The organism is Pseudoalteromonas sp. OOF1S-7, assembly GCF_022347765.1.
Lineage (GTDB): Bacteria > Pseudomonadota > Gammaproteobacteria > Enterobacterales > Alteromonadaceae > Pseudoalteromonas.
Genome location: NZ_JAKRFZ010000008.1, coordinates 1 through 57,671 on the forward strand (window position 1 = coordinate 1; position 57,671 = coordinate 57,671).

51 protein-coding genes and 1 rRNA gene (1 of these 52 running past the window's edge) are annotated in these 57,671 nt (G+C 47.8%); 27 read left to right on the plus strand and 25 right to left on the minus strand.

The features are described from left to right. Positions 1 to 12 precede the first annotated feature (12 nt). Positions 13 to 127 (plus strand): 5S ribosomal RNA (gene rrf / locus MHN33_RS12710). 720 nt (positions 128 to 847) lie between these two features. Here rrf and MHN33_RS12715 read toward each other — a convergent pair. Beyond that, on the minus strand, positions 848 to 1,984 hold the full coding sequence (locus MHN33_RS12715; RefSeq protein ID WP_239398347.1) for a PQQ-dependent sugar dehydrogenase: 1,137 nt from the start codon (positions 1,982 to 1,984) through the stop codon (positions 848 to 850). Positions 1,985 to 2,431: 447 nt separating this feature from the next. Between MHN33_RS12715 and MHN33_RS12720 the strand changes: the two genes are divergently transcribed. After that, positions 2,432 to 3,673 carry a carbohydrate porin gene (locus MHN33_RS12720; protein ID WP_239398348.1) on the plus strand — a complete coding sequence of 414 codons (1,242 nt, stop codon included), beginning with the start codon at positions 2,432 to 2,434 and terminating at the stop codon, positions 3,671 to 3,673. Positions 3,674 to 3,733: 60 nt separating this feature from the next. Here MHN33_RS12720 and MHN33_RS12725 read toward each other — a convergent pair whose 3' ends face one another. The 3 genes from MHN33_RS12725 to MHN33_RS12735 all read right to left on the minus strand — a co-directional run bounded on the left by MHN33_RS12725 (position 3,734) and on the right by MHN33_RS12735 (position 6,768). Beyond that, positions 3,734 to 3,937 (minus strand): hypothetical protein, encoded by a 204-nt coding sequence (locus MHN33_RS12725; RefSeq protein WP_239398349.1) that lies wholly within the window; start codon positions 3,935 to 3,937, stop codon positions 3,734 to 3,736. Between the two features lie 328 nt (positions 3,938 to 4,265). Then, positions 4,266 to 5,480, minus strand: coding sequence for a Xaa-Pro peptidase family protein (locus MHN33_RS12730; protein ID WP_275442802.1), 1,215 nt, complete (start codon positions 5,478 to 5,480; stop codon positions 4,266 to 4,268). A 22-nt stretch (positions 5,481 to 5,502) separates the two neighbouring features. After that, a complete protein-coding gene (locus MHN33_RS12735; RefSeq protein ID WP_239398350.1) occupies positions 5,503 to 6,768 on the minus strand; it encodes an FAD-binding oxidoreductase in 1,266 nt (421 codons plus the stop codon). Between the two features lie 203 nt (positions 6,769 to 6,971). Between MHN33_RS12735 and MHN33_RS12740 the strand changes: the two genes are divergently transcribed. From MHN33_RS12740 to MHN33_RS12755, 4 genes are all read left to right on the plus strand, one after another. After that, entirely contained in the window at positions 6,972 to 7,886 is a 915-nt protein-coding gene (locus MHN33_RS12740) for a dihydrodipicolinate synthase family protein (protein WP_239398351.1), read from the plus strand. 4 nt (positions 7,887 to 7,890) lie between these two features. After that, positions 7,891 to 8,892, plus strand: coding sequence for a 4-hydroxyproline epimerase (locus MHN33_RS12745; RefSeq protein ID WP_239398352.1), 1,002 nt, complete (start codon positions 7,891 to 7,893; stop codon positions 8,890 to 8,892). A 51-nt stretch (positions 8,893 to 8,943) separates the two neighbouring features. Further along, positions 8,944 to 10,437 carry an aldehyde dehydrogenase (NADP(+)) gene (locus tag MHN33_RS12750; RefSeq protein WP_239398353.1) on the plus strand — a complete coding sequence of 498 codons (1,494 nt, stop codon included), beginning with the start codon at positions 8,944 to 8,946 and terminating at the stop codon, positions 10,435 to 10,437. Between the two features lie 186 nt (positions 10,438 to 10,623). Then, positions 10,624 to 11,292 carry a GntR family transcriptional regulator gene (locus MHN33_RS12755; protein WP_239398354.1) on the plus strand — a complete coding sequence of 223 codons (669 nt, stop codon included), beginning with the start codon at positions 10,624 to 10,626 and terminating at the stop codon, positions 11,290 to 11,292. A gap of 63 nt (positions 11,293 to 11,355) precedes the next feature. On the opposite strand, the gene MHN33_RS12760 is transcribed toward MHN33_RS12755, so the two are convergent. The 3 genes from MHN33_RS12760 to MHN33_RS12770 form a co-directional block, all read right to left on the minus strand. Next, positions 11,356 to 12,930 (minus strand): sulfotransferase family protein, encoded by a 1,575-nt coding sequence (locus tag MHN33_RS12760; RefSeq protein WP_239398355.1) that lies wholly within the window; start codon positions 12,928 to 12,930, stop codon positions 11,356 to 11,358. A 282-nt stretch (positions 12,931 to 13,212) separates the two neighbouring features. Further along, on the minus strand, positions 13,213 to 15,624 hold the full coding sequence (locus MHN33_RS12765) for a TonB-dependent receptor (RefSeq protein WP_239398356.1): 2,412 nt from the start codon (positions 15,622 to 15,624) through the stop codon (positions 13,213 to 13,215). Positions 15,625 to 16,255: 631 nt separating this feature from the next. Beyond that, entirely contained in the window at positions 16,256 to 18,211 is a 1,956-nt protein-coding gene (locus MHN33_RS12770) for a discoidin domain-containing protein (RefSeq protein WP_239398357.1), read from the minus strand. A gap of 257 nt (positions 18,212 to 18,468) precedes the next feature. On the opposite strand from MHN33_RS12770, the gene MHN33_RS12775 reads away from it, so the two are divergent. The 4 genes from MHN33_RS12775 to MHN33_RS12790 all read left to right on the plus strand — a co-directional run bounded on the left by MHN33_RS12775 (position 18,469) and on the right by MHN33_RS12790 (position 21,613). Further along, a complete protein-coding gene (locus MHN33_RS12775; protein WP_239398358.1) occupies positions 18,469 to 19,020 on the plus strand; it encodes a hypothetical protein in 552 nt (183 codons plus the stop codon). A gap of 131 nt (positions 19,021 to 19,151) precedes the next feature. Beyond that, positions 19,152 to 19,520, plus strand: coding sequence for a hypothetical protein (locus tag MHN33_RS12780; RefSeq protein ID WP_239398359.1), 369 nt, complete (start codon positions 19,152 to 19,154; stop codon positions 19,518 to 19,520). A gap of 153 nt (positions 19,521 to 19,673) precedes the next feature. After that, positions 19,674 to 20,561, plus strand: coding sequence for a hypothetical protein (locus MHN33_RS12785; RefSeq protein ID WP_239398360.1), 888 nt, complete (start codon positions 19,674 to 19,676; stop codon positions 20,559 to 20,561). Positions 20,562 to 20,848: 287 nt separating this feature from the next. Beyond that, entirely contained in the window at positions 20,849 to 21,613 is a 765-nt protein-coding gene (locus MHN33_RS12790; protein ID WP_239398361.1) for a class II glutamine amidotransferase, read from the plus strand. Between the two features lie 76 nt (positions 21,614 to 21,689). Here MHN33_RS12790 and MHN33_RS12795 read toward each other — a convergent pair whose 3' ends face one another. Genes MHN33_RS12795 through purM form a run of 3 tightly spaced genes read right to left on the minus strand, consistent with a single transcriptional unit; the run spans position 21,690 to position 24,116 of the window. Then, positions 21,690 to 22,460 carry a DUF3108 domain-containing protein gene (locus tag MHN33_RS12795; protein WP_239398362.1) on the minus strand — a complete coding sequence of 257 codons (771 nt, stop codon included), beginning with the start codon at positions 22,458 to 22,460 and terminating at the stop codon, positions 21,690 to 21,692. After that, positions 22,402 to 23,064 carry a phosphoribosylglycinamide formyltransferase gene (purN, locus tag MHN33_RS12800; RefSeq protein WP_239398363.1) on the minus strand — a complete coding sequence of 221 codons (663 nt, stop codon included), beginning with the start codon at positions 23,062 to 23,064 and terminating at the stop codon, positions 22,402 to 22,404. Before purN ends, MHN33_RS12795 begins: the two co-directional genes overlap by 59 nt. Next, the gene (purM, locus tag MHN33_RS12805) at positions 23,064 to 24,116 is read right to left on the minus strand and encodes a phosphoribosylformylglycinamidine cyclo-ligase (protein WP_239398364.1); all 1,053 of its coding nucleotides are present in this window, start codon (positions 24,114 to 24,116) and stop codon (positions 23,064 to 23,066) included. Before purM ends, purN begins: the two co-directional genes overlap by 1 nt. Positions 24,117 to 24,343: 227 nt before the next feature. On the opposite strand from purM, the gene MHN33_RS12810 reads away from it, so the two are divergent. Beyond that, positions 24,344 to 25,945 (plus strand): GGDEF domain-containing phosphodiesterase, encoded by a 1,602-nt coding sequence (locus tag MHN33_RS12810; RefSeq protein ID WP_239398365.1) that lies wholly within the window; start codon positions 24,344 to 24,346, stop codon positions 25,943 to 25,945. 211 nt (positions 25,946 to 26,156) lie between these two features. After that, a complete protein-coding gene (locus tag MHN33_RS12815; RefSeq protein ID WP_239398366.1) occupies positions 26,157 to 26,744 on the plus strand; it encodes an ABC transporter substrate-binding protein in 588 nt (195 codons plus the stop codon). Between the two features lie 48 nt (positions 26,745 to 26,792). Here the strand turns inward: MHN33_RS12815 and MHN33_RS12820 are convergent, their stop codons facing one another. Beyond that, positions 26,793 to 27,599, minus strand: coding sequence for a DUF2989 domain-containing protein (locus tag MHN33_RS12820; RefSeq protein ID WP_239398367.1), 807 nt, complete (start codon positions 27,597 to 27,599; stop codon positions 26,793 to 26,795). Positions 27,600 to 27,932: 333 nt separating this feature from the next. Between MHN33_RS12820 and MHN33_RS12825 the strand changes: the two genes are divergently transcribed. The 6 genes from MHN33_RS12825 to MHN33_RS12850 all read left to right on the plus strand — a co-directional run bounded on the left by MHN33_RS12825 (position 27,933) and on the right by MHN33_RS12850 (position 36,002). Beyond that, a complete protein-coding gene (locus MHN33_RS12825) occupies positions 27,933 to 29,378 on the plus strand; it encodes a glyceraldehyde-3-phosphate dehydrogenase (protein WP_239398368.1) in 1,446 nt (481 codons plus the stop codon). A gap of 212 nt (positions 29,379 to 29,590) precedes the next feature. Beyond that, complete coding sequence (locus tag MHN33_RS12830) at positions 29,591 to 30,718, plus strand: M14-type cytosolic carboxypeptidase (RefSeq protein ID WP_239398525.1); 1,128 nt, start codon at positions 29,591 to 29,593, stop codon at positions 30,716 to 30,718. 66 nt (positions 30,719 to 30,784) lie between these two features. Further along, positions 30,785 to 32,515, plus strand: coding sequence for an AGCS family amino acid carrier protein (locus tag MHN33_RS12835; protein WP_239398369.1), 1,731 nt, complete (start codon positions 30,785 to 30,787; stop codon positions 32,513 to 32,515). Positions 32,516 to 32,717: 202 nt separating this feature from the next. After that, the gene (locus MHN33_RS12840) at positions 32,718 to 33,044 is read left to right on the plus strand and encodes a zinc ribbon domain-containing protein (protein ID WP_239398370.1); all 327 of its coding nucleotides are present in this window, start codon (positions 32,718 to 32,720) and stop codon (positions 33,042 to 33,044) included. 2 nt (positions 33,045 to 33,046) lie between these two features. After that, the gene (locus MHN33_RS12845) at positions 33,047 to 33,328 is read left to right on the plus strand and encodes a DUF1315 family protein (RefSeq protein ID WP_239398371.1); all 282 of its coding nucleotides are present in this window, start codon (positions 33,047 to 33,049) and stop codon (positions 33,326 to 33,328) included. Then, positions 33,318 to 36,002 (plus strand): DUF349 domain-containing protein, encoded by a 2,685-nt coding sequence (locus tag MHN33_RS12850; protein WP_239398372.1) that lies wholly within the window; start codon positions 33,318 to 33,320, stop codon positions 36,000 to 36,002. Before MHN33_RS12845 ends, MHN33_RS12850 begins: the two co-directional genes overlap by 11 nt. A gap of 48 nt (positions 36,003 to 36,050) precedes the next feature. Here the strand turns inward: MHN33_RS12850 and MHN33_RS12855 are convergent, their stop codons facing one another. Further along, the gene (locus MHN33_RS12855; protein ID WP_239398373.1) at positions 36,051 to 36,947 is read right to left on the minus strand and encodes a TIGR01777 family oxidoreductase; all 897 of its coding nucleotides are present in this window, start codon (positions 36,945 to 36,947) and stop codon (positions 36,051 to 36,053) included. Between the two features lie 202 nt (positions 36,948 to 37,149). Between MHN33_RS12855 and MHN33_RS12860 the strand changes: the two genes are divergently transcribed. Beyond that, on the plus strand, positions 37,150 to 38,184 hold the full coding sequence (locus MHN33_RS12860) for an AI-2E family transporter (RefSeq protein ID WP_239398374.1): 1,035 nt from the start codon (positions 37,150 to 37,152) through the stop codon (positions 38,182 to 38,184). Positions 38,185 to 38,222: 38 nt separating this feature from the next. On the opposite strand, the gene MHN33_RS12865 is transcribed toward MHN33_RS12860, so the two are convergent. The 5 genes from MHN33_RS12865 to MHN33_RS12885 all read right to left on the minus strand — a co-directional run bounded on the left by MHN33_RS12865 (position 38,223) and on the right by MHN33_RS12885 (position 41,271). Next, on the minus strand, positions 38,223 to 38,648 hold the full coding sequence (locus MHN33_RS12865; protein ID WP_239398375.1) for a hypothetical protein: 426 nt from the start codon (positions 38,646 to 38,648) through the stop codon (positions 38,223 to 38,225). After that, entirely contained in the window at positions 38,632 to 39,969 is a 1,338-nt protein-coding gene (locus MHN33_RS12870; protein WP_239398376.1) for an ATP-binding protein, read from the minus strand. The genes MHN33_RS12865 and MHN33_RS12870 overlap by 17 nt, the downstream gene beginning before the upstream one ends. Next, positions 39,963 to 40,637: a response regulator transcription factor gene (locus MHN33_RS12875; RefSeq protein WP_054013883.1), complete on the minus strand. Its 675-nt coding sequence runs from the start codon at positions 40,635 to 40,637 to the stop codon at positions 39,963 to 39,965. Before MHN33_RS12875 ends, MHN33_RS12870 begins: the two co-directional genes overlap by 7 nt. 3 nt (positions 40,638 to 40,640) lie before the next feature. Next, a complete protein-coding gene (locus tag MHN33_RS12880; protein ID WP_239398377.1) occupies positions 40,641 to 40,892 on the minus strand; it encodes a PepSY domain-containing protein in 252 nt (83 codons plus the stop codon). Positions 40,893 to 40,971: 79 nt separating this feature from the next. Next, the gene (locus MHN33_RS12885) at positions 40,972 to 41,271 is read right to left on the minus strand and encodes a YciI family protein (protein WP_239398526.1); all 300 of its coding nucleotides are present in this window, start codon (positions 41,269 to 41,271) and stop codon (positions 40,972 to 40,974) included. A gap of 253 nt (positions 41,272 to 41,524) precedes the next feature. Here MHN33_RS12885 and MHN33_RS12890 point away from each other — a divergent pair, with 253 nt between their 5' ends. Further along, positions 41,525 to 42,949: a sodium-dependent transporter gene (locus MHN33_RS12890; protein WP_239398378.1), complete on the plus strand. Its 1,425-nt coding sequence runs from the start codon at positions 41,525 to 41,527 to the stop codon at positions 42,947 to 42,949. A 50-nt stretch (positions 42,950 to 42,999) separates the two neighbouring features. Here MHN33_RS12890 and MHN33_RS12895 read toward each other — a convergent pair whose 3' ends face one another. After that, positions 43,000 to 43,641, minus strand: a complete 642-nt coding sequence (locus MHN33_RS12895) for a CPBP family intramembrane glutamic endopeptidase (protein ID WP_239398379.1) — start codon at positions 43,639 to 43,641, stop codon at positions 43,000 to 43,002. 151 nt (positions 43,642 to 43,792) lie between these two features. On the opposite strand from MHN33_RS12895, the gene MHN33_RS12900 reads away from it, so the two are divergent. Continuing rightward, on the plus strand, positions 43,793 to 44,071 hold the full coding sequence (locus MHN33_RS12900) for an HU family DNA-binding protein (RefSeq protein WP_239398527.1): 279 nt from the start codon (positions 43,793 to 43,795) through the stop codon (positions 44,069 to 44,071). An 11-nt stretch (positions 44,072 to 44,082) separates the two neighbouring features. Here MHN33_RS12900 and trpA read toward each other — a convergent pair whose 3' ends face one another. From trpA to MHN33_RS12930, 6 genes are read right to left on the minus strand one after another with little or no spacing between them, the layout of a single operon-like run. Beyond that, positions 44,083 to 44,889, minus strand: a complete 807-nt coding sequence (gene trpA, locus MHN33_RS12905) for a tryptophan synthase subunit alpha (RefSeq protein ID WP_239398380.1) — start codon at positions 44,887 to 44,889, stop codon at positions 44,083 to 44,085. Next, the gene (gene trpB / locus MHN33_RS12910) at positions 44,886 to 46,067 is read right to left on the minus strand and encodes a tryptophan synthase subunit beta (RefSeq protein WP_239398381.1); all 1,182 of its coding nucleotides are present in this window, start codon (positions 46,065 to 46,067) and stop codon (positions 44,886 to 44,888) included. The genes trpA and trpB overlap by 4 nt, the downstream gene beginning before the upstream one ends. Positions 46,068 to 46,077: 10 nt before the next feature. Continuing rightward, complete coding sequence (gene trpCF, locus MHN33_RS12915; RefSeq protein ID WP_239398382.1) at positions 46,078 to 47,442, minus strand: bifunctional indole-3-glycerol-phosphate synthase TrpC/phosphoribosylanthranilate isomerase TrpF; 1,365 nt, start codon at positions 47,440 to 47,442, stop codon at positions 46,078 to 46,080. Beyond that, the gene (gene trpD / locus MHN33_RS12920) at positions 47,435 to 48,439 is read right to left on the minus strand and encodes an anthranilate phosphoribosyltransferase (RefSeq protein ID WP_239398383.1); all 1,005 of its coding nucleotides are present in this window, start codon (positions 48,437 to 48,439) and stop codon (positions 47,435 to 47,437) included. The genes trpCF and trpD overlap by 8 nt, the downstream gene beginning before the upstream one ends. Before the next feature lie 2 nt (positions 48,440 to 48,441). Beyond that, positions 48,442 to 49,032, minus strand: coding sequence for an aminodeoxychorismate/anthranilate synthase component II (locus tag MHN33_RS12925; protein WP_239398384.1), 591 nt, complete (start codon positions 49,030 to 49,032; stop codon positions 48,442 to 48,444). Next, positions 49,029 to 50,603 carry an anthranilate synthase component 1 gene (locus MHN33_RS12930; protein ID WP_239398385.1) on the minus strand — a complete coding sequence of 525 codons (1,575 nt, stop codon included), beginning with the start codon at positions 50,601 to 50,603 and terminating at the stop codon, positions 49,029 to 49,031. The genes MHN33_RS12925 and MHN33_RS12930 overlap by 4 nt, the downstream gene beginning before the upstream one ends. 517 nt (positions 50,604 to 51,120) lie before the next feature. On the opposite strand from MHN33_RS12930, the gene MHN33_RS12935 reads away from it, so the two are divergent. From MHN33_RS12935 to rluB, 5 genes are read left to right on the plus strand one after another with little or no spacing between them, the layout of a single operon-like run. Next, positions 51,121 to 51,966, plus strand: a complete 846-nt coding sequence (locus MHN33_RS12935; RefSeq protein ID WP_239398386.1) for a PHP domain-containing protein — start codon at positions 51,121 to 51,123, stop codon at positions 51,964 to 51,966. A gap of 4 nt (positions 51,967 to 51,970) precedes the next feature. After that, on the plus strand, positions 51,971 to 52,591 hold the full coding sequence (locus MHN33_RS12940) for an L-threonylcarbamoyladenylate synthase (RefSeq protein WP_239398387.1): 621 nt from the start codon (positions 51,971 to 51,973) through the stop codon (positions 52,589 to 52,591). A 2-nt stretch (positions 52,592 to 52,593) separates the two neighbouring features. Beyond that, positions 52,594 to 53,409 (plus strand): segregation/condensation protein A, encoded by an 816-nt coding sequence (locus MHN33_RS12945; protein WP_239398388.1) that lies wholly within the window; start codon positions 52,594 to 52,596, stop codon positions 53,407 to 53,409. A 50-nt stretch (positions 53,410 to 53,459) separates the two neighbouring features. Then, a complete protein-coding gene (gene scpB, locus MHN33_RS12950) occupies positions 53,460 to 54,047 on the plus strand; it encodes an SMC-Scp complex subunit ScpB (protein ID WP_239398389.1) in 588 nt (195 codons plus the stop codon). Then, complete coding sequence (rluB, locus tag MHN33_RS12955) at positions 54,044 to 54,904, plus strand: 23S rRNA pseudouridine(2605) synthase RluB (protein WP_239398390.1); 861 nt, start codon at positions 54,044 to 54,046, stop codon at positions 54,902 to 54,904. The genes scpB and rluB overlap by 4 nt, the downstream gene beginning before the upstream one ends. Before the next feature lie 33 nt (positions 54,905 to 54,937). On the opposite strand, the gene MHN33_RS12960 is transcribed toward rluB, so the two are convergent. After that, a complete protein-coding gene (locus MHN33_RS12960; RefSeq protein ID WP_239398391.1) occupies positions 54,938 to 55,681 on the minus strand; it encodes a YciK family oxidoreductase in 744 nt (247 codons plus the stop codon). A 269-nt stretch (positions 55,682 to 55,950) separates the two neighbouring features. On the opposite strand from MHN33_RS12960, the gene MHN33_RS12965 reads away from it, so the two are divergent. After that, a protein-coding gene (locus MHN33_RS12965) for a VolA/Pla-1 family phospholipase (RefSeq protein ID WP_239398392.1) crosses the window boundary here: on the plus strand, positions 55,951 to 57,671 show its 5' portion. It continues 700 nt past the right edge of the window; 1,721 of the gene's 2,421 nt are visible here — the first part of the coding sequence; it begins with the start codon at positions 55,951 to 55,953; the stop codon falls past the right edge of the window.

The following is a 57,671-nucleotide window of genomic DNA, read 5'->3' on the forward strand; positions in this document are numbered from 1 at the left end:
TTACAGAATTTGCTTGGTAACCATAGCATTTTGGAACCACCTGACTCCATGCCGAACTCAGTAGTGAAACGAAATAGCGCCGATGATAGTGTGGGGTTTCCCATGTGAAAGTAGGACATTGCCAAGCGCCTAATAAAAGAAAGCCCGATTCGAGAGAGTCGGGCTTTTTTGCGTTTGGAGTCATTTAAAGAAGTTGTAGATAGAATAGCGTCGCCTATTCATCCATGAAGCTGGGTTGGATGGTGGAATAGGTCTGTATTCTCTAAAAAGGCTTATTTCACCTTGCGCAAAGTAAATGTACTCGCGTTGCTCGCAGTCATTGTACTTTGCACTTAATTCATCCATGAATATCATCGACATTAGTACTTCCATGTACGTCAAACCCGTTGCAGCAATGCAGCGGGTTTTTTGTTATGTGTGATTTAAAAAGTGTCGATGAAGCTGTAGACAGAATAGCATCGCCTATTCATCCATGAAGCTGGGTTGGATGGTGGAATAGGTCTGCGTTCTCTAAAATGGTTCATTTCACCTTGCGCAAAGGCCGAGCTAAAGCTCGACTTTGCACGACAAAAGCCCGATTCGAGAGAGTCGGGCTTTTTTGCGTTTGGGTTAATCACAGTTTTTCAGTTGATAACGCTGATATTTCTTCAGGATAGCCAGCCCAACTGCAGCCGTTCGTTTTGAAGAATTCGCTTATATGTCGATCCTTACAGCCCACACTAGCGTCATCCCGCACTTGATGTGGGATCTTCTAACAGGCCACACCGTAAGCATGAGCTGCACTGAGACTCGACAATCATTATCAGGCTCCAAACAAGACAAGCTCGACTTGGCAATGATAAAGAAGCTACTTTGCTTTAGGCACTACTTTATAGATCCCACTGCCATCGATTCCAAGATATAAATCGCCGCTGGGGTGAGTAGCCATGCTGCGCACGCGTCCGGCGCCTTCGAAGAGTTTGCTGTGGCCAATAACTTTATTGCCATCAAGCTCAACCAACACTAAGTGGGCGAATTTCATTGCGCCTACAACCAGGTGACCTTGCCATTGAGGGTATTTGTCGCTGGTTATGAATTCCATCCCGGATGGGGCGATAGAAGGGACCCACACCCAGTCAGGTTGTTGCATACCGGCACGCGTGGTCTCATCGGTGATCTTGGTGCCGTTGTAGTTGATCCCATAAGTGATCACCGGCCAGCCATAATTGAGCCCGGGCTTAATGATATTGATTTCATCACCGCCACGTGGGCCATGTTCATGGGTCCAGATCTCGCCGGTTTGCGGGTGCATGGCCATGCCCTGTGGGTTTCTATGCCCATAGGAATAGATACTCTTACGCGCATCTTTTTGCTTTGCAAAGGGGTTAGACTCGGGGATGGTGCCATCGGCGTTGATACGATGAATCTTACCTGCATCGTGGTCCAGGCGCTGAGGATGTACATCGCGATTTCCCCGGTCGCCGATTGAAAAATACAGGTAGCCGTCTTTATCAAACTCGATACGCGAGCCGAAGTGAAATGAGGGCTTGGTATTCGGGAAACCGTCAAATATCAGCTGGTTATCAACTAGCTTCATGTCTTTCAGGCGGGCGCGCATAATAGAGGTGTTGCTACCTTTCTCTTTGCCTTCAAAGCCGGAATAAGAAAAGTAGATCCAGCCATTCTTTGCGTAATTTGGGTCAATCTCGATATCCAGCAGGCCACCCTGGCGCTCTGCATGCACCTCAGGAACGCCCTCAATTGGCTTGTCGAGCAATTTTCCCTCTTTGAGCAAACGTAACTGTCCTGATCTGTCGGTCACCAGTAATTCTTTGTCATTTAGCCACACCATACCCCAGGGGATCTGGATGCCTTGGGCTACCAGTTCCAGTTGATAATCATCAGCACTTTTTGCAACTGGGATGGTTTGTGGTTCCACTGCCACAGCGGCCTGGGCAGATATAAAAATTAAGCTCAATGCAATCTTGTTTAGTGTTTTCTTCATACATACTCAACTAAAGTCGACAGATAGGTAGCCAAAGGTTAGCGCGTTTTGGCAATAAATGCCGCTGAGTGCGGTAAGTGACAGGTTGGCTGTGATGTGATGATGTGTTTGATTATTGTGCAAACGGGTAGCTGAAGATGAAATGTCATCAGACAAAGCAATTGCCCCAATAAGACTAACCTTTCTCTAACTTTATCACCAAGTGATAGCGAAATAATAAAGTTAAGTCTATAATTTATAATGCTATTTATTATATGCTTAGGAGTATGCTGGTACAGTGAATAAAACAGCCTGACTGCATTTTCACTACATATTTTACAAACTGAAACGCCCGTTTCAATGTGCTTTACACCCCTTACATTCGTTCGAATTTCTTTAATTTGAACGTGTCAGCGTTGTCATATAGGCTTGCGCGAATTTTTTAGCTTTACCCCGGAATTTATACCTATGTCATTTAGTGCCCGACATACTGTTTTGTTCTCAAGCGCTTTACTGATTGGCGCTTCGCATGTTTACGCCAGTACCACAGAGCTGGATACACATAAGCGTGAATTGGCCAGCCTGGAACATAAAGTGGCTCAGCTCAAGTCATCTAGAAGCAGTGCAGATACATCCAAAGAGACACCGAAAAAGGGCGTTCAGGTCGGCGGAGCGATCCGTTTTAACTATGGTATGAACTCTTATGATCAGGACAGTGAGCGCCGCGTTGGCGATATTGATTTTGATCTTGTGCGTATCAATTTATCCGGCGAGGTGGCCGATATTGGGATTAATGCAGAAGTACGTTTTCACGATTACATGCGTGTCGTAAAGTTTGCCTACCTGGACTATGATATTGCCCCGCAGTGGCAGGCTCAGCTGGGTTTGGCACCAGTCCCATTTGGCAATACGTCGGTTGCGTCGCACAGCTATTTTATGACGCCAAACTATTTTGTGGGTCTCGAAGAGGACTACGATTTAGGTTTGGTATTCAAGCGTGCAATGAAGGATAACTGGCAGCTTGATCTGGCATTTTTTAAAAACGATGACCATGGTGGGATAGATGGCTCGGCAGAAGATCGCACAGATCGTTACTCCGTGGATATTGTCGGGCTGCGTGGTGTCGGTGAAGGCGTCTATGACGCACCAGGCCAAAAGCTGGCTGAGTACAACACCCTGGTCGGACGCTTTGCTTATCAGATTGAACATGCACTGGGTGAAACTCAATTCGGCCTGTCAGCGCTGCATGGTGGCCTGGATAATGGTATTAACCGTGCCGGTGATTATCAGGCCTGGGCGGTGCATGCTTCTAACCGTTACGAACAATGGTATTTCCACCTTCAGCATACTCAGTACGACTATCAGGTAGACGAGTCGACCCAGATAGTGGTTGCTGCGAACGCCATGTACGACACCATAGCAACAAAAGCTACATCAACGACGCTGGGTATCTCATACGACATGCAGGTGACCCTAGGTCCAATATCACAGCTAACGCTGTATAACGACTTTGGTGTGATGCACGATAAATCAGATGACAGTGCGAATACCTGGATGAATATCACGGGTATGTCTGTGGCAGCCGGTCCTGTGTTTGCTTACATTGACCTGGTACACGCCAAGAACCAGCCCTTTGTGGGCGGCACGTTTGTCGGTGACAGTGATAATTTTGAACGTCGTTTTAACGTCAACATCGGTTACTATTTTTAACCTCTGATATCGCAGACACCTCTGCATTTTTGGCACAGAGGTGTTGTTTTAGCGATGGCCTTACAGCTTACAATATGCCTGTGAGCAGGCCAGTCTTGAACACTCTTGCGTGCAGTTTACCAGCGACACAATCACACATAAGTCGCCAGCCGAGATAGAGGCAGTTTGCTGACCGGCTGCAACCTGAGGCGTGGCGCGCTGTGCGAGTGTATTATGCTTGTCCGACAAACGTTTTAGTTGTGATTTTTTAACGGTTAATTTCATTGTTTTTTCCTTGTTGAATTGGGCATTTATTTGCTTCGGGCTGCAGCTTTTTGATTGCTGTAATGTGCAGCCCAATTCATTTAATCGCATCATTTTTATTTGGTCAAATGTTTTTACTAAATAAAAATATATCGAATAACTACAAAGAATTAGATGGATTTTTAATCGGGTAATTTGATCTTGCATGGAGGCGTTGAACTAGATTGGGTAAATCATTACTCAGGTTTAGGTGGTCGCTGTTTTGACCTGGGTGCAAAGTAGTTGACGTTAAGGTGTCCAAAGCCTGGAGGCCAGCTGACGCCATGAATAACATGGCGCCGGGTGTTGATTAGTTTTCCAGACCGAACGGATCATCAATCGCGTGTGCGGGCTCGGTAAACCACTTTGGTCCGTCCGGTGTCATATAGAAATGATCTTCCAGCCTTATCCCAAATTCGCCGGGTAATACCAGCATTGGCTCATTGGAGAAGCACATGCCAGCTGCCAGTGGCTGCGGATTGTCCTTAACTAAGTATGGCCACTCATGAATGTCCAGGCCGATACCGTGTCCGGTCCGGTGCGGGCAGCCTGGCAACTGATAATCAGGGCCCAGTCCGTGGCTGGCCAGATAGCTGCGTGCAGCAAAATCCACATCTCCACAGGGTGTGCTTATTTGGGCCGCTTCAAATGCCGCCAGCTGGGCATTTTTTTCGTGTTGCCACATGGTACGCTGACGCGCCGTTGGCTCGCCGAATACATAAGTGCGGGTGATATCACTCAGGTAACCATGCAGTTTACAGCCGGTGTCTATCAGTACAACGTCCCCTTGTTTCAGCGTTTGCGGATCTTTTACGCCATGGGGGAAAGAGGTGGCGGTACCAAACAGTACGATACAAAAGTAGTTACCTGTGGCACCGACCTTGCGATGCGCTTCATTGATAAAGGCTTCTACTTCAGTGGTGGTGATCCCTTCATGGAGTATTGAGGCCGCCGCTTTATGCACTTCAAGGGTCATGTCCATTGCCCGTTGGATCAGCGCGAGTTCAGAGGCAGATTTATGCATCCGGCAATGAGCCGTAACGCATTTGGCGTTGATAAGCGTAAGTGCAGGCCCTGCCTGGCGGATGCCATCAGCGATGAAAAAAGCGGCGCTTTCATCAATGCCCAAAGTGGCATCGGGTGCAATGTTCAACTCGTTGAGTACATTGACGAGCAAATTGTAAGGCGATTGTTCCTCCTGCCAGGTATGCATTGGCCCCTCAATGACCTGATAATCCTTGATTGAGCCGACTTCAAAAAAGGGCACGATAAACTGCACGTCTCCTTGCGCTGGCAAAATAGCACCCACCATGCGCTCACTCGGATACCATTGTAAGCCGGTAAAATACTTCAGGCTGGTACCAGCATTGAGATAAATGGCAGCGATACTGTGTTGCTGCATATACGTTTGCGCTGTTTCTATACGCCGTTGATACTCCTCGGGTTTAATGGCGACAACGTCTTGCGTCATGTCTGTGAGTGCAGCCAGTGCCGCTTCCCGGTTTTGATAACCTATGCCTTTCATAGAGATTCCTGTTCATGATTCGTTATTGAAAACGCGCAATATTGTAGGGGCCAATATCCAGCGTTGTGGTTTGATTTGCAATGCATTGTGCGATGAGCTCACTGGTGATTGCGGCCTGGGTCAGGCCCAGATGCTGATGTCCCAGTGCAAAGTAAATATTTGGGTGTGCCGGTGCCGGTCCAATCACAGGTAAAGAATCGGGCAGGGAAGGGCGCGGTCCCATCCAGTACTCGCCCTGAGTTAGCCGCTCACCACCCTGTAATAGTGCTTTAGCATGTGTCAGCAAGATTTCGGCTCGCTCATAATTAGGTGGGCCGTCCAGCCCTGCAAATTCCACCGTGCCAGCCAGGCGCAGGCCATGTTGCATTGGGGTCATAATAAATTGGCGATCTGCCGAGGCCACGGGCCGGCTGAGATTGTTTATGGCAGGCAACATATTGTGATAGCCGCGCTCTGCTTCAATGGGCAGTTTGTAGCCCAGCTGTTTACACAGTGTTTTGCTCCAGGCACCGGTTGCCAAAACCAATTTGTCGAAGCCGTGGCTACCGTGTGTTTGAGTTGTCACTTGTACTCTGGGCAGACTGGTGTGCCCTGTGGCACTATCACAGGGGGTTATTTTCGTCACAGCGGCTTTGACAAACAGACCACCCAGGGCGATAAACGCCTGATATAAAGTCTGGCTCAGCTGATACGGATCGGGGGTATGGCCGACCTCACTAAAGTAAAGCGCATATTGAATACGTGAGCTCAGCTCAGGTTCAAGGGTATGTAACTGTGCGCTGTCCAGTAGCTCAGTGGCTACGCCTTGCTGCTGATACTTGCGTTGTATGCCACGGATCTCATCAAGTCTCTTGTGCTCAAAAGTCAGCAAGCTACCACGCAGCTGAATATTGCGCTCAAACTCATCCTGCAGTAGCCGCCTGAATGCAGGGAGAGCGGCTTCGTTGAGTGCTCGCAGTGCCCGGGTATGATGTTTAAAACGCCTCGGCAGCATATTCAGACAAAAACGACTAAGCCACGGCAGTGCCCTGATAAAGTACCGATGATCAACTCTGAGCGGGCTGAGTTTATCCAGCAGCATAGCAGGTATGCGGGGAAGCAAGGTCTTATCGGCAAGCGGGAATACCTGCTCTGTTGCAAAGTGGCCGGCATTGCCACGTGAGCATTGTTCGCCAATGCCTGCCGGGTCATACAATGTGACCTGATGTCCCTGGCGGCTGAGTTGCAAGGCACTGCACAGGCCTACCACACCGGCTCCTACAACTGCAATTTGAAGTGAATGTGTCATTTTTATTCTCGTTTGTCAGATTGCATTTTACCAACCAGATGCCATGGGAAAGCTTACTAAAAAATAAACTTTATAATTTACATAGGTTTATTAATTTGTTTTTCCCAATCTTCGACGTTCTGGCAAATTTATTAAACTTGGATATTGATTATTGTATACAATATACCTATGATGGCAAGCACAAACTAAGTAGAGGACTTACCATGAAAGTAAATTGGCAGGGTGTTTATCCCGCAGTAACAACCCAGTTTAATGACGACGAAAGCATTAACTTTGAGACCACTAAAAGCATGATCAACACCCTGATTGAAGAGGGTGTCCACGGCATCATTGTATTAGGCACAGTGGGTGAAAACTGCTCGCTCCGTGCTGAGGAAAAACGTGATGTATTACGTGCAGCAAAAGACGTGGTTGCCGGGCGTGTGCCGCTGATCTCAGGTGTGGCAGAAACCACCACCGCATTGGCTGTCGAATTTGTTCGCGACGCACAAGACATCGGGGTAGATGGGTATATGGTACTACCGGGCATGGTGTACCGCTCAACAGAGCGCGAAGCCATCCATCATTATCAGCAGGTTGCACGCAATACCAACTTGCCAATCATGATCTACAACAACCCGGTGACCTATGGCGTGGATGTGTCTATTGATGGTATGAAAGTGCTGGCAGAGGAAGCCAATATCGTATCGGTCAAAGAAGCAACGGAAGATACGCGCCGGATCAGCGAACTATTCTCAGCTTTTGGTGATCGTTATGTGGTGTTCGGTGGCGTGGATGATATTGCGCTCGAAAGCTTAATGCTGGGTGCCACCGGCTGGATCTCTGGCCTGACCAATGTATTCCCGCGCGAATCCGTGGCTATTTATAAGCTGGCGCAGCAGGGCCGTTATGAAGAAGCCCGTGAGCTGTGGCGCTGGTTCCTGCCTTTGCTTCGCCTGGACACTATTCCTACTCTGGTACAGTGCATCAAGTACGCTGAGCAACTGGCTGGCCGTGGCAGTGAAGTGACACGTTCACCGCGCTTGCCATTGACTGAAGACGAAAAAGCTTACGTACGCCGCTTGTATGATGAGGCTGTTACCAACCGGATTGACCTAAGCAAATTTAATCTGGATTAAGCCTATGAATAAGGGAACATTTTTTTGCATTGACGGGCATACCTGTGGCAACCCGGTCAGACTGGTGACAAGTGGTCACCCACCGCTTGAAGGCGCGACCATGAGCGAAAAGCGCCAGCACTTTTTGGCCGAGTTTGACTGGGTTCGCCGCGCGCTGATGTTTGAGCCGCGCGGTCATGACATGATGTCTGGCTCCTTTTTATATCCGCCAACCACAGAAGACGGCGATGTGGCCATTCTGTTTATTGAGACGTCTGGCTGTTTGCCCATGTGTGGTCACGGCACGATAGGCACAGTGACATTTGCCTTGCAACAAGGTCTGCTTACGCCAAAAGAGCCTGGGCGACTCAAGTTAGACACACCCGCCGGGCGCGTGGATGCCTATTACTCAATGCGCGATGGCCGGGTGGAGTGGGTCAAGCTATTTAATGTTCCTGCATTTTTGGCGCACCGGAATGAGGTGATCTCCGTGCCCGGCATTGGGGAGCTGCAGGTCGATATTGCTTATGGAGGGAATTTTTACATTGTTGTTGAACCTCAGGGCAATTTTAAAGGCACTCATGTGACCTGCGCAGCTGAACTTCTGGCAATGAGTCCAAAGGTGCGCGATGCCGTAAACGCGCAGATTGCCTGTGTACACCCGGTAGATCCGACCGTATGCGGTGCTTCTCATGTGCTGTGGACCGGCGACCCAAAACACACCGATTCCAGCGCAGCCAATGCGGTGTTTTACGGCGATAAAGCGATAGATCGTTCGCCCTGTGGCACCGGCACCAGCGCACGAATGGCACAGCTGTTTGCCAAAGGTGCATTGCAAAGTGGTGAGGATTTTGTCCACGAAAGCTACATCGGCAGTCAGTTTATTGGCCGAATTGAGGGCACCACAGAAATTGCCGGTCACAGTGCCATCCTGCCCAGCATTCAGGGTTGGGCCAGAGTGACAGGCCACAACTGTATTACTGTGGATGACGACGACCCATACGCATTCGGCTTCCAGGTACTTTAACTAAGATGAGGCGGACCGCTTCATCACCCGACTTGTCTTAAGGAGACAACCATGACTTTGACAGGACAGAGTTTTATTGCCGGGCAGTGGTGCGGCAATGCAGACAATGGGCAGTTTTTTGCGTTTTGTCCGCAAACCAATGAACGACATCACCAACCATTTTTTAACGCAACTCAGGCCCAGCTGAAAGACGCAATTGCACAGGCGCAAACGGCTTTTAAAATCTACCGGCGACTTTCATATTCGCAACGTGCGGTATTTCTGCGCAATGTTGGCGAGGAGATCCTTGCCCTGGGCGATAGCCTGATAGAAACCACCATGCTGGAAACTGGTCTGCCCAGAGCACGCCTGGAAGGCGAACGCATGCGCACGGTGAACCAGCTGAATGCCTTTGCCGAGGCGCTTGAGCAGGATTTGGCACCACTGGCGCTGGCGCGTCAGGATGCCGCAGATCCGGATCGGGCCCCGTTGCCCAAGCCCGCAACGCAGTTACGTTACCTGCCTGTTGGCGTGGTCGCTGTATTTGGCGCATCTAACTTTCCATACGCGTTTTCAACGTTAGGGGGAGATAGCGCAGCAGCACTGGCAGCAGGTTGCCCCGTGATAGTGAAAAGTCATACCGCACATCCGGGGACCAGTGAGTTAATGACGCGTGCCATGGCGCGCGCCATTCAACGTAGCGACGTGCCGGACGGCGTATTTTCTATGATCCAGGGCACCGATTATGCTTTGTCGCATCAGCTGGTTGGCGCTGCCGATATTAAGGCGGTGGGGTTCACGGGTTCACTTACTGTGGCTAAAGCCCTGCTTGAGACCATTCACCAGCGCGAAGAAGTGATCCCGCTGTATGGTGAACTGGGCAGTGTAAACCCGCAAGTGGTGCTGTCAGATTTTGCTAAGGAGCAGGGAGGCAATCTAGCACATACGCTGGTTCAGTCACTCTCAATGGGCAACGGACAGTTTTGTACCAGTCCCGGCTTATGGCTGGTGCCATCGGGCGAGGATGAATTTGAAGTTGCTGCCCGCAAGGCAATAGAAGCGGCACCTTCAGATACCTTGTTAACGCCAAGAATTTTGAGCAGTTTTGAGGGGGCCATGAGTGCGCTACGTGGCAATTCACGTGTGACTTTGCTGGCGCAAGGGGCGCAAAGTCAGCCGTTTCATGCCAATGCACATTTATATGCCTGTGATGCGGAGGACTTTATCAATGATGCGAGTTTGCATGAAGAAGTGTTTGGTCCCAGTGCGCTGATTGTGCGCTACCGTGATGAGGCGCAACTGTTGCGTGTGATAACCCAGTTAGAGGGTCAGTTAACGGCCAGCGTGCACGGCACCAAAGCAGAAATTGCCGCGCAAGAAACCCTAATTGATGAACTGAGTTTTAAGGTAGGCCGCCTTATCTTTGGTCAGATGCCGACAGGTGTTGAGGTGTGCGGTTCTATGAATCATGGCGGTCCTTATCCATCATCAACGGATGTGCGCTCAACATCGGTCGGGCTGCAAGCCATGACACGCTTTTTACGGCCGTTATGTATACAGTGTTAGGCAGTCAGAGCAGATAAAATTTCTGTAACCCCGTGGAGTGCGGTTGTATGGGCTTGTTCCTTAGCCTGTGCAGCCGCCTATTTGATCATAAACTGCGTTCATAGCGTGTGAACTATGTCCTTCACAACGTGCAATTTATGGCAATGCACGTATAATGTATCCCAATGATAATAATTAATTAACCCTATGGCGATTGTACATAAAACCCGAACTCAGCTGGTTGCGGAAGCGATCCGAGAAAAAATTCTCAGTGGTGAAATTAAAGCCGGTGAGCCCTTGCGTCAGGCAGCGCTCGCGGATGAACTGAATGTCAGCCGGATCCCGGTCAGAGAAGCATTGTTACAGCTTGAAGCGGAAGGTCTGGTCAACTTTGAGGCCCATAAAGGGGCCACGGTTACCCGCCTCAGTGCTGAGCAAATTGACGAGATATTCGATTTGCGTGCCATTTTAGAAGCAGAATTACTGAGCCACTCGATAGAGAGCCTGACTAAGCGTGACTTGCTTGAAGCCGAAGCGATTTTATCGGATCTGGAAGAAGCCACCGAAGCGGGTGATGCGCAACTGGCAACCGGTAAGCTGAATGCAGAATTCCACAACAAATTATATAGTCGTGCAGAGCGTCCCCAGACGCGTGAACTGGTAGAAGTCTACAGCAAAAACTCAGAGCGATACGTGCGTATGCATATTCTGCTGGCTGGTGGTTTGAAAACGGCACCTGAAGAGCATCGCACCTTGCTTAAACTGTGTTATGAAAAAGACACCGCAGGTGCCTGCGAGTTTTTGAAAAAGCATATCACAGGTGCTAAAGACGACATCAAAGACCTGCTGCTGCGTCTTGAGCAGGAAGCGAAGTAATTACAGGGCTGTGAATTCAGCCCTGACACTTCTAACAGTCTTATCTCAGCGCGTTTATTAATTCTATTCGCCTTCGATGACCTTGTGTTGCTGCAAATACTGCTGCGCAGCATCGGTATGCGGTGCAAAGCGCTTCCAGCGTCCGATAGCGCGGCGGTTAAGCGGCTCACGCACCTGCACTTTACTGGCCGTTGACACTGGTGCGTCGTTGAGATGAAAACGCATACAGCCGTCCTGCCAGGGCAATTCACAATACGCCAGCAGCTTGGCTATTTGTTGCTCCGGGTTGTCGACCAGGGATTCGTACTGCATCATATAAAACTGCTCACCGTGCAGCTGTTTCCAGTGTTGCATCAGTGTATAAAAGCGGTTGTAAAAACGCGCGGTATCCATCAAGTCTAGCGAATAGGCGTAATAAGGGTTGTTGATGGTAAACAGCTGGCGGAAGTTACCAATACACGTATCCATAGGGTCGCGCATCAGGCAAATGATTTTGGCATTCGGCAGGGCCCGGCGGATCAGGTCAACGTAGAAAAAGTTAAATGGCAGTTTGTCGACAAAATGTGCATGGCTGCCGGTGACCACTCGGGTTGCATCCAGATACGTTTGTCCAAGTTGTTGCGGGTTGCATTGATAAGCCTGCTCAAGCGTAAGCGGGTCGAGCACGGTCTGGCTGGTGGTTTGTGCCAGGCGTTTTACGCTGATCCCAAAGTCCTGTAATTCCCCGGCAGACATCACCTCACTGTGGCTGGATAAGATCCGCTCTACCAGAGTGGTGCCGGAGCGCGGCATCCCAAGTACAAAAATGGGCTCCCGGCTGCTGTGGCCTGCGGCTGGGTCAAATACATGTTCATCACTGAGTGCCCGGATCTGCTCGAACAAGGCCTCACTGCCAGCATGATCAAATGGCCGGGCTGCATGCATGGCTGCTTTACCCTGTGTGAGTGCATGATAAGCCGAATCAAATTCGCCAAGGTCCTGATATTCTTTTGCTAAAGCATGGCCCAGATGCAGCTGGGACTCAGCGGAGCGTGCGCGCTCAAAGGCGCTTTGTAAACGTGTGAGGTGGTTGTCCTCTGAGCTGGCTTTTTTCAGATCAGACAACGCAAAGTGCGCTCTGTGGTGATCTTTATCCAGTGCCAGCGCCTGCTCAAAGGCCTGCTCGGCCTCATCAAATAAGCCGACGAATTTAGCACTGACCCCAAAGTTGTAGTAATACTGCGCATTATTTTGCGTGAGTATGAGTGCCTGGCGGAAAAATGCCAGCGCATCCTGGTGCAGTCCAACGTGACTGAGTGCCACGCCAAAGGTGTCGGCGTCCAGCGCGCGTGTCAGCATGTCCGGGTCAGTTTTTTCCGCAGTTTGCCTGGCCTGTGCCAGTTCACCCTGTAATGCATAGCATTTTGTCAGCTGAGCGCGATATTCGTCGCTGCTGTGCAGTCCCAGGGCCTTTTCGAGCAACCGGACTGCTTTTTTCAACTGGCCAACCTGAAGATTAATCACACCAAGCAGAAAGTAGCCGTCGGCATAATCAGGCGAAACATTGAGTAGTTTGACAAGGTACTGATGGGCGGTTTCGAGCTGGCCCTGATTGAGTGCGCTAATGGCGCTTCTGTGTAATTGCTGGATAGACGTCATAGTGGATTATCGCTTCACATTATACCAATTTGCTTAATTAAGTGCTCTACTTTGAGGCGAGAAAATATGGTCGATAACACCGCTCTCGCGTCCTGCTACCGCTGAGGTACCTACGTCCATGTAGGCAAGGCAAAAATTTTGCTATTTAGTTGTTCTAAATGAGAAATTTTTAACACCGTTAGCGTCATATTTGCTCCTTCAAATTGAATATGTATTAAGTGAAATTGGTATTATATAAAGGCCCATCACTATGGATGGGCCTGAGCGGGAGAGTTCAATTTACTAAAGTTCGAACTGATAGTCGAACTTAATACCCACTGTCAGTGGTTTGTTTAGATAGTGGCCATAATTACGCTGGATCTCAGCCCCGTTGGCGGTGGTGATATCCCGTACATCGCGCCGTACTGACGTAAACGCGTACTTATTGAACAGGTTATTGACGTACAAGGTGGCAGACCACATATCGCCGGTCAGCTTGGCTGACAGGTTACTGATCCCATAGCCGGACAGGGTTTCGCCGCTATCGCGCAAGCCTACTTTGGAAATGATATCGCTCTGTGCCGTCAAGCCGTAGTTGATGTCCAGCGTTTTATCGCCCAGCACTTCCATTTCATAATTCACGCCCAAAGAGAACTGATGTTCCGGTGAACCTGGCAGTCGGTCGCCATCCTTACCGCCATCGGTGCCATCGGCATTAAACAGGTAAGGCGCATCTGAAGTTAACTCGGCTTTTGTATAGGCATAGGTTGCATAAGCGCTGATAGAGTCGCTGAGAATAGCACGGGTTGATATCTCAACCCCTTTGGCGTTGGCCGTCCCGGCGTTAGACGTATAAGGAATTTGACCCACGACCGTTGCACCGGCAATTTGTGCATCCTCCCAGTCTACGTTGAAAATAGCCGCATTGAAGTGCAGGCGGTTTTTCAGCCAGGTGCTTTTCAGACCCAGTTCATAGTTGGTGGTGGTGTCTGCGGTATACAGCATTTCGTCGGGCATACCACAACCTATTTGTTTGTCGGGCAGGGGATCCGGGCAGGGCGCCAGACCGTTGGAGCCACCAATACGGAATCCTTCACTGGCCGTGATATACGCCATAACTGAGTCGGTAAACTGATAGTTTGCGTTAAACTTGAACAGGTTGCCATCGTCTTCAGCATTGTTTTGCTCAAAGTCCAGGGTAATATCGCTCGGACCTGCGCCGCTGAAGAGGGTATTGGCCAGCGGGAAGTCAACGGCAGATTCGGCTTTTACTTCGTACTCATAAAAACGTGCACCGACGGTGATGGTTAGCTTGTCATTGACCTGATAACCGACCTCACCGAACAGGGCCTGCTCTGTGATTTCACTGCGGTCGACCGAGAAATATTCTAAGTTATCCGGGCGGGTTTGCTCGCCACCAAAATTGGCCACGGCAAATTCACCAAAGCCTGGCGTAAACTCTTTACTGCTGGCATCACTTTCAAACTTGTTGTAAAAGCCGCCAACAATCCAGTTCCAGTCGGAGTCACTCTGCGATACCAAACGGATCTCCTGAGTGAAGGTGTCTTCTTCTTCCTCTTCACGGGTAAACGCTGAGAAGGACGGAAATTCCTCGTAGCCGTAGTCGAGACGGATCAGCAAGTCGGTTTGGTCGCGCTGGCCGTCGGCCTCAAAGCTGGACCAGCCGGATGCAGAAACCAGCTCAGCAAAGCCCAGGTCGGCTTTTAATTCCAGACTCAGCAGATCATCTTCTTTGTCTCTGGGCTCCTCGTAACGATATGCAGATTCATACTTACCAATACGATCGTTCAAACCATTTGCCGGGTTAAGTGCCTGATAGTGCACAATAGAGCGGCCTTCACTTTCTTGTTTTTGGTAAAAGTAATTTAGTGTGCCATCAAACCAGTCGTTCGGCTTCCAGCGCACAGAAATGCGGCCCGTGGTAGTGGTTTCGCCATTGGCATCGTCTACGCGTTTAAGGTTGTTATCAACGGCACTTTGATTGCTCCAGTCCGGATCTGCCAAAGACGCTCCGCCCTCGCGGACCACATAGTTGTAATCAATAAACCCGGGATCTTCATACTGATTCAGGCTGGCACGCAGCGCCAGTTCATCTTCAATGATGGGGGTGTTGAACACAAAACCGCCTTCACCACCAACCGAATCACTCTCTGAGTTTTGAAATAAGTCGCCATACAGCTGGACTGTGGTGATGTCTAGCTCGGGCGCTTTAAGCATATAGCGGATAGCACCGCCCAGTGTGCCGGCACCGTAAAGTGTACCTTGCGGGCCAATCAAGACTTCAACGCGCTCCACGTCGGTCAGGCGCATATCCAGCGAAACAGGAATTTCGTTGATATAGGTTGCGACTGTGCCGCCATCAGAGCCGGGGCCAGACGAGTTGGTGTTAAGTCCTCGCACTATGATAGGAGACCCAGAACGTCCCCCCTGATCGGTCACGGTCAGGCCGGGCACCCAACGTGCCACATCAGCCAGCTCACCAATGTTTTGGTCTTTCATTACATCGGCATCGAGTGCGGTGATGTTTAAGGGCGCTTCCTGTACCGAGCCGCTGCGACGAGTAGCCGTGATCTGGATAACTTCAAGTGATTTTTCTTTGACGCCAGCTTCATCGGCTTGTGCAGATGCACTGAACATTATTGAGCCTGGCAAAGCCGTAGCAATGGCCAGGGCTATGAGTTTTGGTTTTAGCATTGTATTACATCCCGGAGTGTTCTGGTTGTTGTTTTTATGCAAACTAAGAAAGCATAAAGTGAATCTCGTAACAAGATCATCAAAAAAGGTACTAAAATAATTATTTATTATATTTGCAAATATATTCACTATCAATGACTTTTTAGTCGAATTTGTGCATGAAATTGCAGTAAAAAAAATTCTCGATAATTTGTAATTTTGTTGGTTTTTTTATCTCTGTACAGGGGTTTTTATGCGTTCTTTTGAATTAAGTATGCGGTTATTCTGTTTCTGATTTTACTTAGGATAATTTGGTCAGCAAAATAGTATGCAAAATGGTGGGAAGCTGCCCAATACCTTGCAGATCCTTTGGGGCTTTGCGATGTGTACTAATGCGCCGCAAACTGCGATAAGTCAAAAGGTGGTTAGTATTGGTTAAAAGGTGAATAAATATGCTGGTGGATTGCCCGGCCGAGCAACCGTCAATGAATAGGTTTGCAAAATCAGGGGCAGCTGAGGGGGTGATAAGCATTCCCGGGCTTGATTAGTCGGAGGCGGGTGATTGATACATCAGAAATATCGCAACAGACAAATCAGAGAAGCACTACAGCAAGTGTCAACCGGCAATCAACACTTGCTGCAAATCTGGCGGTTATTTTACATAGATCAACAATTGATTTTGCTCTGCACCGCTGTACTTCGCGTGCGTATAGGGCCAAATATCAAACTTGGTCCCGTGTTGATACAGTGATGCGCCAACGGTCAAATGACTGTCAGAACGTGAGGTATGTTTTGTGCTCAATGCGATGTAAGAGTAATCGAGCCCGGTACTGCTACAACCACTGACTTCATCATGCCACAGCAGGGCTACATCAAACGGCACCGGCGGAAATGTGAGACTGGCCACCTCATTGGTTGCAACACAATTTCCGGCTAGTAGTTTATCTTTGCTGATAAACGCGACTTTCCCATGTTCGTCTATGGTCATGATCCCAACTTGCATCGAGCTGATGATGCTGCGCCATTGCTCATCGGTCAAGACACCCGGATCTGCTGGCCGCACCTGTGTTTTTGTCGTAAGAGCATCCAGCCCATCCTTATGGTTAGCAACCAACGTCCACCCGCCGTCAAGCTCTGTCATATTACAATAGGCCTGAAATCCATTGCCTTTATACTGGCTGGATGGCTCAACATAATAGGTGCCATTCACCGTGTTGGAGGTCTCTTTCTTTATTGATGCACAAGTAATGGCGTCTGGGCTTGGCTCTGTGGGTGGCAACTGAGTTGTATCGTTTTCAATAAACTGGCCATAATACTCGAGCTCACCAATGACGATGGCATTGTGACCATGAGTTGCATGCACAACCAGACGAATATGCTTGCCCGTGGCGGGGGATAATAAAGTGAACTGGTTTTCGTTGACTTTATCCAGAGTAAAGGTCTCATGATCATGGAAATTGATATTATCGTCAGACACCTGAAGCGTAACGCGTCTGGGGCTCATGCCTGGGGTTACAGCACCAGTGTAGACAAAGGTTTTGAAACCTGAGATGTAGGCGGTTTTTGCAAATGAAACCTGTAACCACTGAGGTGCATTATTTTGATAGCCTAACCAGGCACCTGAATTTGTTTTGCCGCGTGTATCGGCGTTGACGAGTGTGCCACCATTGTAGCCATCAAATGCGGCTGCTGGAATGTATGTACTATAGGTTGTGCTGGCGGTAAAGTTACTTGTGGTTAACCCATTTGTGCCATTGAGTGCGATATTACCCTGCTCGCCAGTCTGCTCTCCCGGTGTAAACGTGAGCTCGGTATCTAAAGGTACAGCGCGCAAGCTATAGGTATCACCGCCATATGAGCTGTTATCGGTAGCAAAAACGTACTCCCCAATGCGCAATATACTGACTGATTCACGGACATGAACGGTTTCCTGATCTTTACTTTGTTCTTCCTGAATGAACAGTTGCTTGCTGCCAACCTGGATCCCCATATGGTTTAACAGCTCACTGTTGAGCACAAAGGTATCGCCATTGGTCATGTCCACGGTTTTATTCGGTGCATAAATGGCAACATAATTTACTATCTCATTGACCGAATTACTGTTAACACTCTCAGCATAATTGAGCTGAGTTTTGAAGCTGTGTCGGGTCAGGCTGGATGAGCGAACATTAAATGCCCGGTTGGCGTTATTGGTGCCTGCTGTTAGATACAGTTTAGGTACCTCAGGGAAGGCTTCCTGGAATAACACAAATTGATTATTACTGCTTAAATCAATTTGACCCGCTTCAATAATGGTACCGTCAGCGTATTCATAGCGCCCTTTTTCAAAAATCAGATACGGTACCTGTTCTTCGCCATGGACCCCGTCGTAATTGTCCCACTCCTTAAATGCGAGTGAGGCAGTATTGGCGGTCAGGCTGGTAACACTCACAACGCCTGGTTCTGCGTCTTTAAAAGACGGCACCCCAGTTATTAAAACGGGTTGATTAAACGCACTCATATCCAAAGTGGTTGGTAGATGATTTAGCAGCAAGGCGCCAGTGCTATGATCAGCCGCGGCCTGCGATGCAAACGACAAGGCAGCAACTAAAGCAAGTTTTTTAAACATGTTTTTCCTTTTTAATGAGATATTGGGTATGTTGTGCAATACCCGGCAGTGAATGCCGTAGCAATGTAATTTATTATTTAACCATGTACACTTGAAAGCTATATGTATTGTACTGTGGGTGCAACATAAAGGTTGCTCTGGTCATAATATCTGGGGTTTTGCTGTTAATAAAGGAATAAAGTACTAACGGAATGCACTTTGACGCGCCTTTGATTTAGGTCATACTGAGTCACAGTTAAATATTTGTGATATTCCAAATGCGCCTTTTCTTTATATTTTTGCTTAGCTTAAGTTGTTATGTGTCGGCGGCTGACAGCACTGAGGTTTACCCGGGAGCGCCAGCAGCAGCCAGCGACTACGGGTTTTTGATTGGAAACTGGCAGTGCCGGTATGAGCAGCTGGACCCGCAAGGCAAAACACTTTTTTCAGCCCCATGTCGCTGGCAAGCCCAATACGCCTTTGACAATAAAATGGTGGTCGACGATTTCAGTCTGCTCGATGCTCAGGGCAAGATAACCTACGCCGGCAGAACACTGAGAACCTTTTCACTTCAGGACAATCGCTGGCATCAGGTGTTCTTACCCGTGCAAATGAACGCTACCCTGAACCCATTTACCGCACACAGAGATAACGAGGGCGTTCATCTTGAAGTGGAACAGCGTTTGCCAAATGGTGAACTACAACCTGCGCGCTTTCGTTTTAGTCAGGTAAGCGACAAGGGGTTTGTCTGGGAGAGCAGCAAGCAACTTGAAGGTAGCGAGAAGTGGTATGTTGATATGCGGATTGTGGCAGAGCGGGGTGGGAAGTAAGCGGATGTTTATGTTGGAACGCTTGAGTGTGATTTGAATTAGCTTTATTTGGTGCTCAGTTGCAGCTAAGCCAAAAGGGCACTAAGTTTAATTTTGGCCGTACTCAATCAGACTCAGTAAGGAACAGCAAGATGACGAACTTCAATAAACGCCTCAATGAGCTGGATCTCAGCAAAGTAATACACAGATTAAAAGCCACAACAGGTGCAACAAATGACCAGTGTGAGTTGGCCGAAACACTGTACAGACAATTTCTCACCCAGAAAGCTAGGTACCCCAATACTCAGATAGCCCCGCCACAAGTTGCCGATGATGTGTGGCATGAACATCTTACGGATACGGTTTCGTATCATAACGATTGTAATGCCTTGTTTGGCGAGTACTTGCATCATATTCCCGATGAGGACAATCAAGAAGCATGGCAGACGGCTGTCCGCCTATATCAGTCAGAGTTTAATGTTGATGTGAGTGGTTTGGAAGCTGCAGGGTGTAGAGTCTGACTTTAATTATCCAAATATTTAGGTTGCCCTCATACAAGTAAATATATTAGTTATGGTATTTAACTATATAGCCAAGTAGTTTTTTTCAAGATAACGGGAATGATTAATTTCCTCGAAATTGACATAAAGAAGCAAGTGAGCAAGGAGCGAAAAATGACTTTAGCTGTGGCACATCAAGAGGGTGCAATTTTACGACTGATTGCTGATATGAGGATTAATGATGAAAGAGCTTTTGCTGATTCTAGAAACAACATTTATAAAAGCAAGATTAAAGCAATTATTCTTCATCCAAAAATCGCATTTTCTTATGCCAATAAAGTAGCGCCAGCAGAAGAAGCAATCCAACAGCTTTTCAAAGACTTGTTCCGAATGGGAAGTATACATATCAGTAGAGTTTGCGATGTTTTGCTGTGCAGTCACAAAGATAGCAATGAAGGTACAGATTTTCTAATATGTGACGGGGTTAATAGTGAGATCTTACAGATTAAAGATGGAAAACTAAATCGGAATGGCCGATATATAGGAGATCACTTGGGCTTTGAAAAGTACCAAGAACAGTTTGTAACAAGCCGTGATAATAATCTTAACACACGAATGATGGATTCAATGAAGTCTGTCATCGACAATACTGCTGTGGAAAGTGTCGGAGGCTATGAAACTTTAGTTACGAACAAAGAGGCATATGGATTTCAATATTCTGAGTGCGCCGTAGTCGGAAGGGAGCGAGAGGTAACAATAGATATTCCTGTGCAAGGCGCTAAAGTAATTGTACCATTTGGAACTGTTGAAGAAGGAACAGGCACCGTCATTCAATTTGCTGGTTGTTGTATTAAAAGTGAATATTTAAGAGCGACAGGCTTTTACTCAGCAGGAACAACCAAAGGCCTACTGTTTTTGCCATGGATTTCGATTGACCCATTGATCGTTGAATGCTCGGATGGGAAGAGCTTTATTGAAAATGCAAAAAAAGAATATGGTGTTGGGCTAAATGGCTATGATTATGACGGGAGTGCCGGATTAGTAAGAATTAGTAGCTTTTAATCATAGAATACATTAAACCGAGCTAGGATAGACTTATCATAATGCCTGAATCTAAGCAGTGCCTTAAAGGTCTGAGTGCATAGCACAGAAAATGCAAACATCACTCCAAGTCGAAGCTGCTTGACAACGCGCAATTACGCATTGGTACCCTCTGCCACTTGGTGATAAAATTTGGCTTACAAGCATTGTGGTCTCGTCAAATCCAAACTGTGACCAACACTGAGACCAGAAAGTAAAAAAGAGAATGTCTCAGAAAAACCATTTGAAATTTAAAGGCTTTTTATTCTATGTGTGAACTTTTGGGCATGTCTGCCAATGTACCCACGGATATTTGTTTTAGTTTTTCCGGGTTGCTGGAGCGTGGGGGGAATACCGGGCCGCATAAGGACGGCTGGGGGATCACTTTTTATGAGGGCAAGGGATGTCGGACGTTTAAGGATCCTGAGCCGAGCTGCCAGTCGGAAATTGCCAAGCTGGTAAAAGCGTATCCGATTAAAAGTGTGTCGGTGATCAGCCATATCCGCCAGGGCAACCGGGGCAGAACCTGTCTTGAGAATACCCATCCGTTTACCCGTGAGCTGTGGGGCAGGGAGATCACCTATGCTCACAACGGCCAATTGTCTAACTACAAAGATCTGACTACTGAGTTTTATAAGCCGGTGGGTAATACCGACAGCGAGCTGGCATTTTGCTGGATTTTGGACAAGATCCGTGAAAAATACCCGAAACGGCCAAAAAACATGGCGACCGTGTTTCGCTATGTTGCCAAGCTGGCGAAAACCCTGATGGACAAAGGGGTTTTTAATATGCTGCTGACCGATGGCGTATTTGTGCTGGCGTACTGCTCTAACAATTTGCACTGGATCACCCGCCGTGCACCGTTTGGTAAGGCAACCTTAATTGATGCGGATATGGTGGTGGATTTTCAAAAAGAAACTACCCCGGATGACGTGGTGACTGTGATTGCAACCCGGCCGCTGACCAATGACGAGGAGTGGACCAAAATGGAACCGGGCGAGTATGTGCTCTTTAAGCTTGGAGAAAAAATATAGCGCCTACCAGTGAAGCTCATTCTCTGAGTTAACGATATTAAAAAAGCCCTGAAAATCAGGGCTTTTTTAATGCTTTTTATTGCTTTGGCTTTTCTGCATCAAAGCTTTTTAGCTGGATCATAAACTGCTCCACGCCATCTTTGCCTTTAAACATTTGTACCACTGAGTAGTGGTAGGCGGGTGCCAGCCAGGCCATTGCCTGGCGCTTGTCGTTGTCGTACAGGCGCTTTACCTTAATGGTTTCGACATTGCCGACGGGTAAGGTGATAGTCTCCGGTCCCACGACTTCAAAGTCATAGCTGCGCACATTGCCATTTTTATCGACAATGGGATAGCTCATTTTAGTTTTACCGGCTTTTACGTCATTACGCAGTTGGATCTGGTACGATAAAACATCGTGGCGTTTTTCGCTCCAGTCGGCATTGATGGGGTATTTTTCGTCGTCCTTAAAGAGTTGCTTATTTTCTCTGTCGAAACGGATCTTATAATTCTTGTCTGGCCCGGTGCCTTCACGCTTCAGCGTGTACAGCAGTGGTTTTGGCATCTTATCATGGTACGTAAACAGCGAGTTTTCCATTCGCTCATCGGAAAAAATCATCCATTTGATGTTACTTTCGTAATTCAATGAGTAGGTGTCGTTTGAGACTTTTGACAGCTCTCTGATGGCATTGCCATGTACTTCGCCCTTGCGTAGTACGTCATATTCTGCCCGGTATGGGACAAGATCACTGGCGAACAGGGAAGAAGAGAAAACAGCGCTTAAACCTAATAGTAAAGCGCTGTATTTTTTATTCTTCTGGGTAGGTTGCGCCTTGAGCTGGAAGGGGGTGATTGTCAAAAACGGCATAGTCTGCTTCCATTGTTAGTCTGTGTTCGCTGAACCACTTGACCACCAAAGGATAGATTATATGTTCTTGTTCATGAACCCGCTGTGACAGCGTGTGCGCAGTATCATCAGCCAGGATTGGTACCTTAGCTTGTACGATGACCGGTCCACCATCTAGTTCTTCTGTCACGAAGTGAACACTGGCGCCATGAAACGTTTCTTTTGCATCAATCGCTCTTTGGTGGGTATTCAGCCCTTGGTACTTAGGCAACAAAGAAGGATGAATGTTCAACATTTTTCCTTTAAATTTTTGCACTAAGTCTGCGGTTAGAATACGCATAAATCCAGCTAATACAACTAAATCTGGATTATAAGAGTCAATTAATTGTGCTAAACGTTGGTCATAGGCTTCGCGGCTGTCAAAGTCTTTATGACTTAATACTTGCGTGTCAATGTCCGCGTGCTGGGCTCTTTGCAGCCCGTACGCGTTAGCTTTATTACTGATGACGGCACAGATCTCGCCATTGATGTCGTTGCGCTGACAACTGTCCATAATGGCCTGCAAATTAGAGCCACTACCAGAGATCAGCACAACAATACGAATTGGAGATCGCTTGGGTGCCATTACTCGGCACCACCCAGGATTTCAACTTGCTCTTCGCCTGCATTTGCAGCCTGAATCTCACCAATGTGCCAGGCGTTTTCGCCCTGTGCTTTTAGGATCTCCAGGCTCTGCGCTAGCTTGTCGGCTGGTACTACCAGGATCATGCCTACACCACAGTTAAAGGTGCGGTACATTTCATGGGTACTGATGTTGCCGTTTTCCTGTAGCCAGTTAAATACAGCAGGCCATTCCCAGCTGTCGCCTTTTACAACGGCTTTGGCGGATTCTGGCAATACGCGCGGGATGTTTTCCCAGAAACCACCACCTGTGATGTGCGACAGGGCATGTACGTCTACTTCTTTCAGCAGTTCCAGAATCGGCTTAACGTAGATACGCGTTGGCTCAAGCAGGTGTTCAGACAGGGGTTTGCCTGCAAACTCTTCGTTGGTATCTGCACCAGATACTTCCAGTACTTTGCGGATCAGCGAGTAACCGTTTGAATGTGGACCGCTTGAAGCCAGTGCGATCAGCTGATCACCTTCGGCGACTTTAGTGCCATCAATGATTTTAGACTTTTCAACCACACCGGTACAAAAACCGGCCATGTCGTAGTCTTCGCCTTCGTACATGCCAGGCATTTCAGCCGTTTCACCGCCGATCAGGGCACAGCCTGCCAGTTCACAACCCGTACCGATGCCTGTGACAACGTCGGCAGCAGTATCTACATCCAGCTTACCTGTTGCGTAATAGTCAAGGAAAAATAGGGGTTCAGCACCTTGAACTATCAAATCGTTTACACACATGGCAACCAGGTCGATACCCACGGTATCGTGCTTTTTAAGATCGATGGCAAGACGTAGTTTAGTACCCACACCATCTGTGCCAGCAACTAAGACAGGCTCTTTATATCCGGTTGGTAGTTCGCATAATGCGCCAAAGCCGCCAATACCGCCCATCACTTCAGGGCGACGCGTCTTTTTAACTACCCCTTTAATGCGCTCAACCAATGCATTGCCCGCATCGATATCAACGCCTGCGTCTTTATAGCTCAGAGACTGTTTTTGTTCGCTCACAGGTTTTCCTCAAAAATAACAGAATGGATTTGCTTAGAAACGCGCGTATTTTACATCAAATGCGCGAGTGCGGCTAGTCGATTTGGTCCGCACACACATAGATATCGCGTGCAGGGTAACGACACAAAATGAACTCTCAGTGCTTAGCTGTACCTGCTATGAGCAACGCATGAAGGGGATTTCTTCACTATACTGATTACATTTTAGTATGTCTGAATGTGATACATGTGGAAAGCCTGAGTTTAAGCTTCATCATGATTGGGTTCTTGCTGCTGCTACTGGCATTAAGACCTGCGTTGCAGATCTGCCGAATTGCACAGAACCGAGGCTGGCATGTGCTATTGGCGCTGATCTTATTTTTTATCTGTGGTTACCTGGCTTTTGCCTATCAGGTTTATCGCACTGCAAACAGCGCTCCTTTGGTGCTGGGGCTGTCAGTGATACTGATGCTGGGGGCCGTGTTTGTGATTGTGGTCGTTAAACTCAGTCGTTCTAGTTTGCAGTTGTTAAAGGATGTTGCGCAGAGTGAACGCCATCAGGCGCGTCACGATTCTCTAACCCAGCTTGAAAATCGACAGGAGTGTATCAATCATATTGAACACTGTATTTCACGGGGCCAGGTATTTAGTGTTTTACTCATGGATATCAATAATTTCAAGCAAGTTAATGATGCACTCGGTCATTTCTTTGGCGATAAAGTACTGATTGCTTTTGCAGCCAAAATGCGTTCATTCATTGCTCGCGGCGGTCGGGTATATCGAATGGGTGGTGATGAGTTTGTGGTGGTGACCGACGCGGCCAGTGAAACTGAGTTGTTTGCGCTCAACAATGGCTTGCTTAAAACTTTTAACGATGGACTGGTGATCGAAGACATTCATGTTGATGTGTACTATAGTGCGGGAGCACGTGTCTTTTTTCCTGAAGACCCCCCCTCAGTTACTGAGTTGCTAAAACACGCAGACATTGCAATGTATGCGGCTAAGCACAGCAGGCAGAGCTTGGTGATCTTTGATCAGGCCTTACATGATGGCGTGGAAGCTGAATTTGCACTGTTCTCTGCTCTGAAAAGGGCACTGAATGCTAATCAGTTGAAGGTATTTTACCAGCCTCTGGTATGTGGCCATAACAACGAAGTACACGGGCTGGAGGCCTTACTGCGGTGGCGCGATATGACAGGTGCATTTATCAGCCCCATGACATTCATTCCCATTGCAGAAAAAAACAACTATATCAAACAGGTTAGCGCTTTTGTCATAGAGCAGGTATTTGCAGACCTGCATGACTTTTTGGCCATCGAGCCTGGCGTAACGGTACATATTAACTTGTCGAGTCAGGACTTTCAGGGCCGCTATTTGGTTAATCAACTTGTCGAGCTTCAGACTAAATACAATATCCAGCCGAGTCGAATTGTGTTTGAATTAACAGAGAGTATGGTCATGCTTGATGTTGCCCAGGCCAGATATATGATAGGTGTTTTAATTGACATGGGGTTCGCTGTCAGCATAGATGACTTTGGGACCGGGTTTTCGTCATTTTCAATGCTCAGAGAGTTGCCTATTTCTCAGATTAAAATTGACCGTTCATTTATTACAGCCTGTCTGGATAGTGAGAAAGATCAGGCAATCGTCGAAACGACCATCTATTTGGCTAACAGGCTGGGGTGTTCTGTGGTTGCAGAAGGGGTGGAGGATAGCAAAACAGCCGCTTACCTCAATGCAAAGGGGTGCCATTACTTGCAAGGGTATTACATCAGTGAAGCACTGGAGCGTGACAGTGCCAAGCAATGGATGGATTCCCACAGAATGGTCAAAAAAGTACTCAAGCGTTGATCAGGCATGTTTTCCTGCCGGAAAAGTGAATGCACCCATAATGCCAATTTTAGCTAAACTGACGTGCCGCTGAACTTGTTATATTTTCATACACTTTTTCACACACTCGCGATGACTTTGGCGCTATATTATGCGTCACACACCTGCAACTCTGAGCATTTCGCCACTGCAGGACCAGGACGTCAATTTATCCAAGTATCGAGGAACGAGCGTGAACAAATTATTTGTCGGACTTTTTCTACTGCTGTTTTCATCACTGACCTTGGCTTCTAAGCCTCCACTGGAACTCGCTAATGAGGTTGGCGAAACGTTATTTGCGGATATCAGGCAAATCAATCAGGACGGTAATGCCAGCCCTGTAGAAATGCGCAAGTTAGTCAAGACACATCTGATGTCGCATATTGATATACGATTTGTATCTTATAAGCTATTGGGCAAACACATAAAGGGGCTGACTAAGCCGCAGGCCTTGGCGTTTATCTCGGCTGTTGAACATTACCTGGAAGTCAGTTATGCCAGTGCGTTGATGCAATATAAAGGTCAGCAAGTGACTTTTGAAGCTTTACCCACAGACAAAAATAGCAAATATGCCACGGTGAAGGCTGTAGTTAAGCAGCCTTCGGGTCCGGATATCGACATTCATTTTAAATTTCGTAAAAGTACCAAAGGACAGTGGCGGGTTTACGACTTGGTTGCCGAGGGCATTTCATTGCTCAGTGCCAAGCAAAAAGAAATTTCGGTGCGGATCTCTGAAGTCGGGTTGACGCAGGTGACTGCTGAGCTAAAAGCCAAGAGCTAAACAAGGCAGCTTGCAAAGGCTGCCTTGTGTTGACAAGTAGGCCCGTCGTCAGAAGTTTCTCGGGGAAAGAAATTCACCATTGTTAATTTCTTCCCAGGTTTTTGCAGCCAGGGTATCCAGAGAGTCCAGATCTTTGCCGCTGGCTGAAAGTTTATGCTCAACCGGCAGAATATCAATATCCTCAAAGCCTGATAGCTGTGCTACTTTGGCAAATATATAGGCGTGCTTATATTTTTGCTGTTTATAAAATATGCTGACCAGGCTGGCAAATACCTCTGGATCTGGGATTTCATCTGCCTTATTGAGCTCCAAAACACGGTACAGAATATCTATGGTTTTGTCGTCATCAATTTTCGCATAAAAGGTTGCCAGAAACAGCTGGATCTCGCTGTCACTTTTGACATTTTCCTGATCCTGCATATTGAGTAATTTATTGAGAGCCATACGATTGTTGCGTCTGGACCAGTGATAGTAGAGTAAGCCCGGATGCTCGGTATTAATCGTGTCCTGATAGATGCGAGTCATTTCTTTCAGGCTGGTAAGATGACCTTCAACCCGAGACGTGGTTTTTTCTTTTAGTTTGATATGTTCAATTTGTGCAGCCAGTGACACACACTGGTTATATTGTTCAAAGTTTTTCAATAGTGTGTACTTGTTGTCATCGGTGGGCGTTTTGTATTCGCTAAAACGTGAAAAAATAACGGCTGCACGCTCCTCCTTACAATGACTGTCTTTGTTGAGATCTTCACAAAACCCAGGGGTATCTGCGCAGATCTTGCTCAGTGTGACTGTGTCATCACAGCCACTGAGCAGCACTGATGTAATACACAGGCTTGATATTAGCCACCACCTCATTGTTATCTATACTCCAAGTCTTTGTTGTCGCTTGCGTAATAGTACCAATTTCGACAATTCTGGACACCCCTTATTTACGTCAAGTGTAGCAAGGGATCACAAGCCTGACAGGTTCGCACTGAATTTATTCTCTGATCGGGTCGAAAATGGGTGGATCTGACTTGAGTTTTACTGTGCAGTTAATTTTACAGCAACAATTGTCAGTAAATGGTGGAGAATCATGGCTATTTAAATTAAAATGTCGCTGCCTTGGGGCCTGTTGACTCTCAAATTATGCAATACATCAGGCCCGGATAGGCTATCCGTTCAAAAATTGTTTATTAGGCAGAAAAAATGACCTTATCTCACGAGCAAGAATATCAAAACAGCTGGCAAGAACGTCAAGATTACGCAGAAAGCATGCAACCTATCATTGGTCGTCTGTATCGTAACCTGGGTGTAGAAATTGCGGTTTATGGCCGCCCTCTTGTAAACACCAGCACTATCGATGTTATTAAAGCCCATAAAACAGTCGCACGATTTGAAGACACGAAACTGCGTCTGCGCGAGAGCTTCCCTTTCTTAGAAGTTATCAGCAAAATGGAACTGGCTCCGGGCCGTGTTGACTTAGGTAAACTGGCGTATGCCTACATTTATAAAAACGCAGGTGAAGGCCGTTCAATCGAGGAGTACCTCAATGCTGAACTTGCTGAGCTACTGAATACAGGTAATCGTCCGGCCCCTCGTGATGTAGTACTGTATGGTTTTGGTCGTATTGGCCGTTTACTGGCGCGCTTGTTGATAGAGCGTGGTGGTTCTCATGCCGATTTGCGTCTGCGTGCGATTGTTGTGCGTGGTGGTCGCGATGGTGACCTTGAGAAGCGCGCAAGCTTGCTACGTCGCGACTCAATTCATGGTCCTTTCAACGGCTCTATCACCGTTGATCACGAAAAAGGTGCCATTAAAGCAAACGGTAACTACATTCAGATTATCTATGCAAATTCTCCGGAAGAAGTGGATTACACTCAGTACGGTATTGAAAATGCACTGGTTGTTGATAACACGGGCGTGTGGAAAGACGAAGACGGTCTGGGTAAACACCTGCAATCTAAAGGTGCGTCGAAAGTACTTCTGACTGCACCTGCAAAAGGTGATATCAAGAACGTGGTATACGGTGTTAACAACGCAGACATTCTGTCTGAAGATAAAATTGTGTCTGCAGCAAGCTGTACTACTAACGCTATAACACCTGTACTGAAAGCGCTGAACGACAAGTTCGGCATCAAAAACGGTCACGTTGAAACGGTTCACTCATACACCAATGACCAGAACCTGATCGACAACTACCACAAAGCAGAGCGTCGTGGTCGCAGTGCGGCTCTGAACATGGTTATTACCTCTACGGGTGCAGCCAAAGCCGTTGCAAAAGCATTGCCAGAGTTGGCGGGTAAATTAACGGGCAACGCTATCCGTGTTCCTACGCCAAACGTATCTATGGCTATTTTGAATCTGAACCTGAAGGCAGAAACAACGGCAGAAGAATTAAACGAATTCCTGCGCGAAACGTCACTGCATTCAGAGCTTCGCGATCAAATTGACTACACTGCGTCGACTGAAATTGTATCAACCGACCTGGTTGGCAGCCGCTATGCCGGTGTGGTTGACTCGCAAGCAACCATCGTTGACGGTGATCGTGTTGTACTTTATGTATGGTACGATAATGAATTTGGTTACAGCTGTCAGGTTGTTCGCGTAATGCGTGACATGGCTGAGGTACAATTCCCAAGCCTGCCGCGTTAATTCACGGTTTGTCTAAAAAAGCCAGCGATTGCTGGCTTTTTTTGTTTTTGTCTCGCACCAGGTGTGTTAGGCTTGCAGCTGATTTATTGCTACAAATCACTAACAAAAAACATCAAGGTTAAAACAAAATTCCTTGACTGTGTGCTGCGCTGCTAAGCGTTTTGCACATTACATCTGGCGCAGTGAGATGGTTTTTTTATTTAGGGTATATGATGAAGATCACCAGTAATTTTGACAGCGGCAATATCAAAGTAATGTCCGCTGAGAATCCACTAGACATTCAGCTGGAAATTAACCGCGACAACGGCTCCGAATTTTTTCAATGGTTTCACTTTCGCCTTGAATCGACGCCATTTGTAGAACATAAACTTCATATTAATAACCTGCAAAACTCGGCCTATCCAGAAGGGTGGGATGATTACCAGGCGGTTGCATCTTATGACAGACAAACCTGGTTCCGGGTACCCAGTACTTATCAGGATGGTCAGTTAGTGATCGATTTTGAACCTGAGTGCCACCACACCTATTTTGCCTACTTTGCACCGTACAGCTACGAGCGTCATTTGGATCTGGTATATCGGGCACAAAGCCATGATGCATGCCGGGTTGAGACCCTGGGTGAAACCTTAGATGGCCGCGATATCAGCTTGTTGTGTGTCGGCGAGCCGGGCGATGAAAAGAAAAAGATCTGGATCACCGCGCGTCAACACCCTGGTGAGACGATGGCAGAGTGGTTTGTAGAAGGCCTGTTACACAAACTGCTGGACGATGAAGATCCGCATGCTGCCGCTCTGTTGTCAAAAGCTGTATTCTATATTGTACCTAATATGAACCCGGATGGCAGTGTACGCGGTCACCTGCGTACTAACGCAAAAGGTGTGAACCTGAATCGTGAATGGCAAACCCCTTCGCTTGAAAACTCGCCAGAAGTCTATCATGTATTGAAGAAAATGCATGAGACTGGCTTAGACTTGTATCTTGATATCCATGGTGATGAGGCATTGCCATATAACTTCGTTGCTGGCAGTGAAGGTATTCCCAGCTATGATGAACGTCTGGCCTCGCTGGAAGAGCAATTTAAACAGGCCTTGTTGACCATCACGCCGGAGTTTCAGGACGAGTTTGGTTATCCTAAAGACGCGCCGGGTCAGGCGAACCTGACTGTGGCATCTTGTGCAGTGGGCGAAGCCTTCAAAGCACTGGCATACACCATCGAGATGCCATTTAAAGACAATGCAAATTTACCTGATCCGTATTATGGCTGGTCTGACCGACGTTCATATCAGTTTGGTCAGGATACTTTAGCCGCCATCGTGAACGTGGTGGACAATCTGAGATAATCATCGTCACAGGCAACCTCTTCGGTTGCCTGTCGCATATAATAACAACGAAAAAGAGGAAGAGTCGTGGACGCGTTAGGAAGTTTTCTGGATAGTCTGGATGCCTTGTTAGGGGGCTCCTGGTGGTTCCCTTATGTATTACTTGGAGTGGGCCTGTTTTTTACACTGTATTTAAAATTCCCACAGATCCGGTATTTCAAGCATGCCTGCAAAATTGTCACCGGTAAATACGACAAAAAAAGCCACGAGGGGGATACCACACATTTCCAGGCACTGTCGACTGCACTGTCAGGGACAGTCGGGACAGGTAATATTGGTGGTGTTGCTTTAGCCATTTCAATTGGTGGTCCGGCAGCCTTGTTCTGGATGTGGATGACCGCATTTTTTGGTATGACCACTAAGTTCGTAGAGGTAACCTTATCTCACAAGTACCGTACTAAAGCGGAAGACGGCACAATGGCGGGTGGCCCTATGTACTATATGGATCGTCGTCTTAACATGAAATGGCTTGCAGTATTGTTTGCGATAGCAACTGTGATCAGCTCATTCGGTACTGGTAGCCTGCCGCAGATAAACAACATTGCGCAGGGGATGGAAGCCACTTTCAACATTGAGCCTATGGTTACCGGCGCTGTACTGTCTATTCTACTTGCCTTGGTTATTCTTGGTGGTATCAAGCGTATTGCAGCGATTACATCCCGGGTTGTGCCTCTGATGGCAGCCATTTATATCATTGGTGCTTTGGCGGTTATTTTGTATAACGCTGAAAACATTATTCCGTCTTTTGCAGCTGTGTTTACAAATGCATTCAGTGGCTCTGCAGCGGTCGGTGGCTTCCTTGGGGCGTCGTTTGCCTATGCCTTCAACCGGGGTGTAAACCGTGGCTTGTTCTCGAATGAAGCAGGTCAGGGGTCTGCACCGATTGCACACGCGTCAGCCAAAGCGGATGAACCTGTGTCTGAAGGGATGGTATCTATTCTGGAACCTTTCATCGATACCATAGTGATCTGTACACTGACAGGCTTGGTTATCTTGTCATCGGGTGTCTGGACTGAAAAATTCGAAACAACTTTTGAGCGCTCGTCAATGACGATAGTGCATGGCAATTATGTTGAATCGAGTGACAGTGATCGCGAAGAGTTATACAAATACCTCAATGGCATCGATGGGCATAGCGTTGAGGCATACAGTGGCAACATCCGCGTTGTTGAGGGCGTTGCGGTCAATAAAGACTTTACGGTGATCCACTCGCGCTCAATTGGTGAAGATATCCGTTTTGGTATCACGGCAAAACATCGTTATACCGGGACTGTTGAAGTTGATAAGGGCATGCTGGTCGATAACAGTATCAGCATCAAAGGCAAGTCTCTGGTGCACTCTGCCGAGCTGACAACCAAAGCATTTACTCGCGGGTTCTTTGGGGAAAATGGCCAGTATATCGTGTCGATTGGTCTGCTTCTGTTTGCATTCTCTACTGCGATTGCCTGGTCATATTACGGTGACCGTGCTATGACCTATTTGCTTGGTTCTCGTTCAGTTATGCCTTATCGGGTGTTTTATGTGGCGGGCTTCTTCTGGGCTTCGTTTGCAGACACAACTCTGATTTGGAAACTGGCAGCGGTAGGTATCGTAGTCATGACATTACCAAATCTGTTCGGGATCATGTTGCTGCGTAAAGAAATGAAAGACTCAGTTGACGAGTATTGGGACAAGTTCGATAAAGAGCAGAAGCAGTCTGAAGGAAGTACTGAGGTACAAAAAGACAATTCAATGCATTTCCAAAAAGACAAACCTTAATAAACCAAGTAGAATAGGGCGCCACATGGCGCCTTATTTTTTGGTCTTACTCTTTAAGAAGCAGTCTTACCGCAGGGGCTTATTTTCACTTGCATAGTCAATTGGCTTATGCGTAATGAAAGTGATAATAAGCACACAGGTATTAACACTCTAAAGATGGCCGGCGTGTAAATGCTAGTTTTTCGTTAGGAGTCACTCGAGTATGGCAATTGCCCAATGCCCTAGTTGTAACAAGCCCATTTCTTCTAAGCACAAAACCTGCCCACATTGTCATTTTGACGTTGCGAATATGGATGAGGAATCGCTACACAGAGAAACCGTTCGCAGACGAATAAAGAAACAGCAAACGATTATGAACTATTCATTTTTGGCGCTGATCTTGTTTCTGGGTGGGTTCTTATACCTCTACTGGCAGCAGCCGGTAGAAGGAACATGGGAAATGTTGGCTGCCAAAGGCGCAATTGGTGTCGGCCTGGTCTGGTATCTGGTCAACCGAGTGATTTTAGTGGTACTGAAAAAGAAAAAGTGAACATGAATATAGACAGTTTAGTTAAAAATATAACGCCGGAACTTTATGAGCGATTACAGTATGGCGCAGCGACTGGACGCTGGCCGGATGGTACCGAGTTGAGCACCACACAAAAAGAGCAAACCGTTCAGCTGGTGATGTTATACCAAGCAAAAGTCGCCAAAAGTACAGAGCAGTTCACCATTAATGAGCAGGGCGAAATGGTGCAAAAATCAAAGCGTGAATTGCAACAAGAATTTAAAGCAGAAAATGAAATAGCCAGGTTTAGTGAAAATGATCTTTAAAAACCTTTTTACCCCTAAATGGAAGCACCCTAAAACGCAGGTGCGATTAGCCGCTGTAGACAAGCTGGACACAAGCAAAGATGCCGAAGTATTACTGACCCTGGCATTGGAAGACGACTCAAGTCAGATCAGGAAGAAAGTACTGGATAAAATTAATGACCTGAGTGTGTGGTGGAAGGTATATAAACAGGATCAGGAACTCAAAGAACTGGCCGAGCAGCACATCTCTCAGGCGGTATTATCGGGTTCAGGATCGCTGAGCCAGGCGATCCGCGATGAATATATTGACCGTTACGCACCGGCCAAGACCCTTGAAAAAGTTGCGTTTAGCGATGTTACCAACGAGCAAAAGGTCAAATTATTAAAGCGTCTTGCCAATGCCAAACTGATCGAGAAGGCGTTTAAAGAGGGTGACGAGCCATTACAAGTCGCGTTATTGCCCCTGATCGCACAGTATCAGTTGGAAAAGGCAGTGCTTAAAGCCGCTTCTGGTGAAGCGCGTACAATGCTTGAGCAAACGCTGGAGCAGCAGCGTCTTAGCCAGGTTATGCCGGCACAGGTCACTCAGGAGGCCAAACTGATTTTGGCCAAACTCAATGCACTGCGTGACAAACAGGATTATCTGCTAGTTGCTAGTCAGTCTGATGCCTTGGTGGCGCAATGGCAGGCGCTGGAAGTGCAGTGGCTGAGTGAAGAAGCGCAGCAAATCAACCAGGAAAAATTTGCGACCATCACGACAAAACTGAACAAGCATCGTGATACGTTGCAGCAGGCGTTTGAGCAGGCACAACAACAGGCCGAGCAGGCTGCGGCCAAAGCGACCGCGATCAGTGAGTTTGAGGCCGGATGTGAAGCGCTGGAACAGGCGCTGTCGAGTGCAGTTGAGGCCTTAAATCTGTCGGCTCAGGAGGCTTTACACGCACAGCTGTCTGAGCTGCAGAGCCGAATTGAGGCCTCGCAGTATCAGGCAGAGCCTGCGCTGAAAGCCTTGTTGAGCAAATTACGTGACAGTGCCAACGCGCTTGAAAGCCTGCCCGAACTGGTCAGTGCAAAAGAGCAGTTTGATTCGGCGCTAAAAGCACTTTCTGAAGTTGCACCTAGCGAAGACTTGGAGCAGTTCGATACCGTTATGGCGCAGCAAAAACAGGCCTATCAGCATGCTCACATGCAACAGCGTCGATTACCTGTTGCGCTGAAAAAGCAGGCTTCGGAGCTGCTTAAAGAAGCCAGCAACGAGTTTAATCAAACCATGAAGCCACTGGTTGATGGGCAGGAAAAGCACCTCAAAGAAGCGCGTAAAAAAGCAAGAGATGTGCAGCGATTGCTGGATCAGGGGCGGTTTAATGTGGCTTTTGGTGTGTTCAATGGCTTTATCGAAAGTTATGAGCTGCTGAGCGAAGGGTACAAACAGCATCTGGCAAAACAGCACAGCGCTTTGAGTGAGGCACTCAAGGAATTAAAAGACTGGCAAAAATATGCCTCTCAGCCAAAACGCGCTGAATTGATGCAACAGCTTGATGAGATGCTGACAGAGCAAGAGGTCGACCCTAAAGCCCGTGCGGCGCAGGTAAAGCTATTACGCGTACGCTGGAACGAGCTGGGGCGTGTTGAAAGCGAAGAAGAAAAAGCACAGGCAACGCAGTTTGATGAGAAAATCGAGCTATTATTTGCGCCCTGCCGTGCGTACTTTGCAGAGCAAGATGCACAGCGTAAGAAAATCATTGAGCAGCGCGAGGCACTGGTTGAACAAATGACTGAGCTGATGAACCAGACACAAGTTGCTGAGCCTCAATGGCGTCAGGTAGAGGGGACGTTCAACCGTATTAATAAGCAATGGCGTGGTGCCGGCAGCCTGGATGCTGCGACTTATCAGGCACTTAACGCTCGTTATCGTACTGCCTACACGCAGGTCAATGAGCAGGTGAAATCTCGCCACCAGGCCAATGCACAATTGAAGCAGAAACTGGTGCATGAAGCGCAGGCTCAACTAGAACTTGAAGACGTTGTACAAGCTTGTGACACGCTGAAAAATCTGCAAAAGCGTTGGCAGGAAATTGGCTTTGCCGGCACCAAGCAGGAACACACACTGTGGCAGGAGTTCAGAAAGCACAATGACGCGGTGTTTGGTAAGCGTCAGGAACAACAAAACGCCGAGCGTGAGCAGGCCCAGGCGCAAGAGACACAGCAGCGTCAGTTGTTAGCTGAGCTGGACAGCCAAATGATCGATGCGAAAACGCAGTCAGAGCTGTTAACCGTGAAAGAGGCGGTGCTTGCTACGGATGTGCTCGGTACACTGAAAAAGACCAAACAGCAATTACTGGAGCAAGTTGAAGCGAAGCTTAATGAGCTTTTTTCAGCCCAGAGTCGCGAAAAGTTTAATGAGCTGGTAGAGGCGGTGCGTGCAGGTGATACACCACCGGGTTGCTGGCTAACCGGTAATGGCTCAGGACTTGCTGCTGAGCAGTTGTTATTACGTCTTGAAGTGATGACGAACAATGACTCTCCGCAAGCCTTGCAGCAGGAAAGAATGGCACAGCAAGTGGCCCTGCTTGAAGCGAAACTTCAGGGCGGCGCGCAAACGCTGGAGTACTATCTGAATTGTTATCTGTCGCAAGTGGTTAATGACAACGATCAGGTTGACCAGGAGCGCCTGATTAAGGTGTTAACCGCGTAACTGTATAAGTCAGAAAAAGCGCCGCAAGGCGCTTTTTTAATGTTCCCACTAGTGAAATAACTGCTGAAGCGCTTCGTCGAGATTAGGATAACGAAATCGATAGTTCGCTTTGAGTGCACGCCGGGGTAGTACGCGCTGACCATAAATAAGTAACTCTGACATCTCGCCGAACAGGGCCTTCAGGACAAACTCTGGCATCGTCAACATGGCGGGACGCCTCAACGTCAGCGCCAGCCGCTCGGCAAATTCCTTGTTAGACACAGGGGCCGGTGCGGTGGCGTTAAACACGCCGGATAAGTCCTGATGCTTGATCAGAAACAGCAGTAGCTGCACCATATCGTCGATGTGGATCCACGACATCATTTGTTTACCACTGGCCATCGGGCCACCCATGCCGAACTGAAAGGCTGGCAGCATTTTTTTCAGTGCGCCTCCTTGTCTGGATAACACCACGCCAGTTCTAACGATACATACCCGGGTTTGTTCACTGCGGGCTGAATTTGCTTTCGCTTCCCAGTCTTTACACAGATGGTGACTAAACTCCGGATAAGGGTCGTTAAAATCTTCTCCGACTTTAACGGTTGCGGGCTGTCGGCCATAGTAACCAATGGCACTGCCTGAAATGAAGGTGTGCGGCGGTGTATCGCAGTCACGGATTCGTGCACTTAATGCTTCTGTTAGTGCAATGCGGCTATCCATAATGCGTGCCTTTTGTTTCTCGGTCCAGCGTTTGTCTGCAATGGGCTCGCCCGCCAGATTTATAATCACATCCAGGTCATTGAAGTTGACCTGTTCCAGAGTATCTATGGCTTCAATTTTGCTGTCCAACAGACGTCCGGCTTTTGAAATGTTGCGTGTTAACGCAACAATTTTGTGCTTATTGATAAGAAACTTACACAACTCTGACCCGATGAGTCCGGTTGCACCTGTAATTAATACCTTCATGTATAATCCATTTTAAATAATTTAGTGTTTATACTCAGCGTATTGTATTGTCGATCAATTTGTTCGTTCTGCGTGCTTTGATGCAAATTTCCGTTACAATGAAGCCGATGGGCATGTATTCAGTAGATGCGCTGATGGTGGCTGCCCGATGCCATACCCCGGTATTCTGACCGGTTTCGCAAAGTTATTGTAAGGAAAAGTTGTGTCTTCATTGTCTGGGATCACTAAAAGTCTAGTCGTTATTGCGTCATTGTTCATTGTTTTAGCCGGAATAAAACTGGCCAACGAAATAGTTGTCCCTTTTGTTTTAGCAGCCTTTATCGCTATTATTTGTAATCCACTTTTAAAGTTTTTTGCAAATTATCGCATCCCAAAAGGACTGGCAATTGTACTGATCATTATGTTGGTTATGCTCATGGGCATGAGTTTAACAGGGCTGGTTGGACAGTCATTAAACGATTTCTCCAGTCAGCTACCTCAATACCGAGAAGCGTTGCGTAGCAAGTTTATCTGGTTTGTCGATATGGCGGCCCAGTACAATATTTTAATCGACAAACAGCAACTCATCGCGTTGTTTGACCCGGGTAAGATGATTGATGTGGCAACCAATATGCTTGCAGGCTTTGGCGGTGTGATGGCGAATATCTTTTTGATCTTGTTGACTGTGGTCTTTATGCTCTTTGAAGCACCGATGATTAGCACCAAAGTGCATCTTGCGCTGGATGACCCGGATATGAAAATGAAGCAGATTGACCGCTTTTTGGATTCGATCAATAGCTATCTGGCGATAAAAACCCTGGTCTCACTGGCGACGGGTGTACTTGCCGCAGGCTTTTTGTGGGTGCTGGAAGTCGATTACTTTGTGCTGTGGGGCGTGTTTGCTTTTTTGCTTAATTATATTCCCAACATAGGCTCAATTATTGCGGCCGTGCCGCCGGTACTGTTGGCACTGGTTACACACAGTCCTATGGTCAGTGCCATTGTGGCAGCGGGGTACATCAGCATCAATACCATTATGGGGAATATCATTGAACCACGCTTTATGGGCAGAGGTTTGGGCCTTAGCACACTGGTGGTATTCCTGTCCTTAATCTTCTGGGGTTGGTTGTTGGGTACTGTGGGTATGCTGTTATCTGTGCCGCTGACCATGGTGGTTAAGATTGCATTGGAGAACAGTGAAGATGGACGCTGGCTGGCTACGATGTTAAGTGGAGAAGAGCAGCAAAACGCCAGATGATAGCTCATCTGGCTCATACCGCTTGGTCGTTTGTGGTTTTACTGAACCAGGAAGTCGGCTTGCAGCTCCAGAGTATGTTGCTTAATGAACTCAATTTTGCAGCGCTTGTATACCTTAGCTGCCATAGTAGCGTTAGGCATCTGCCTGAGGTAGCGCCAGCGGCAGGCATCTTCCATGTATCTTTCCTGATTAATAAAGCTGCGTTGAATTATAGGCAGTAACTGCGAGTTGCCTGTTTCTTTCTGCAGGTTTTCGGTATCCATAACCAATTTCGTTATCCAGGTCTTTCTTTCACGCTCAAGTAACTCAATATTACCGTCCAGACACATCAGGTAACGTTTGGCTTTTTCGGGGTGATCTGAGTTGAGATGGTCGCACTGTTGTAAGCCCAGTCTGGCAGCTTGAGCTGATAGGCTGAGTGTTAACAGTGATAAGAAACACAGTGTTTTATTGATTCTGTTCATAACTAAATTCTATTGTAAACTGGGCACCACCCAGCTGGCTGTACTCTATGTCTATGCTTCCGTGGTAGGAAGAGACGAGGTCGGACACAATGGCCATGCCGACGCCATGACCGCTTTCATAGGTGTCCAGGCGCGTGCCGCGTTGCAGCAGGGTACTTCTGTTTTGTTCCGGGATCCCCGGACCATCATCGCTGATGATAAATCGCACGCCCTTGCTGTGATTGTATTTCACTTCAATATCGACTTGTGAATTACAGGCTTTACAGGCATTGTCGATCAAATTACCCAAAATTTCCATTAGGTCGGTTTTATCCCCCAGAAAAGCAGCTTCTTCCGGACACCTGGCGGTAAAATTGATCTGTTTGTCATGATAGACCTTGGTCATGGCATTGAGGATTGAGTCAACCACAGGTTGCACCTGAGTTTGTTTTTTCCAGGTATCCGAGGCACCAGATGCGGCGCGTTTTAACTGATGTTCGATCATGGCGTTGATGCGGTCAAGTTGCTCCTGAGCGTCGGCATTCTCTGCCAGCGGGCTGGATTTTAATACTGCCAGCGGAGTTTTCAGTGCATGAGCAAGATCACTTAGTGAAGCACGATAGCGTTCTTTTTGTCGCCTTTGCGAATCCAAAAGTAGGTTTAGGTCGGCCTTGATGGTATTCAGTTCGACCGGATAGAGGCCGCTGATCTTGTCGATTTCGCCTGCTTCTACCGCTTTGATTTCTTTATCCAGCCTCTGTAGTGGGCGGGCGCTCCAGATAAAGCCAAACGCCATGAGCGCAGCTATCATCACACCCATCACCAGCATCCAGTTGACCAGGGTATTACGAAATTGCGCCATTTGTGCAACCAACGCAGAGTTTTTCTTCAGCAAGATAAACTTGGCCTGTTGTGAGTGACTGGCATTACCAAGAATAACGGTCATGCTGAGCTGCCAGAATAGTTCCTGATTGTATTCAACCCGCTCGAATTCTGCGGCACCGGCTTTGCTTTGTGAGATATCTGGTGTAACGGTCAGATTCATTGCGGACTCAGAATGCCACACCAGGGTATTTTGTTGGTAAATAAGTGCGTAGGTGTCGGAATTAAGGCGGTTTAGTTCAGGCGCCAGTATACTGTTGGGCATCTCCATAGTGACAAAATCTACTTCAGAGATGAGAGAGTAAAGGTGGGCTTCCAGTGTTTTTTCAGTGGCGTCTACCAAAGTGGCGTAGTAGGCGCGGCCAATTGAGAAAAACAGCGCTGGCAGGGCAACAATTAAAACAAAGACAAGGATAAATCCTTGTCTTATCTTAAGCGAAATTTGAGCGCGATTTACCACTGGTTTTTAAACCTATAGCCTCTGCCTCTGAGCGTTTCAACGGGGTTAAGTGTACCGTCTGGATCCAGTTTTTTTCTGAGCCTGAGAACGAATACTTCAATCACATTCGAATCCAAGTCAAAGTCCTGATCATAAATATGCTCCGTCAATTCGGACTTAGAGATCACTTTATGCGGGTTGACCATTAGGTACTCGAGCACTTTGTACTCGTAAGCTGTCAGGGTGAGTTCCCGGTCTTCTACCCATACTTGCTGAGAGCGCGTGTGGATTTTAACCGGCCCGATACAGATCTCCGGGTTGGCTTGTCCTGCACTTCTGCGGATCAGCGCATTACAGCGTGCGATTAATTCTTCGGTATGAAATGGCTTAGTCAGGTAGTCATCGGCACCGGCATCCAGTCCTTCAACTTTTTCCTGCCAACGGTCTCGAGCAGTCAGGATCAAGATAGGTAATTTAATGTCCTTTGCCCGTGCCTGGCGGATCAGTTCGATACCATCAAGTTTAGGCAGACCAAGGTCAACGACCGCCAAGTCTAGTGGATATTCAGTTAAGTGAAAAAGACCATTTTCTCCATCGTGGCACAGATCAACACTGTATTTTTCTTTTTCCAACGCAGTGCGCAGGTTTTCTGCTAGTTGTATATCATCTTCAATTACAAGAATTCGCATTGTTTAGTCCTTCTTCACTTCGCCCGTAACCTGGTGAACTTTTAAATCTATGATCCGGCCGTCATCGAGCAAAATCCTGACCACATAATAATCTCCTTGCTTGGAGATCTTGAGGGTTTTGCCTGAGTACAGGTCGGTTGCAAGTTTAACTGCTTGCTTTTTGCTTATCGTATCTTGCTTCTCAGTGGCCTGTGCGGTTTGAAAAACCAGCAAACAGCAGATTAACGTAGAAGCAAGACATCTTGGCAACTGCATTTATAAGCTCCACGGTTAGGGTTGCTTAACATCTTGTTGCACAGGCTACTGGAAAACGACTTAACCCATGCTGAACTTGCTAAGGTAGCACTTTCTTGTATGGCTTGACGATGCTATTGGCATATACACCTGCGGCGATATAAGGATCTTGCGCAGCCCAAGCCTCGGCTTGCGCCAGGGAATCAAACTGGGCGATCACCAGCGACCCTGTAAACCCTGCGTCACCTGGTTCTGGACTGTCGATAGCGGGAAGGGGACCGGCGGCAAATAGACGCTGTTGTTGTGCAAGTTCATTCAGTCTGGCCAAGTGCGCAGGACGTGCGGCTAAGCGCTTCTGTAAAGAGTTTTCAACATCTGTTGAATAGATCATATAAAGCATAGAGTGCAAAAATTATTGTGTTGTTTGTGCCTATCATAGACTGAACTGGCCCCGTGTGTAAATGCTGCCGCTACTGATGAATGAGATGAGGCTGGGTCGTGTATGTACTTGTGATTGGTGCATTGTGTAAGCATGCAAAGGTGTGAGGTTTACGTCAATGGGTGTTGGATTAGACGTTTATACTTGAAATGCCGTGCTGATGGCTGGTAGAGTCCTTCGACTATTCTTACAAAATAATAATAAGGTTGTTCTTGTGAGCGCAAATCGTGAGCACTTTAGCTCGCGGCTGGGATTCATCCTCGCCGCAGCGGGTTCCGCAGTCGGGATTGGTAACCTGGTTGGGTTTCCCGTGTCTGCAACAAAAAATGGGGGCGGTGCATTTCTGCTGACTTATGCCCTGTTTGTCATCTTTATCTGTCTGCCTGTCATGATGGCAGAGATGGCGATGGGGCGAAAAGCACAAAAAGATCCTTACGGTTCCTACAAATCGTTAACGCAGGGAGATAAAAAGTGGTCCCTGGCGGGGGCGATCGCCGTATTAACGCCGTTTATGATTGCGGTGTTCTACATGGTTATTACGGTGTGGATTTTTGGTTACCTGGTGCAAACGGTGGTTGGAAATCTGGACATGCTCGCAAATCCCGGCCACTTTGATGCATTTGTAAACCAGTATTCTATGTTCATTTACATGGTGTTTGTTGGTCTGATCGTCAACCTGATCCTGATTGGTGGCGTAAAAGAGGGGATTGAGAAAGCCGCTAAATTTATGATGCCGGCACTGTTTATACTGTTGCTTGGCCTGGTTGCCTACGTGCTGACGCTGGATAATGCTATGGCCGGAGTACGTTATTACCTGGTGCCGGATTTCTCTAAGATGAATGCCAGTGTGCTCAATGGTGCTTTGTCCCAGTCGTTCTTTTCTCTGTCGCTGGGGATGGGTATTCTGATCACCTATGCTTCATATATCTCTAAGAAAGACGACATTGTAGGTAGTTCAAAAATGGTTGCTATCACAGACTCTCTGGTAGCCTTCATTGCCGGTCTGATGGTGTTACCTGCTATCTTTAGCTTCAACCCGGACACAGATCCTGCCAAGTTGAGTGATTCGTCCGTGTCTATGATATTTGTGTATCTGCCAAAATTGTTACTGGCACTGCAATCAGACATTGGCTATTTTGGTGCTTCAGCGGTTGCTGCGTTGTTTTTCCTGTTGGTGTTTTTTGCTGCAATTACCTCTTTGGTATCGATTATTGAAGTACCTACCGCTGCGCTGATGGAAGAAAAGTGCATTAGCCGCAAAAAGGCGTTGGGCTTGCTTGCACTGACAACGGGTGGACTAACGGTACTGTGCACCATGTCGTTTGGCATGGTCGGCTGGTTGACTGATTTTGTAAACTACGGTGGCGCCAGCCAGAGTATGTTTGCGCTTGTTTCGGATGTTTTCTATGAGACCATATTGCCTTTCAATGGATTATTGGTTTGCTTATTCGTTATGTACCGTTGGAAAAAGCACAATCTGTCAGAAGAACTGGCACAGGGTTCGCCAAACTATAAGGGCAGCTTAATGGAAAAGTACGTGAACTTTTCATTATCAACCTTTATTCCTGTAATTTTGGCCGTGATTTTTGTTAATACAGTGACGACTAAGTTCTTTTCTTTTAGTCTGTTTGGCTTTTAACTGCACTAAAAAACCTTACCCGGGCGTCGCATTCTTGTGACGCCCGGGCATTAAAAAGTAATGCCTGAATCCAGGTACTGACCCAGCCCAAGGGTGAAGACCCACAACCCCCACAGGCTATGCTCAAGCACACAGACCGCCAAAGAACGACTGTGTGCGTAGGTATAAGCAAATAGCAACCCTCCTGCAAAGGAAAGCGCAATTGCCACCCAATTATCATACACACAGTGAGCTAGTGCGAATACGGCGGCACTCAGTACAACTCGGATGGTTTTCTTCGGCAGGATCCGCTTGTAACGATGGAAAAAGTAGCTGCGAAAAACCAGCTCTTGCGGTAGTACCGATAAAATCGGGTAGGCTATCATAAGAATCAACCAGTCACGGGTGGAATTGAGCGGCATATCAAACCAACTTTCCTGATTAACCAATCCATAAAACATCGCAGAGAACAGTGCACCAATAAAAAAGGTTGAAAATAGCCGCCGCTTCACGGTTGAGAAGGTCCCCAGGCTGGTGAGGCGAAAACGTTTGAAGTGTGGATCGGTCAGTAACAAATATGTACACACAGCTGTGAGTATAATCAGTGCCGGAAATAACCAATTGGCGAGTTGATGACGAAATGCATAGGCAATAACAGGTAACAGAAAAAACACCAGGAATAGTTCGCACCAGCGATATTGGTTTGCGTTCAATGTAGCCTCTGGTATGTCTGACAACGTTAGCCTAACTATAGTCAAGGCTGTTCAACTCGGGTATGGCAGGGCGCGGAAAACTTTGTTTGATTGACTTTTGCGACAGAACTCCTTAGCCTGCCGGGCTTTGTTGTATAAAGACGGATGCATGATGAATAAAAGTGAACTGGTTTCGGCCATGGCGGCCCACAGCGAATTGACTAAGAAAGACACGCAGGCTGCGCTGGGTAGTCTTTTAAAACTTATCACCAAACGTCTCTCTGATGGAGATCAGGTCCAGCTTAATGGTATGGGCACGTTTACGCTGAGTTATCATCCGGCAAAGCCTGGGAGAAACCCCAGAACCGGTGAAGAGATCCTGATTGAAGGGCAAAATAAGGTATTGTTTAAGCCAGCCAAAGCCTTTAAGGATGCTTTGGCTGACCAGTAAGATATGAGTTGCTAGCGGGCAGTTGCCGCTTTCATATCGCGTACAAAGGCGCTCAGGGCCTGATACATAGCTGGCTTGTCATCCAGGTGCTGCTCGATGATTTTGACCACGGCAGAGCCTGAGATAGCTCCAGCAGCGCCTGAATCCAGTGCTGCTTTTACCTGTTCTGGTGTTGAGATACCAAAGCCGAGTAAGGCGGGAGCTGCATGATATTCGGTGAGCTTAGTGATGATCTCATCGGTTGGCATTTGTACCTGGCTCTCTGTGCCGGTTACGCCCGCGCGCGAAAGCAAATAGGTATAACCTCTGCCGTAACTGGCACATTCTCGCAAGGTATCATCACTGGCGTTAGGCGTTGCGATGAAAATTGATTCAATACCCGCATCTGCCGCAGCTCTGCGGAACATTTTTGACTCATGCAGAGGAACATCGGCAACTAAGACTGAGTCGACACCTGCCGCTTTGGCTTGCTGATAAAAGGCATCCAGGCCACGGGCGAAGATCAGGTTGGAATACAGCAGCAGTCCGATTGGTATATCAGGGTATTGCGATCTTACAGTGCTTATCACATCAAAGCAGTCTTCCGTATTTATGTTCTGCTCCAGTGCACGTATGTTTGCAGCCTGGATCACCGGACCGTCTGCAATCGGGTCAGAGAATGGGATCCCCAACTCCAGTGCATCTGCGCCGCCCTCAATCAAGCTTTTGATGATTGCCAGGCTGGTTTCTTTGTCCGGGTCGCCAATCGTCACAAATGGCACAAACGCACCTTGTTGATTTTCCTTTAGCTGCTTAAACATCTCATTGTAACGGCTCATAGCTCACCTCGCGCTGCTAATACCTGATGGACGTGGGCTAAGTCTTTGTCGCCACGGCCACTTAAATTTACCACGATCACAGTGTCTTGCTCCTGTGCTTCTGCGTATTTCAGTGCATAGGCCAGCGCATGACTTGACTCCAGTGCCGGAATAATCCCTTCATGCTTTGCCAGAGACTGGAACGCAGCCAGCGCTTCATCGTCGGTCACGGCAACATATTGCGCACGTCCGGTTTCGTGCAGATAGGCGTGTTGTGGCCCGACTGCCGGGTAATCCAGACCCGCTGAAACAGAATAGGACTCCTCAATCTGACCATCCGGGTTTTGCATGATATAGGTATAAGCACCATGCAAAATACCTTTAGTGCCCTTGCATAATGCCGCACCGTGTTCTTCGGTTTCCAGACCTTTGCCTGCGGGCTCTACACCTATCAATTTCACGTCTTTTTCGTCAATAAAATCGGCGAACATGCCAATTGCATTGGAGCCACCACCGACACAAGCCATGACCACATCCGGCAGTTTGCCTTCCGCTTCAAGCACCTGTTGCTTGGCTTCTTCCCCGATCATTTTCTGAAATTCGCGCACCAAAGTCGGGAAGGGGTGAGGGCCAGCAGCTGTTCCCAGTAAATAGTGGGCGGTTTTATAATTGGCTGACCAGTCACGCATTGCTTCATTGACCGCATCTTTTAGCGTGCCAGAGCCCGCGGTGACCGGGATCACCTCGGCACCCATCAGGCGCATACGAAATACATTAGGTTGTTGACGCTCAACATCTTTGGCACCCATGTAAACGCGACATTTCAGACCCAGCAGAGCACAGGCCAGTGCTGTTGCAACACCGTGTTGTCCGGCGCCGGTCTCTGCGATGACTTCTGATTTACCCATACGCTTGGTGAGTAGTGCCTGACCGAGCACCTGGTTAGTTTTGTGCGCGCCGCCGTGCAGTAAGTCTTCTCGCTTCAGATAGAGCTTCACTTTTGGGTTTTTAACCAGATTTCTGGTGAGTGTGAGTGGGGTCGGACGCCCTGCAAACTCGTTCAGTAACAGGTAGAATTCCTGCTGAAATGCGGGATCATTTTGTGCTTTGTTAAATTCCTGTTCAAGCTGCTTGAGTGCCGGAACCAGTAATTCAGGGACAAACATGCCACCAAAATCACCGTAGTAGCCTGTATTCATTCTTTCCACCTCAGTATTTACGAATTGTGTTAAAAGCTGTATTAAGTTTATTGGCGCACTTTTTACCTGGGCTGGTTTCGACACCAGAGTTCAGATCGAATCCGGCTGCACCCAGGAAAGAGGCTTGTGTCAGGTTGTCTGCGTTCAGGCCGCCTGCCAGCATAAAGCTGCCAGGCGCCTGGCTGAGCAACTGCCAGTCAAATGCCTGTCCCGTGCCACCGATCTGACCTTTGATTTGGGTGTCGTACAAATGCTTGTCGACGCGCAACAAAGGTTCGGGTAAATGGTCGCTAATCCCCTGAGCCTTCCAGATCTGACAGTTGACAGGTAATTGCTTACGCAATTCATCGACATAGTCTTGCGACTCATTGCCATGCAGCTGTACTGCACTGAGTTTCAGAATACGGACGTTTTCGACTACCAGGTCAAGCGGTGCATCAACAAATACGCCCACATAATTAAGAGGCGCACTGTCTACGACGGCTTTGGCACAGTCAATGTCTACGAAACGGGGAGATTTAGGGTAAAAAATCAGTCCGCCGTACACTGCACCGGCTTTATAAGCCGCAATTGCATCCTGGCCCCGAGTCAGTCCACAGACCTTATTTTCTCCAAGGATCAGCTTGCGACAGGCGGTTTCCAGATCTGGCTCGGCCATCAGTGAACTGCCAACCAGGAAACCATTGCAGATAGGGGCAAGACGATTCACGTCTGAATGGGTATAGATACCAGACTCGGAGATCACGGTTCTATCGTCAGGGATCAATTTACGTAACCGCTCACTCGTCGCAAGATCTGTACTTAAGTCTCTGAGGTTGCGGTTGTTGATACCAATGAGGTTGGCATCCAGAGCGAGTGCTCGATGTACTTCTTCTTCATTGCTGACTTCGGTTAGCACCGCCATATTCAGGCTGCGCGCTAAGTCAGCCAGGGCCTGGTAGCGCTCATTACAAAGTACAGACAGCATTAACAAGATAGCGTCGCCACCACTCAAGCGGGCAAGGTATACCTGATATTCGTCAATGAAAAAGTCTTTACAGATAAGAGGTTGAGAAACCTGAGTTCGTACATATTGGAGATACTCGAAGCTACCCTGAAAATACTTTTCGTCAGTCAGCACACTGATACAGCTGGCGTAACGACCATATACTGCGGTGATCTCATCAAGATCGAAATGCTGACGGATCAGACCTTTTGATGGCGATGCTTTTTTGCACTCCAGAATGAACTGAGTGCCGGGGTTGCTCAGAGCGGCATGAAAATCTCTCTCACTGGGCGTGATTTGAGCAATAAAACTGTCCAGCGGGCGGGCTTTCTTTCTCTGCGCCACTTCAATTTCTTTGTCCGCGACAATGTTCTCTAATACGTTAGCCATGACTAACTCCCACAATTTCGGCAAGTTTTTCGGCGCAACGTCCGGATGCCAGCACTTGGGCAACCTGGGCACTGGCTGATTTCAGGTCGGCTGCTTTGTCTGTCATAACCAGCAAGGCTGCAACATTGGCTATGATGGCCGCATTGTGTGCTTCTTTGCCTTTGCCATCAAGAATATCCCGGGTTGCCTGCGCATTAAATTCGGGCGTGTCGCCAAAAATGGCTTCAAGTGGGTAGCGTGCCAGTCCAAAGTCTTCAGGTGTCAATGTGTAGTCTGTAAGCACGCCCTGATTCAGTTCTGTGACCTGAGTTTCGCCATGTAATGCTATTTCATCGCAACCTGAGCCATGAACTACCATTGCGCGTTGTGTGCCGAGTTTTTGCAACGTTTCAGCCATTGGACGGCACAGCTTGGGATCATATACACCCAGTAATTGCACCTGAGGTCTGGCTGGGTTAGCGAGTGGACCGAGTATATTGAACAGAGTACGGGTTTTGAGTCTGGTACGCACTGGCATCGCATGTTTTACACCAGCATGATAATGCGGGGCAAACAAAAAGGTAAAGTTGGTCTGTTGTAAACAGTGCGCGCCTAATATCGGATCCATATCCAGGTTGATACCCAGTGTTTTCAACAGATCGGCAGAACCGGATTTACTGGATACACTTCGGTTGCCATGCTTCACCATATGGATGCCGCAGGTGGCTGCGACAATTGCCGCCGTAGTGCTCACATTGATGGTGTTGGTGCCGTCTCCACCTGTGCCGCAACTGTCGGCGCAAAGCAGGCCATGAGAGTCAAATGCAGTGGCATGATCGCGCATAGCTTTAGCCGCTCCCGCGATTTCTTCGGCGGTCTCACCTTTGAATTTCAGGGCGATCAGGGCGGCAGTTAGCTGTACTTCGTCCAGTTGGCCCCGCATCGCTGCACTAAATAGTTCTGTGGCAGTGTCAAAGTCCAGAGATTGCTGCTCAAGTAATAAGTTTAAACTTTCCATTTTTACGCCTCACAAGTGAGATAGGCGATGCTTTGCTGGAGAAGCTGAGCACCGCATGGGGTCAAAATTGACTCAGGGTGAAATTGATATCCGATCACCTTATCATCTGGGTGGTAAATCGCCATTGGGATTTCTTCATAGTTTGCAATCACTTCGAGACATTCTGGGATCTGGGTTGCCATCAATGAGTGATAGCGCGCTACTGGAAATGACTTGCCCAGCCCGTCAAAAACCGGGTGTGGTTTGACCGTGATATGGGACGATTTACCGTGAACGGTTTCACCGGCATGACCTATCGTGCCACCGTAGCTTTGCGTCAGTGCCTGCTGGCCCAGGCAGATCCCCAGCATGGGATATTGACCTTTGCACAGGGCAATCAAATCAAGCAGACAGCCAGCGTCTTTTGGTGCGCCGGGACCCGGTGACAAAACCAGAAGTATGGGGCTGGTTTCTTGCTGCATTTTTGCAAAAATTGTATTGGCATCCAGATGATTACGATAGACCACCAGTTCAGCACTGAGGCGCGATAGCTCGTCGACCAGGTTGTAGGAGAAAGAGTCAAAATTATCAAGAAAGTATATCTTAGGGGTCATGCCTGCTCTCCTGTATAAGTCGATTGAATGGCCTTGATGACAGCACTCGCTTTGGCGCGGGTTTCATCTGCTTCAGCTTGCGGATCGGAATCATAGACGACACCTGCACCGGCTTGTACAAGGGCCAGGCCGTCTTTGACAAACGCGGAGCGGATCACGATACAGGAGTCCATTGCACCGTCACCTGTCAAATAACCAACGGCACCTCCGTAACTGCCACGACGTTGCTTCTCTGTCTGTCTAACCAGTTCAGCCGCTCTGACCTTAGGAGCGCCGACAAGGGTGCCCATATTCATACTGGCCTGATAGGCATGCAGGGCATCGAGGTCCGGTTTCAGCTGACCGACTACGCGTGACACCAGGTGCATAACCTGGGAGTAGCGGTCTACTTTAAGCAACTCTTTTGCATGACGCGTTCCGGGTACGCTGATCCGTGCGACATCGTTACGGGCCAGATCGACCAGCATCAAGTGTTCAGCACGCTCTTTTTGGTCGTCTCTGAGTTCGAGCTCGATGCGACTGTCTAGATCCAGGTTAATGCTACCATCGGAAAATTTGCCTCTCGGCCGGGTTCCTGCGATTGGATATACTTCAACCTGGTTGCTTTGCTCGCAATATTTCAATGCCGACTCTGGAGAGGCGCCAAATAAGACAAAATCTTCATCGCGCATGTAAAACATATACGGACTCGGGTTTTGTTGTTTAAGTGCTTTGTAGGCTGCCAACGGTTCGGCACAGGGCAAAGAGAAGGTCCGGGAGGGGACAACCTGAAAGATGTCACCATCCACTATATGCTGCTTGAGCTTTATTACTTGGTCTATATAGGCCTCATCACTGATATCGACACTGACGTCACAGCTCCCAGCAATTTGGCTTGGAGAGAAGGATTGTAAGATGTCACACTGATGATTAAGTACTTCAAGCTGACGGCCCACTTCAAAACAGTTGGCATGAACATCTGGGCCGTTGAACACATTGCCTATCAACTCAGTTGTTTGTGCCTGATGATCTATGATAAGCATGGTTTCGGCCAAATAGAATACATAGTCCGGGCAGCTATTGGCACCATTCGGTACCTCAGGAAGTTGTTCAAAATTGGCCACCATATCATAAGCAAACACGCCACCTAAGAACAACGAAAATGGTGTGTCTGTGTTACACTTGATACGGTTGATGCAGGTTCTAAGTGCACTGAAAGCGTTATCAGCTTTGAGCTTTGCATACTCGTCGAGATCGGCCGCTGTGTCCCGATAAGTTATGGTGAGCACTGAGTTATCGCGCGTCACGTCACAGTTTTCGACTTCCTGCGCCAGGTAGGGCAGAAGTTGTTCACCGTTATTGGACAACGCCCGGACTATGACATGCTTGCCCCGGCACTCAAATCGCAGTGCTGTATCAACCAGGATAATACTTTTCACATTATCTTTAGAATCTACCTCTGCAGATTCCAGCAACAATGAGTTGGGCTTGTCCAGCGCTGCAAACAAAGACAAAGAACTGGCGATATACTCTCGCCTTAACCGAATACTGGTTACTTCTCCGGGCTGTGTCGTTATATGACTAAAAATCACACCTCATTCCTCGTAATTTTTATAAATTAATCAAAAAAAACCCCCGTAAGCGAGTTGCTTGCGGGGGTCTGTGTATTAGGTACAAAGATGCCGTCCCGCTAATTCAGGCACCACCACCAAGACATTTCTGGTAAAAAGTTTGTTATATTATTGATCACTATACAATATCTTTTAGGAAATTAAGTTACAAAAAACCCGCGTGTTTAGCGCGGGTTTCGAAAATCTTGCATGCACAACGACTCACCCGCTCATTACGAGTGCCACCACCAAATTTTTGAAGTTGTTTGTGTGTTCATTTGTTAAGTCGTCGTTATATAAATTCAATGACCACAGTAAACCGCACTATGGGACAAAGTGTCAAGGTCAAATTGGAAAAAAAACAGTCAGTTTCCAAAAATGATTATTTCGAACTAGTAGTGCGCTGGTTTATCACTGTGAAGGTGGGTTAGATAAATGCCCGTAAAAGTAAACAACATGGTATACTAAAATTCGCATTTTTTTATAAGGTTATGAGAGTTTGATAAAATACGACTTACACAGTCACAGTACTTTTTCGGATGGTCGTTTGGCGGTCAATGCCCTGCTTGAACGAGCAACCGAAAGAGGTGTGGGCGTCCTGGCAATCACAGATCATGATACCACCGCAGCACTTGCCCCTGCGCGTGCCTATATCACTGATAAACAGTTACCTTTGTCGCTTATCTCTGGAGTTGAAATTTCGACTAAATGGGAGAGTTTTGAAATACATATTGTGGGTTTGCACATAGATGAAGCCAACAACTCACTAAAGACATTACTGACCAGTCAACAGCAGAAACGGCGCGAACGTGCCAAAGAAATTGGTGTACGGCTGGCCAAGCAAGGTTATGAAGGCATTTATGAACAGGCTCAACTGTTGGCTGAGGATGCTGAAATTACACGCGCGCATTTTGCCAAAGCGTTGGTAGACAGAGGAGTGGCAAAGAACATCCAGGGCGTGTTTAAAAAATTTCTGGGACGCAACAAAGTCGGCTATGTGCCGAGTAGTTGGTGCACCATGGGAGAGGCCATTGAGGCGATTCACAATGCCGGTGGTGTAAGTGTACTGGCTCACCCCGGGCGTTATCAGATGTCGAACAAGTGGCTCAGAAAGTTACTCAGCGAATTTAGCGCAGCCGGAGGCAAGGCAATGGAGGTAGCACAGCCGCAGCAGGCCCCGTCGGAACGGCAATTTCTGGGGCAACTGAGCCGTGAATTCAACTTACTGGCCAGTCAGGGATCTGACTTTCATTATCCAACAAACTGGTTGGATCTTGGAAAAAACCTATACTTACCAAAAGATTGCCAAGGTGTTTGGCAGTTCTGGGGCGCGACAGAGGAGTGACAGCGTGAGCCAATTTTTCCATATTCACCCTGATAACCCACAGGGTCGCCTGATCCGTCAGGCCGTCGATATTATTCAGCAAGGTGGGGTGATTGTATATCCAACTGATTCCGGTTATGCCATCGGGTGCAGTCTCGGCAATAAACAGGCAAAGGAGCGCATTGAGCGTATTCGCGGTATCGAGAAGCACCATAATTTTACCCTGATGTGTCGGGATTTATCTGAGCTTTCAACTTATGCCCGAGTCGATAACCAAATGTTCCGGATGATAAAAAACAATACGCCAGGCCCCTATACTTTTATACTTAAGGGCACTAAAGAGGTGCCAAGGCGCTTGCTCAATGAGAAGAAAAAAACCATCGGCATCCGGGTGACAGAACATCCAATCACGGCGGCATTATTGACGGAGCTGGGCGAACCTTTGATGTCGTGTTCTCTGATATTACCGGATGAGCAATTTACTGAGTCGGACCCGGATGATATTCGACAGCGTCTTGAGAAACATGTAGACCTCATCATTCACGGTGGATTTTTGATAGAGCAGGCGACGACAGTGATTGATATGTCTGACGATGAACTAGTGATCCTGCGTCGTGGCTGTGGTGATACCACTCCGTTTGAATAACTATGCGTGATCAGAGCGTACAGCAAAAGCTGCCACTGGCGTTTTTACACGGAGAAGCGGTGCTCGAAAAACCGGAGGATCTCTATATTCCTCCGGATGCGATGGAAGTCATACTTGAGACGTTTGAAGGCCCGCTTGACCTGCTGTTGTATCTCATCAAGCGGCATAAGCTGGATATCCTAGAGTTACCGATACTGAGCATCACGCAGCAGTACGTAAAGTATGTGGAGATGATGCAGGACATGCAGCTTGAGCTGGCCGGTGAATACCTGGTGATGGCGGCCCTTCTGGCACAGATAAAATCTCGCTTATTGTTACCAGTTCATGAAGAGCTGGAAGACGAGGAAGATCCCCGTGCAGAATTGGTCAGACGGCTTCAGGAATATGAGCAATTCAAAAAAGCGGCGGAGAATCTGGATCAGCTGCCTCGTGTAGATAGGGAGATTTTTGTCGCCCGTGCGCTGATGGAAGAAACAGAAGCGCCACAGGCACAACTTCCGGATATAGATATGGCTGAGCTGCTGCTGGCGCTGAGCGATGTGATGGCACGGGCAAAAACATTTGAACACCACCAGATCAGCGCCGAAGTATTATCGACTCGCGAGCGTATGGCGGCTATTTTGCAGTTTTTGTCGACGCATCCCGAGCCGGTTGAGTTTTCCCGCTTGTTTACCTTGTCAGAGGGGCGCAGTGGGGTGGTCGTTACATTTATCGCAATGCTTGAGTTATTGAAAGAGCAGTTGATCGACTGTGTGCAGGTTGCACCCGCAGTCGCACCGGCCAGCCTAATTTATTTGTCATTAAAGCTACAAGAGTGACGCCGGCTCTGTCATAATACGCGGCTTTAGACTAGCCTTATCCTACTTGCATGAAACGCCGTATCAGTGATGAACAATTGGTTGAACTGGTTGAAGCAGCCATATTCGTTGCCGATAAGCCTTTATCTCGAAAGCAGCTGAAAGAAACCGTTTTACTGGATATTAATGTATCGGATGCCCGCCTCAGGCAGGCACTGGCAACTTTGAGTGAGCACTATCAGACTCGGGGCGTCAAACTGGTTGAAGTTGGTACGGGCTATCGTTTTCAGGCTTGTGCCAGTTTAAGCCCCTGGCTTAGCAACCTGTGGCAGGAAAAAGCACCCAAATACTCCCGTGCGACGCTCGAAACGCTGGCACTGATCGCTTATCGCCAGCCTATAACAAGAGGCGAGATTGAGCAAGTGCGTGGCGTGACGGTGAGCTCCAACATCATCAAAAGCTTGCTGGAGCGGCAGTGGATAAAGGTGGTGGGGTATAAAGAAGTGCCAGGCAAACCGGCATTGTATGCAACAACCAGACAATTTTTAGACTACTTTTCGCTCAACGGGTTGGATATGCTCCCTGAGCTGCCACCCCAGCAGGGCGAGAAGCTAGATCAGATGTTAGATGATCCTTCTGTGAGAGAACCATCAGAATGAGTGAGAAGTTACAAAAAGTTTTAGCACGCGCCGGCGTTGGCTCGCGTCGTGAAATGGAAAAATACATCGAAAGCAACCGTGTCAGTGTTGACGGTAAGGTTGCTAAGCTGGGTGATCGCGTAGAAGAAAACGCCGTCATTCGCGTCGATGGTCATATCGTTAAAGTGGAGCAACAGGAAGAGCGGATCTGCCGTGTCCTGATGTACCATAAACCTGAGGGTGAGCTGTGTACGCGTAAAGATCCGGAAGGCCGCCGTACCGTGTTCGACCGCCTCCCGCGTATTGAAGGTGATCGCTGGATAGCTATCGGTCGACTGGATGTTAATACGTCAGGTCTGTTGCTATTCACTAATGATGGTGAACTGGCCAATCGCCTGATGCACCCTAAATATGAAGTAGAGCGGGAATATTCGGTACGGGTATTTGGTGATGTAACCAATGAGCACTTGCGCAACCTGAAAAAAGGGGTTGAACTGGAAGACGGTCCGGCGAAATTCCTGAAGCTGGTACCACGCGGTGGTGAAGGTCTGAACAAGTGGTTTAACGTCACTTTAACCGAAGGTCGTAACCGCGAAGTACGTCGTTTATGGCAGTCTCAGGAGCTTGAAGTTTCGCGTCTTATCCGGATCCGCTATGGTAAACTGGAGTTAGGAAAACGTCTGCCTCAGGGCGGCTGGGAAGAGCTGAAACTGGAAGATGTGAATTACCTTCGTAAATCGGTAAGCTTACGGCCCGAAACACAGACAAAGCTGTCAGTGATGCCAGAGAAGCGCAAAGATAAGCGTGCTAAGATCAATCGTATTCGTAAGGCGGTGAATAAGCACAACCAGCGTCTCAAGCAAAGTAAACGTCGATAAAAAAAGCCGCGTAAGCGGCTTTTTTATTGGTGATTACTTAGGCTGAGCATCCAGCGATTGACCATTTATCTCGGCCGAATCATCGGACATCAGATAAAGGTACGTCGGCATCAGATCTTCTGGTGTTTTCAGCTTATCTTTATCTTCACCCGGATAGGCCGATGCACGCATACTCGTGCGAGTAGCACCCGGGTTAATACAGTTAATGCGGATATTGGTTTTGCCAACTTCCGCGGCCCAGGTTTGCATCATGCCTTCGGTGGCGAATTTAGAAATGGCATACGCCCCCCAAAACTCACGACCCTGGCGGCCCACTCCGGAAGACGTAAAGATAATAGAAGCACTGGGAGCTTTACGCATCACGGGGAACAGATATTTAGTGAGCATCGCCTGAGCAGTGACGTTCACTTTCATAATATTTTCAAATGTGGACACACAAAAGTGCTCCAGCGGTCCCAATGCACCTAAAATAGAGGCGTTATTCAGTAACCCGTCAAGCTTGCCAAATTGTTGTTCGATAGTAGCGGCCAGGTCACGATAATGTTGTTTTGTGGCGCCTTTCAGGTCTAAAGGGACAATGGCTGGCTGTGGGTAACCAGCGGCGACGATCTCGTCATAGACACATTCCAGTTTGTTGGTGGTTTTACCCAACAAAATCACTGTCGCGCCATGTCTTGCATAGGTCAGTGCTGCAACCCGGCCAATGCCATCGCCTGCACCCGTGACCAAAATTACTTTGTTTTTTAAAGCATTCTCAGCTGCTTGATAAGTTTGCATTTTGAACCTCTGAGCTAAATTTTCAGCATATTTTACCACATACCACAGCCAAGTTATCGAATTTATTGTAAATATGGCTGGCGAAACGCTACACTTTGCGTTAACTTAAACTGGTCTAATGTCTTATTAAAAGCAGATTTACCTTTAAGTACCTTTTTGCAAAGGTTTTAACTAAATATTCTCTGATTGGTCAATTTATAAGCTAAACTAAGCGGTTAAGTTGAATTCAGGGCTAAGAATAATAATAAGATTATGTCGGAGCCAAATAAATGAAAAAAATGCTACTCTCACTCGCGGTTTCTGCAGCCTTAACTGGTTGTGGTGGCGGTGAAACCCTTGAAGATGTAAAACAAGAAAGCACAGCTGTAAAACCCAGCGCCTCGATTAAATTCGACCCTTCAAATGGGGTGATTTCAGTGCCAAATGACCTGTTGTTTAACGGTACTAAAGATGGCACGCTTAATATCCCAGGTGAGTTGAATGATGACGGTTCAGTCAAAGTTCAGCGTGCTCACTATGCCGACCCTTCACTGGCCCTAGGGGCATTGGATGGTTGGTCAACGCAAATGCCATTTGCAATCGATTTGACTGTACCCGCTGGGGTTGAAATCGATGCAGCCAGTGTGTCAACGCCTGGCGCGGTTAGAATTTTTGAAGTGGTGATGGGCGCCAGCCTGACAGATCAGGATTGCGCAACGGTGCCAGCAGGGATCGCCTGTAAAGGTGTTGCTGAGTTAACCAATGGCCCGACAGGTGATTTTATCGCTAAGTTAGGCGCTGACGGTAAAAGTATCAATGTCATTCCGATGAAGCCGCTAAAATCGGCCACGACTTATATTACAGTTTTGACAACAGGTCTGAAAGACAGTTCAGGCAGCGTTGCGCCCTCTTCAACCTATACCTTGCTTAAACAGGAAGCGCCTTTAGTAACGCCAGCGCAAAAAGGTCTGCAAGCGGTAGTGAAAAGCTATGAGAGTGCAGTCACCTCTCTTGGCACCGTAACCAGTGAGGAAATTATCTTCTCTGCGGCAATGACAACGCATTCTACCTTTGAAGTGATGGGGGCGGTGAAGCAGCTACTGGCTGCCTCTTTGACCACCGAGCAAAGACCGGTTTTGAGTGTAGGTCAACAGCCTGCTGATGGGTTGACGGTTGCTGACTTGCCGGGTATTCCTTTATCTGATGAAGTTCGTCCTTTGTTCCGCTCTGTAAGATACTTGCAAGGCAACATCGTTTTGCCACGTTACCTTGGCGAACCGCAAGCAAAAGAGGACGCCGCGCTGGCAGATACCTATTGGCAGGCACAATGTGATAATGCCGCAGCGGTTGCCGGCTATATTCAGGCAACGGGTGGTACACCTGAACTCAAAGAAGGCAACGACACCCTGTGTGATGCGCTCTCTGGTGGTCGTTTGAGAGACTTGGGTCTGGATCAGCACAAGTTTGTTAGCAAGTACAACCCAATTCCAAAATCTGCGGGTGCGAATAACATCCCGGTGCAGATCACTATGCCAGCAGATGAGACAAACCGCCCTGAAACGGGCTGGCCAGTCGTTATTATGCAACACGGTATTACCAGTAAAAAAGAAGATATGTTAGGTCTGACACTGGCATTAACCCAGGCAGGCTTTGCAACGGTTGCGATTGATCACCCACTGCATGGTGAGCGTGGTATCGATGTAGATGGCGACGGTGAAGACGATTTCAATGCGTCAACCAAGAGCGTACTACATTACATGAATCTGCAATCGTTATTAGTTGCGCGTGACAATCTGCGCCAGTCAACATCCGACCTGCTGGGTCTGCGTCTGGGTTTGAACTTTATCAATCAGGCAACGGCTGTCCCTTTGCTGTTCAACACGCAGGATGTAAGTTTTATCGGCCACTCTTTGGGCTCGGTTGTCGGACCAAGCTTTATTGCTTTGGCGAACACACCACTTGATGAACAGGTTGACGCCTTGTTTAACGTCAAAGCTGGCGCACTATCGAG

Coding starts and splice junctions, on each gene's coding strand:
- MHN33_RS12715 (WP_239398347.1), bottom strand. CDS start 1,984: ATGAAGAAAACACTAAACAAGATTGCATTGAGCTTAATTTTTATATCT.
- MHN33_RS12720 (WP_239398348.1), top strand. CDS start 2,432: ATGTCATTTAGTGCCCGACATACTGTTTTGTTCTCAAGCGCTTTACTG.
- MHN33_RS12725 (WP_239398349.1), bottom strand. CDS start 3,937: ATGAAATTAACCGTTAAAAAATCACAACTAAAACGTTTGTCGGACAAG.
- MHN33_RS12730 (WP_275442802.1), bottom strand. CDS start 5,480: ATGAAAGGCATAGGTTATCAAAACCGGGAAGCGGCACTGGCTGCACTC.
- MHN33_RS12735 (WP_239398350.1), bottom strand. CDS start 6,768: ATGACACATTCACTTCAAATTGCAGTTGTAGGAGCCGGTGTGGTAGGC.
- MHN33_RS12740 (WP_239398351.1), top strand. CDS start 6,972: ATGAAAGTAAATTGGCAGGGTGTTTATCCCGCAGTAACAACCCAGTTT.
- MHN33_RS12745 (WP_239398352.1), top strand. CDS start 7,891: ATGAATAAGGGAACATTTTTTTGCATTGACGGGCATACCTGTGGCAAC.
- MHN33_RS12750 (WP_239398353.1), top strand. CDS start 8,944: ATGACTTTGACAGGACAGAGTTTTATTGCCGGGCAGTGGTGCGGCAAT.
- MHN33_RS12755 (WP_239398354.1), top strand. CDS start 10,624: ATGGCGATTGTACATAAAACCCGAACTCAGCTGGTTGCGGAAGCGATC.
- MHN33_RS12760 (WP_239398355.1), bottom strand. CDS start 12,930: ATGACGTCTATCCAGCAATTACACAGAAGCGCCATTAGCGCACTCAAT.
- MHN33_RS12765 (WP_239398356.1), bottom strand. CDS start 15,624: ATGCTAAAACCAAAACTCATAGCCCTGGCCATTGCTACGGCTTTGCCA.
- MHN33_RS12770 (WP_239398357.1), bottom strand. CDS start 18,211: ATGTTTAAAAAACTTGCTTTAGTTGCTGCCTTGTCGTTTGCATCGCAG.
- MHN33_RS12775 (WP_239398358.1), top strand. CDS start 18,469: ATGCGCCTTTTCTTTATATTTTTGCTTAGCTTAAGTTGTTATGTGTCG.
- MHN33_RS12780 (WP_239398359.1), top strand. CDS start 19,152: ATGACGAACTTCAATAAACGCCTCAATGAGCTGGATCTCAGCAAAGTA.
- MHN33_RS12785 (WP_239398360.1), top strand. CDS start 19,674: ATGACTTTAGCTGTGGCACATCAAGAGGGTGCAATTTTACGACTGATT.
- MHN33_RS12790 (WP_239398361.1), top strand. CDS start 20,849: ATGTGTGAACTTTTGGGCATGTCTGCCAATGTACCCACGGATATTTGT.
- MHN33_RS12795 (WP_239398362.1), bottom strand. CDS start 22,460: ATGCCGTTTTTGACAATCACCCCCTTCCAGCTCAAGGCGCAACCTACC.
- purN (WP_239398363.1), bottom strand. CDS start 23,064: ATGGCACCCAAGCGATCTCCAATTCGTATTGTTGTGCTGATCTCTGGT.
- MHN33_RS12820 (WP_239398367.1), bottom strand. CDS start 27,599: ATGAGGTGGTGGCTAATATCAAGCCTGTGTATTACATCAGTGCTGCTC.
- MHN33_RS12825 (WP_239398368.1), top strand. CDS start 27,933: ATGACCTTATCTCACGAGCAAGAATATCAAAACAGCTGGCAAGAACGT.
- MHN33_RS12830 (WP_239398525.1), top strand. CDS start 29,591: ATGAAGATCACCAGTAATTTTGACAGCGGCAATATCAAAGTAATGTCC.
- MHN33_RS12840 (WP_239398370.1), top strand. CDS start 32,718: ATGGCAATTGCCCAATGCCCTAGTTGTAACAAGCCCATTTCTTCTAAG.
- MHN33_RS12845 (WP_239398371.1), top strand. CDS start 33,047: ATGAATATAGACAGTTTAGTTAAAAATATAACGCCGGAACTTTATGAG.
- MHN33_RS12850 (WP_239398372.1), top strand. CDS start 33,318: ATGATCTTTAAAAACCTTTTTACCCCTAAATGGAAGCACCCTAAAACG.
- MHN33_RS12855 (WP_239398373.1), bottom strand. CDS start 36,947: ATGAAGGTATTAATTACAGGTGCAACCGGACTCATCGGGTCAGAGTTG.
- MHN33_RS12865 (WP_239398375.1), bottom strand. CDS start 38,648: ATGAACAGAATCAATAAAACACTGTGTTTCTTATCACTGTTAACACTC.
- MHN33_RS12875 (WP_054013883.1), bottom strand. CDS start 40,637: ATGCGAATTCTTGTAATTGAAGATGATATACAACTAGCAGAAAACCTG.
- MHN33_RS12880 (WP_239398377.1), bottom strand. CDS start 40,892: ATGCAGTTGCCAAGATGTCTTGCTTCTACGTTAATCTGCTGTTTGCTG.
- MHN33_RS12885 (WP_239398526.1), bottom strand. CDS start 41,271: ATGCTTTATATGATCTATTCAACAGATGTTGAAAACTCTTTACAGAAG.
- MHN33_RS12900 (WP_239398527.1), top strand. CDS start 43,793: ATGAATAAAAGTGAACTGGTTTCGGCCATGGCGGCCCACAGCGAATTG.
- trpA (WP_239398380.1), bottom strand. CDS start 44,889: ATGAGCCGTTACAATGAGATGTTTAAGCAGCTAAAGGAAAATCAACAA.
- trpB (WP_239398381.1), bottom strand. CDS start 46,067: ATGAATACAGGCTACTACGGTGATTTTGGTGGCATGTTTGTCCCTGAA.
- trpCF (WP_239398382.1), bottom strand. CDS start 47,442: ATGGCTAACGTATTAGAGAACATTGTCGCGGACAAAGAAATTGAAGTG.
- trpD (WP_239398383.1), bottom strand. CDS start 48,439: ATGGAAAGTTTAAACTTATTACTTGAGCAGCAATCTCTGGACTTTGAC.
- MHN33_RS12925 (WP_239398384.1), bottom strand. CDS start 49,032: ATGACCCCTAAGATATACTTTCTTGATAATTTTGACTCTTTCTCCTAC.
- MHN33_RS12945 (WP_239398388.1), top strand. CDS start 52,594: ATGCGTGATCAGAGCGTACAGCAAAAGCTGCCACTGGCGTTTTTACAC.
- scpB (WP_239398389.1), top strand. CDS start 53,460: ATGAAACGCCGTATCAGTGATGAACAATTGGTTGAACTGGTTGAAGCA.
- rluB (WP_239398390.1), top strand. CDS start 54,044: ATGAGTGAGAAGTTACAAAAAGTTTTAGCACGCGCCGGCGTTGGCTCG.
- MHN33_RS12960 (WP_239398391.1), bottom strand. CDS start 55,681: ATGCAAACTTATCAAGCAGCTGAGAATGCTTTAAAAAACAAAGTAATT.